Annotated in this window: 52 protein-coding genes (1 of these 52 cut by a window edge); 21 read left to right on the top strand and 31 right to left on the bottom strand. The window is 69.9% G+C overall.

Translation table 11 applies throughout. The features are described from left to right. Positions 1-55: 55 nt before the first annotated feature. The 4 genes from CLV49_RS10970 (at position 56) to purL (ending at position 6580) form a co-directional block, all read left to right on the top strand. On the top strand, positions 56-1843 hold the full coding sequence (locus CLV49_RS10970; RefSeq protein ID WP_127054321.1) for an ABC transporter ATP-binding protein/permease: 1788 nt from the start codon (positions 56-58) through the stop codon (positions 1841-1843). After that, on the top strand, positions 1840-3591 hold the full coding sequence (locus CLV49_RS10965) for an ABC transporter ATP-binding protein (RefSeq protein ID WP_106563577.1): 1752 nt from the start codon (positions 1840-1842) through the stop codon (positions 3589-3591). The genes CLV49_RS10970 and CLV49_RS10965 overlap by 4 nt, the downstream gene beginning before the upstream one ends. A 153-nt stretch (positions 3592-3744) precedes the next feature. Next, the gene (locus tag CLV49_RS10960; RefSeq protein WP_106563576.1) at positions 3745-4026 is read left to right on the top strand and encodes an iron-sulfur cluster assembly accessory protein; all 282 of its coding nucleotides are present in this window, start codon (positions 3745-3747) and stop codon (positions 4024-4026) included. Positions 4027-4273: 247 nt separating this feature from the next. Next, entirely contained in the window at positions 4274-6580 is a 2307-nt protein-coding gene (gene purL / locus CLV49_RS10955) for a phosphoribosylformylglycinamidine synthase subunit PurL (protein ID WP_106563575.1), read from the top strand. A 10-nt stretch (positions 6581-6590) separates the two neighbouring features. On the opposite strand, the gene CLV49_RS10950 is transcribed toward purL, so the two are convergent. Beyond that, positions 6591-7517, bottom strand: coding sequence for a helix-turn-helix transcriptional regulator (locus tag CLV49_RS10950; protein ID WP_106563574.1), 927 nt, complete (start codon positions 7515-7517; stop codon positions 6591-6593). Between the two features lie 132 nt (positions 7518-7649). Between CLV49_RS10950 and CLV49_RS10945 the strand changes: the two genes are divergently transcribed. Next, a complete protein-coding gene (locus CLV49_RS10945; protein ID WP_106563573.1) occupies positions 7650-8504 on the top strand; it encodes an SDR family NAD(P)-dependent oxidoreductase in 855 nt (284 codons plus the stop codon). 34 nt (positions 8505-8538) lie between these two features. On the opposite strand, the gene CLV49_RS10940 is transcribed toward CLV49_RS10945, so the two are convergent. Together CLV49_RS10940 and CLV49_RS10935 are read right to left on the bottom strand one after the other, a co-directional pair. Further along, a complete protein-coding gene (locus CLV49_RS10940; RefSeq protein ID WP_106563572.1) occupies positions 8539-8877 on the bottom strand; it encodes a nuclear transport factor 2 family protein in 339 nt (112 codons plus the stop codon). A 47-nt stretch (positions 8878-8924) separates the two neighbouring features. Beyond that, the gene (locus CLV49_RS10935) at positions 8925-9746 is read right to left on the bottom strand and encodes a MerR family transcriptional regulator (protein WP_127054323.1); all 822 of its coding nucleotides are present in this window, start codon (positions 9744-9746) and stop codon (positions 8925-8927) included. A 113-nt stretch (positions 9747-9859) separates the two neighbouring features. Here CLV49_RS10935 and CLV49_RS10930 point away from each other — a divergent pair, with 113 nt between their 5' ends. Further along, positions 9860-11344 (top strand): sugar porter family MFS transporter, encoded by a 1485-nt coding sequence (locus CLV49_RS10930; RefSeq protein WP_106563570.1) that lies wholly within the window; start codon positions 9860-9862, stop codon positions 11342-11344. Positions 11345-11368: 24 nt separating this feature from the next. On the opposite strand, the gene CLV49_RS10925 is transcribed toward CLV49_RS10930, so the two are convergent. The 3 genes from CLV49_RS10925 to CLV49_RS10915 form a co-directional block, all read right to left on the bottom strand. Continuing rightward, positions 11369-11671 (bottom strand): DUF2510 domain-containing protein, encoded by a 303-nt coding sequence (locus CLV49_RS10925; RefSeq protein ID WP_208019792.1) that lies wholly within the window; start codon positions 11669-11671, stop codon positions 11369-11371. Positions 11672-11750: 79 nt separating this feature from the next. After that, complete coding sequence (locus tag CLV49_RS10920; protein ID WP_106563569.1) at positions 11751-13070, bottom strand: LLM class flavin-dependent oxidoreductase; 1320 nt, start codon at positions 13068-13070, stop codon at positions 11751-11753. After that, a complete protein-coding gene (locus CLV49_RS10915) occupies positions 13067-14431 on the bottom strand; it encodes an O-acetylhomoserine aminocarboxypropyltransferase/cysteine synthase family protein (RefSeq protein ID WP_106563568.1) in 1365 nt (454 codons plus the stop codon). The genes CLV49_RS10920 and CLV49_RS10915 overlap by 4 nt, the downstream gene beginning before the upstream one ends. Before the next feature lie 150 nt (positions 14432-14581). Between CLV49_RS10915 and CLV49_RS10910 the strand changes: the two genes are divergently transcribed. The 7 genes from CLV49_RS10910 to CLV49_RS10880 all read left to right on the top strand — a co-directional run bounded on the left by CLV49_RS10910 (position 14582) and on the right by CLV49_RS10880 (position 20534). Beyond that, positions 14582-15307, top strand: coding sequence for an AAA family ATPase (locus CLV49_RS10910; RefSeq protein WP_106563567.1), 726 nt, complete (start codon positions 14582-14584; stop codon positions 15305-15307). Between the two features lie 36 nt (positions 15308-15343). Next, entirely contained in the window at positions 15344-16222 is an 879-nt protein-coding gene (locus CLV49_RS10905) for a serine hydrolase domain-containing protein (RefSeq protein WP_106563566.1), read from the top strand. Between the two features lie 82 nt (positions 16223-16304). Beyond that, on the top strand, positions 16305-18170 hold the full coding sequence (locus CLV49_RS10900; protein WP_106563565.1) for a glycoside hydrolase family 15 protein: 1866 nt from the start codon (positions 16305-16307) through the stop codon (positions 18168-18170). Between the two features lie 89 nt (positions 18171-18259). Beyond that, positions 18260-18571, top strand: coding sequence for a hypothetical protein (locus CLV49_RS10895; protein WP_106563564.1), 312 nt, complete (start codon positions 18260-18262; stop codon positions 18569-18571). 30 nt (positions 18572-18601) lie between these two features. Beyond that, positions 18602-18952, top strand: a complete 351-nt coding sequence (locus CLV49_RS10890; RefSeq protein WP_106563563.1) for a hypothetical protein — start codon at positions 18602-18604, stop codon at positions 18950-18952. A gap of 55 nt (positions 18953-19007) precedes the next feature. Next, positions 19008-19871, top strand: a complete 864-nt coding sequence (locus CLV49_RS10885) for an aminoglycoside phosphotransferase family protein (protein WP_158261956.1) — start codon at positions 19008-19010, stop codon at positions 19869-19871. 24 nt (positions 19872-19895) lie between these two features. Continuing rightward, the gene (locus tag CLV49_RS10880; protein WP_106563561.1) at positions 19896-20534 is read left to right on the top strand and encodes a Pr6Pr family membrane protein; all 639 of its coding nucleotides are present in this window, start codon (positions 19896-19898) and stop codon (positions 20532-20534) included. Here the strand turns inward: CLV49_RS10880 and CLV49_RS10875 are convergent. Both CLV49_RS10875 and CLV49_RS10870 read right to left on the bottom strand, forming a co-directional pair. Continuing rightward, entirely contained in the window at positions 20515-21045 is a 531-nt protein-coding gene (locus CLV49_RS10875; protein ID WP_106563560.1) for a GNAT family N-acetyltransferase, read from the bottom strand. The two genes, CLV49_RS10880 and CLV49_RS10875, sit on opposite strands and share 20 nt — an antisense overlap. 14 nt (positions 21046-21059) lie before the next feature. Next, a complete protein-coding gene (locus CLV49_RS10870; RefSeq protein ID WP_106563559.1) occupies positions 21060-21683 on the bottom strand; it encodes a DUF1349 domain-containing protein in 624 nt (207 codons plus the stop codon). A gap of 333 nt (positions 21684-22016) precedes the next feature. On the opposite strand from CLV49_RS10870, the gene CLV49_RS10865 reads away from it, so the two are divergent. Both CLV49_RS10865 and CLV49_RS10860 read left to right on the top strand, forming a co-directional pair. Beyond that, positions 22017-22562, top strand: coding sequence for a Dps family protein (locus CLV49_RS10865; protein ID WP_106563558.1), 546 nt, complete (start codon positions 22017-22019; stop codon positions 22560-22562). Positions 22563-22694: 132 nt separating this feature from the next. Beyond that, positions 22695-23888, top strand: a complete 1194-nt coding sequence (locus tag CLV49_RS10860; protein WP_106563557.1) for an NAD(P)/FAD-dependent oxidoreductase — start codon at positions 22695-22697, stop codon at positions 23886-23888. Positions 23889-23895: 7 nt separating this feature from the next. Here CLV49_RS10860 and CLV49_RS10855 read toward each other — a convergent pair whose 3' ends face one another. After that, positions 23896-24099: a hypervirulence associated TUDOR domain-containing protein gene (locus CLV49_RS10855; protein WP_106563556.1), complete on the bottom strand. Its 204-nt coding sequence runs from the start codon at positions 24097-24099 to the stop codon at positions 23896-23898. Positions 24100-24162: 63 nt separating this feature from the next. Here CLV49_RS10855 and CLV49_RS10850 point away from each other — a divergent pair, with 63 nt between their 5' ends. After that, positions 24163-25044 (top strand): SDR family oxidoreductase, encoded by an 882-nt coding sequence (locus CLV49_RS10850; RefSeq protein ID WP_106563555.1) that lies wholly within the window; start codon positions 24163-24165, stop codon positions 25042-25044. A gap of 79 nt (positions 25045-25123) precedes the next feature. Here CLV49_RS10850 and CLV49_RS10845 read toward each other — a convergent pair whose 3' ends face one another. The 6 genes from CLV49_RS10845 to CLV49_RS10820 form a co-directional block, all read right to left on the bottom strand. After that, on the bottom strand, positions 25124-25990 hold the full coding sequence (locus tag CLV49_RS10845; protein ID WP_106565033.1) for an AraC family transcriptional regulator: 867 nt from the start codon (positions 25988-25990) through the stop codon (positions 25124-25126). A gap of 94 nt (positions 25991-26084) precedes the next feature. After that, the gene (locus tag CLV49_RS10840) at positions 26085-26498 is read right to left on the bottom strand and encodes a VOC family protein (protein WP_106563554.1); all 414 of its coding nucleotides are present in this window, start codon (positions 26496-26498) and stop codon (positions 26085-26087) included. Between the two features lie 9 nt (positions 26499-26507). Then, entirely contained in the window at positions 26508-28442 is a 1935-nt protein-coding gene (locus CLV49_RS10835) for a glycogen debranching N-terminal domain-containing protein (RefSeq protein WP_106563553.1), read from the bottom strand. Continuing rightward, on the bottom strand, positions 28439-29347 hold the full coding sequence (locus CLV49_RS10830; protein ID WP_106563552.1) for a carbohydrate ABC transporter permease: 909 nt from the start codon (positions 29345-29347) through the stop codon (positions 28439-28441). Before CLV49_RS10830 ends, CLV49_RS10835 begins: the two co-directional genes overlap by 4 nt. Then, a complete protein-coding gene (locus CLV49_RS10825; RefSeq protein ID WP_106563551.1) occupies positions 29344-30444 on the bottom strand; it encodes a carbohydrate ABC transporter permease in 1101 nt (366 codons plus the stop codon). The genes CLV49_RS10830 and CLV49_RS10825 overlap by 4 nt, the downstream gene beginning before the upstream one ends. Positions 30445-30446: 2 nt before the next feature. Beyond that, positions 30447-31697, bottom strand: coding sequence for a sugar ABC transporter substrate-binding protein (locus CLV49_RS10820; protein WP_106563550.1), 1251 nt, complete (start codon positions 31695-31697; stop codon positions 30447-30449). A gap of 175 nt (positions 31698-31872) precedes the next feature. On the opposite strand from CLV49_RS10820, the gene CLV49_RS10815 reads away from it, so the two are divergent. After that, a complete protein-coding gene (locus CLV49_RS10815; RefSeq protein ID WP_106563549.1) occupies positions 31873-32910 on the top strand; it encodes a LacI family DNA-binding transcriptional regulator in 1038 nt (345 codons plus the stop codon). 121 nt (positions 32911-33031) lie between these two features. Here the strand turns inward: CLV49_RS10815 and CLV49_RS10810 are convergent, their stop codons facing one another. The 5 genes from CLV49_RS10810 to aztB form a co-directional block, all read right to left on the bottom strand. Continuing rightward, entirely contained in the window at positions 33032-34252 is a 1221-nt protein-coding gene (locus CLV49_RS10810; protein ID WP_106563548.1) for an MFS transporter, read from the bottom strand. Between the two features lie 83 nt (positions 34253-34335). Beyond that, the gene (aztD, locus tag CLV49_RS10805; RefSeq protein WP_208019793.1) at positions 34336-35535 is read right to left on the bottom strand and encodes a zinc metallochaperone AztD; all 1200 of its coding nucleotides are present in this window, start codon (positions 35533-35535) and stop codon (positions 34336-34338) included. Between the two features lie 34 nt (positions 35536-35569). Then, on the bottom strand, positions 35570-36496 hold the full coding sequence (gene aztC / locus CLV49_RS10800) for a zinc ABC transporter substrate-binding protein AztC (protein ID WP_243696608.1): 927 nt from the start codon (positions 36494-36496) through the stop codon (positions 35570-35572). A gap of 2 nt (positions 36497-36498) precedes the next feature. Then, the gene (locus CLV49_RS10795; RefSeq protein ID WP_106563547.1) at positions 36499-37734 is read right to left on the bottom strand and encodes an ABC transporter; all 1236 of its coding nucleotides are present in this window, start codon (positions 37732-37734) and stop codon (positions 36499-36501) included. A 50-nt stretch (positions 37735-37784) separates the two neighbouring features. Next, a complete protein-coding gene (aztB, locus tag CLV49_RS10790; protein WP_208019794.1) occupies positions 37785-38648 on the bottom strand; it encodes a zinc ABC transporter permease AztB in 864 nt (287 codons plus the stop codon). Positions 38649-38704: 56 nt separating this feature from the next. Between aztB and aztA the strand changes: the two genes are divergently transcribed. Then, positions 38705-39355 (top strand): zinc ABC transporter ATP-binding protein AztA, encoded by a 651-nt coding sequence (gene aztA / locus CLV49_RS10785; protein ID WP_106565029.1) that lies wholly within the window; start codon positions 38705-38707, stop codon positions 39353-39355. A 15-nt stretch (positions 39356-39370) separates the two neighbouring features. Here aztA and CLV49_RS10780 read toward each other — a convergent pair whose 3' ends face one another. After that, on the bottom strand, positions 39371-40030 hold the full coding sequence (locus CLV49_RS10780; RefSeq protein WP_158261955.1) for a TetR/AcrR family transcriptional regulator: 660 nt from the start codon (positions 40028-40030) through the stop codon (positions 39371-39373). 107 nt (positions 40031-40137) lie between these two features. On the opposite strand from CLV49_RS10780, the gene CLV49_RS10775 reads away from it, so the two are divergent. After that, the gene (locus CLV49_RS10775; protein WP_106563545.1) at positions 40138-42933 is read left to right on the top strand and encodes an MMPL family transporter; all 2796 of its coding nucleotides are present in this window, start codon (positions 40138-40140) and stop codon (positions 42931-42933) included. Next, the gene (locus CLV49_RS10770) at positions 42930-44933 is read left to right on the top strand and encodes a YhgE/Pip family protein (protein WP_106563544.1); all 2004 of its coding nucleotides are present in this window, start codon (positions 42930-42932) and stop codon (positions 44931-44933) included. Before CLV49_RS10775 ends, CLV49_RS10770 begins: the two co-directional genes overlap by 4 nt. Before the next feature lie 91 nt (positions 44934-45024). Here the strand turns inward: CLV49_RS10770 and CLV49_RS10765 are convergent, their stop codons facing one another. The 9 genes from CLV49_RS10765 to CLV49_RS10725 all read right to left on the bottom strand — a co-directional run bounded on the left by CLV49_RS10765 (position 45025) and on the right by CLV49_RS10725 (position 54626). Then, complete coding sequence (locus tag CLV49_RS10765) at positions 45025-45957, bottom strand: oxidoreductase (protein ID WP_106563543.1); 933 nt, start codon at positions 45955-45957, stop codon at positions 45025-45027. Continuing rightward, a complete protein-coding gene (locus CLV49_RS10760) occupies positions 45954-46253 on the bottom strand; it encodes a chorismate mutase (protein WP_106563542.1) in 300 nt (99 codons plus the stop codon). The genes CLV49_RS10765 and CLV49_RS10760 overlap by 4 nt, the downstream gene beginning before the upstream one ends. A gap of 29 nt (positions 46254-46282) precedes the next feature. Beyond that, entirely contained in the window at positions 46283-47689 is a 1407-nt protein-coding gene (locus CLV49_RS10755) for an FtsX-like permease family protein (RefSeq protein WP_243696609.1), read from the bottom strand. Continuing rightward, positions 47686-48519 carry an ABC transporter ATP-binding protein gene (locus CLV49_RS10750; RefSeq protein ID WP_106563541.1) on the bottom strand — a complete coding sequence of 278 codons (834 nt, stop codon included), beginning with the start codon at positions 48517-48519 and terminating at the stop codon, positions 47686-47688. Before CLV49_RS10750 ends, CLV49_RS10755 begins: the two co-directional genes overlap by 4 nt. A 100-nt stretch (positions 48520-48619) precedes the next feature. Beyond that, positions 48620-49579: a DMT family transporter gene (locus CLV49_RS10745; RefSeq protein WP_106563540.1), complete on the bottom strand. Its 960-nt coding sequence runs from the start codon at positions 49577-49579 to the stop codon at positions 48620-48622. A 205-nt stretch (positions 49580-49784) separates the two neighbouring features. Next, positions 49785-50417 carry a GNAT family N-acetyltransferase gene (locus CLV49_RS10740; protein ID WP_106563539.1) on the bottom strand — a complete coding sequence of 211 codons (633 nt, stop codon included), beginning with the start codon at positions 50415-50417 and terminating at the stop codon, positions 49785-49787. Between the two features lie 81 nt (positions 50418-50498). Continuing rightward, the gene (locus CLV49_RS10735; RefSeq protein ID WP_106563538.1) at positions 50499-51533 is read right to left on the bottom strand and encodes an agmatine deiminase family protein; all 1035 of its coding nucleotides are present in this window, start codon (positions 51531-51533) and stop codon (positions 50499-50501) included. Next, complete coding sequence (locus tag CLV49_RS10730; protein ID WP_341810586.1) at positions 51530-53221, bottom strand: amidohydrolase; 1692 nt, start codon at positions 53219-53221, stop codon at positions 51530-51532. Before CLV49_RS10730 ends, CLV49_RS10735 begins: the two co-directional genes overlap by 4 nt. A gap of 241 nt (positions 53222-53462) precedes the next feature. After that, positions 53463-54626, bottom strand: coding sequence for a lactonase family protein (locus tag CLV49_RS10725; protein ID WP_158261954.1), 1164 nt, complete (start codon positions 54624-54626; stop codon positions 53463-53465). 38 nt (positions 54627-54664) lie between these two features. Here CLV49_RS10725 and CLV49_RS10720 point away from each other — a divergent pair, with 38 nt between their 5' ends. Then, entirely contained in the window at positions 54665-55273 is a 609-nt protein-coding gene (locus tag CLV49_RS10720; protein ID WP_106563537.1) for a maleylpyruvate isomerase family mycothiol-dependent enzyme, read from the top strand. Positions 55274-55372: 99 nt separating this feature from the next. Here the strand turns inward: CLV49_RS10720 and CLV49_RS10715 are convergent, their stop codons facing one another. Next, a protein-coding gene (locus CLV49_RS10715) for an adenylosuccinate synthase (protein ID WP_106563536.1) crosses the window boundary here: on the bottom strand, positions 55373-56621 show its 3' portion. The gene runs 38 nt beyond the window's last position; 1249 of the gene's 1287 nt are visible here — the last part of the coding sequence; its start codon lies beyond the right edge, outside the window; the stop codon is at positions 55373-55375.

Below are 56621 nucleotides of genomic sequence, written 5' to 3'. Positions count from 1 at the left end.
GGACGGCCGTCCGCAACCGGACGGGACGGATCCTCTTCCGGGAGATGATGGAGACATGAGCCAAGCGTCGACCGGTCGTCCAGCGCGCCCGGCGACCCCAGGCGGTCGCCCGGGCGGACCTCCCAACGGCGGGCACGCGGGCGGGCATCCCGGCGGACGTCCCGGCGGTGGCCGGCCCGGCCACCCCGCGCCGGACACCCCCCTCGATCCCCGTGTCGTGCGGGCGACGCCGCGGAGCGCGATCGTCGTTCCCCTCGTCCTCGGTCTCGTCTCGGCCGCGTCACTCTCCGTGTTCTTCGTGCTCGTCGGCCGGTTCCTCGACCTCATCGCGGACGGCGAGACGGCGGGCAGCACCGACCTCCTCCTGCTCTGCGCCCTGCCCGTGGTCGCGGTGGTGTGCGGGATCATCTCCTCGCAGGTCACGGCCCGGAGCGTCGGTGTGACCGAGCGCCGCCTTCGCGGAATGGTCCTCGGACACGTCATCGACCTCGGCGTCGCCCGACGCTCCGACGCGGCCGCCGGTCGCCTCGTGTCCGCGGCGACGACAGACGTGGAGAAAGCAGCCGGGTACCGCGCCGGATTCGTCGGCCCCATCGCAGCGACGATGGCCGGACCCGTGCTCGTCATCCTCGTGATCGGCATCGCGATCGACCCCGTGTCCGCGCTCTGGCTCGCCATCGCGATCCCCGTCATCCCCCTCGTCGTCGGAGGATTCCAGCGCGCATTCCGGAAGGTGAGCGGGTCGTACCGACGCAGCGCCGGAATGCTGTCCGCCGCTTTCCTGGAGGCTGTCCAGGGGCTCTCGACCCTGGTCCTGCACCGGGCAGAGAATCGTACGGCGCAGGATCTGGCCGCGCGCGGCGAGGACAACCGGCGCCAGGTGATGCGGCTGCTCGCCGCCAACCAGCTCCTCATCCTCGTCGTGGACGCCGCGTTCTCCCTCGGTACTCTCGCCCTCGCGGCGACCCTCGCGATCGTGCGCTCGCTCGACGGAACGCTGACGTTCGGCCAGGCCGTGTCGGTCGTTCTCCTCTCCACCCTCCTCACCGGCCCGGCGGACGTCGTGGGGCAGTTCTTCTACATCGGCGCCACCGGTCGGGCGGCGGAACGCGGACTGTCCGCGGTGCTCGCCGAGAAGCCCACGGTGCCGGCGGGTCGCGGGGTTGCCGCTCGTCCCGGCCGCGGTGGCCACGGCGCCCTCGCGATCGAGCTCCACAGCGTGACGGCCGGATACGAGCCGGGTCGCCCGGTGCTGCGCGGACTGTCCGCCCGCATCGAGCCGGGCGAGCACGTGGCACTCGTGGGTCCGAGCGGCGTGGGCAAGTCGACGATCGTCGCGCTCCTCGGTCGGCACCTGCTTCCCGAGTCCGGCGCCGTGTTCGTGGGCAATCTGGACACGCGGGAGGCGTCGGGCGAGGCCGTCCGCTCGCTCGTGACCGTCGTTGACCAGCAGACGGTCCTCTTCTCCGGGACGATCGCCCAGAACCTCCGGGTCGCCCGCGCCGACGCGAGCGACGCCGAGTTGCGCGACGCGATCGACGCCGCGGGACTCTCCGCCGACGTCGCCCGGATGCCCGCCGGACTCGACACCCCTGTCGGTGAGCGTGGGCTGTCCCTCTCGGGCGGTCAGGTGCAGCGGATCGCGATCGCGCGCGCGCTGCTCCGGGATGCGCCGATCCTCGTGCTCGACGAACCGACCTCACAGGTCGACCTGGAATCGGAGGCCCTTATCGTCGACGCACTCCGGACGTTGTCCCGCGATCGCACCGTGCTGACGATCGCCCACCGCTCGAGCGCCATCCGCGACGTCGACCGCGTGATCGAGTTGGGAGGAGCATCATGACCGCGACCCCCGGCCGCCTCGGGCTCTCCCGCTGGCTCCTGACCCACACGCGTGAACTGCTGCGGCCCCTCGGTCTCGCGATCGTGCTCCGCGTGATCGGTCAGCTCGTGGGGGTGGCCCTTCTCGTCGTCGCCGTCGACGGCGTCGTGCGGGCCCTGTCGACGGGGAACGGAGACGTCCTCGGCCCGACGGTCGTCTGGCTCGTCGTGCTCGCCCTCGTGAAAGCGGTGCTGCGGTATCTCGAGCAGTACTCGGGGCACTACGTCGCATTCGCTGCGCTCGCCTCCCTGCGTCGGCTGTTCTTCGCGCGGCTGGCGCCGCAGGCGCCGGCGGCGACCGATGGAGCTTCGAGCGGTGACCTGAGCGCTCGGGCTACGCGCGACATCGACCGCGTCGAGGTGTTCTTCGCCCACACGGTGCCCCCGGCGGTCTCGGCGGTGGTCGTGCCCGTCGTCGCGCTGCTCTGGACCGCGATCGCGGTGGACCCGATGCTCGCCCTCGTGATGCTGCCCGTTCCTGTGCTCGTCGTGGCCGTCGTCCCGTTCCTCTCCGGCGGGCTCACGTGGCGCGCCACCCGCCGACGCGGGGAGGTCTCCGGACGGATCGCCGGTCACGTCTCCGACTCCGTCGCCGGCGTGCGGGAGATCCTCGGCTTCGACCACCGGGGCGCTCGGCTCGCGGAGCTCGACCAGCTCGGGCGAGCGTCCGGACGTGCCGCCGCCCGTGTGAGCGGCGTGGCCGGCGTGCGCGCTGCCCTCGTACAGGCCGTGCAGTTCGGCGGCATCGTCGCAGTGCTCGTCGTGGGCGCCTCGCGCGCGGCCGAGGGGTCGTCCGACGCCGTCGACGTCGCTCTCGCGATCGCCGTGCTCATCGGGATCGCCGGCCCCACGCGTGCCGTCGACGGTTTCGTCGCCGACCTCGACGCCTCGTTCGCGAGCGCCGCGCGACTCTTCGAGGTGCTCGAACGCGAGCCCGTCGTGACGGACGTCGCCACGGCGACACCCCGCACGACCGTCGGCAGCGCGGATGCGGTGCGGTTCGACGCGGTCTCCTTCTCCTACCCCGGTGCGCCTCGCCCGGCTGTGACCGACGTGACCTGGTCCGTCGCACCCGGATCGCACGTCGCCGTCGTGGGTGTGTCGGGAAGCGGCAAGTCCACCCTCACCGCGCTCCTCGCCCGCACGTGGGACTCGGCGTCCGGCACCGTCCTCCTCCACGGGGAGAACGTGCGCGAGATCCCCCTCTCGGACCTCCGCGGTCGCGTGGCGATCGTGAACCAGCGCCCCTTCGTCTTCGGTCGCTCCCTGCGCGACAACGTGCTACTCGGTGCGCCCGACGCGAGCGACGAGGACATCGCCTCAGCGCTCCGAACGGCCGCACTCGACGAATTCGTCGCGAGCCTTCCCGAGGGGCTCGACACGCCCGTGCGCGAGCGCGGCGCGCGCCTCTCCGGTGGTCAGCTGCAGCGGCTCGCCCTCGCTCGCGCCCTCGTGACGGATCCCGACGTCCTCGTGCTCGACGAGTCGACGGGAGCCCTCGACCCCGCGACCGAGGCGACCGTCCGTGAACGGCTCGCAGAATGGGCGGGCGGGCGACGCACGATCATCGAGGTCACGCACCGGGTCGACCAGGTGCTCGGCACCGACGAGGTGCTCGTGCTCGACCGCGGTCGTGTCGTGGAACGCGGAGCACCCCGCGACCTCGCCGAGGCTGACGGCCCATTCGCGTCCCTCCTCGCCCGCGTCTGAGTCCTCTCCCTGGCTGGAATCGCGTTCCTCCGTGCCCCGTGTGCGCCCCCTGGACGTTCCCGCAGAGACCCTGCTCTCAGGTTGACGGACCCCCCGACCGGGGGGAATCGTAGAAGACGAACGAGATCGCACAACGACACGTCAGGAGACGACATGCTCACCATGACCGAGACCGCCAGCACCCTCGTCCGCACCATCACCAACCAGTCCGTCGGCACGACGGAAGGTGGCCTGCGTATCAGCCAGGCAGACAGCACCACCGACTTCGCGGTCGATGTGGTCCCCGCTCCGGAGGCCGCCGACCAGATCATCGAACGAGAGGGAGCACGTGTCTTCCTCGAAGAGCAGGCCGCGACGGCACTCTCCGACCGCATCCTCGATGCGCAGCTCGACGAGAACAACGCCGTGCGCTTCTCCCTCGGACTCCCGGCCTGACGTCACACCTCAGTCGGAGAGACGAAGCCCCTGCTACTGGTAACCCCGGCAGCAGGGGCTTCGTCCGTTAACGACGAGCACCGGCAAGACACCGAAGCCACACACATGGTCGCCTGGTAACCCCGGCAGCAGGGGCTTCGTCCGTTAACGAGCGCTCCGGCGCGGGTAGGATCGAGTCGACACGTCGTCACCGCACCGCCATCCCCTTCCACGCGATGTCCGCCCGTATCGAGGAGCCCCAAGCGCCGTGAGCACCCCCGCGTCCCCCACCGCCGTCGCCGACACCGTCGAGAACGCGAAAGCCACGCCGGAGAAGGAGCAGCCCTACGCGGCCCTCGGCCTCAAGCCCGACGAGTACGCCCGCATCGGTGAGATCCTCGGACGTCGCCCCACCTCGGGCGAGCTCGCCATGTACTCGGTCATGTGGAGTGAGCACTGCTCCTACAAGTCCAGCAAGATCTACCTCCGCCAGTTCGGCCAGAAGGTCACGCCGGAGATGACGAAGAACCTCATGGTGGGCATGGGCGAGAACGCCGGCGTCGTCGACATCGGCGAGGGCTGGGCCGTCACCTTCAAGGTGGAGAGCCACAACCACCCCTCCTACATCGAGCCGTTCCAGGGAGCCGCGACCGGCGTAGGCGGCATCGTTCGCGACATCATCTCGATGGGCGCCCGCCCCGTGGCCGTCATGGACCAGCTGCGCTTCGGCAAGATCGACGACCCCGACACAGCGCGCGTCGTGCACGGAGTGACGTCGGGCATCTCCTTCTACGGGAACTGCCTGGGGCTCCCGAACATCGGCGGCGAGACCTACTTCGACCCGGTGTACCAGGGCAACCCGCTCGTCAACGCGCTCTCCGTCGGCGTTCTCCGCCACGAGGACCTGCACCTCGCGAACGCCACCGGTGCCGGCAACAAGGTCGTGCTCTTCGGCGCACGCACCGGCGCTGATGGCATCGGCGGTGCGTCGATCCTCGCCTCCGACTCGTTCGACAGCACGGGGCCGACGAAGCGTCCGGCCGTGCAGGTCGGCGACCCCTTCGCCGAGAAGGTGCTCATCGAGTGCTGCCTCGAGCTGTACCGCGACGACCTCGTGCAGGGCATCCAGGACCTCGGCGCAGCCGGGATTTCGTGCGCCACGAGCGAGCTCGCCTCGAACGGCGACGGCGGCATGCACGTGGAGCTCTCGCACGTGCTGCTGCGCGACCCCTCGCTCACGCCGGAGGAGATCCTCATGTCGGAGTCGCAGGAGCGCATGATGGCGGTCGTCGAGCCCGACAAGCTCGACGCGTTCCTCGCCGTCACTGCGAAGTGGGACGTGGAGACGAGCGTGCTCGGCGAGGTCACCGACACCGGCCGCCTCGTGATCGACTGGCACGGCGAGGAGATCGTGAACGTCGACCCGCGCACGGTCGCCGTCGACGGCCCCGTCTACGAGCGCCCCGTCGCGTACCCCACGTGGATCGACGCGCTCAACGCCGACACGACCGCAGGTCTCGCCCGCCCGGACGGCACCGACGAGGTCCTGTCGCAGTTCCTCGCTCTCGTCGCGTCGCCGAACCTCGCGTCGAAGAACTGGATCACCGACCAGTACGACTACTACGTGCTCGGCAACACGGCGCTCAGCTTCCCCGACGACGGCGGCATGATCCGCGTCGACGAGGAGTCCGGTCTCGGCTTCGCGATCGCCACCGACGCGAACGGCCGCTACTGCCAGCTCGACCCGAGCCAGGGCGCGAAGCTCGCCCTGGCCGAGGCGTACCGCAACGTGGCCGTCTCTGGCGCGGTTCCCGCCGCCGTCACCGACTGCCTCAACTTCGGAAGCCCGGAGAACCCCGAGGTGATGTGGCAGTTCTCGCAGGCCGTCGAGGGACTCTCGGACGCCTGTCTCGAGCTCGGCATCCCCGTGACGGGCGGCAACGTGTCGTTCTACAACCAGACGGGTGACACCCCCATCTTCCCGACCCCCGTCGTCGGCGTGCTCGGCGTGATCGACGACGTCGCACGCCGCGTCCCGTCCGGATGGCAGGACGAGGGCCACAACATCTACCTCCTCGGCACCACGGCGGAGGAGCTCGACGGATCCGCGTGGGCCGCCACGGTGCACGGCCACCTCGGCGGTCGCCCGCCGGCCGTCGACCTCGCGGCGGAGAAGCAGCTCGCCGGCCTCCTGCACGCCGCCTCGCAGCAGTCGCTCCTCGCCTCAGCCCACGACCTCTCGGACGGCGGGCTCGCGCAGGCCGTGGCCGAGAGCGTCATGCGCTTCGGCGTGGGTGCCCGCGTGTGGCTCGGCGAGATCATGCAGCGCGACGGCGTGGACCTCACGACCGCGCTGTTCTCGGAGTCCACGGGTCGCGTCATCGTCTCCGTCCCGCGTGAGGACGACGTGCGCTTCCAGGCGCTGTGCGACGTGCGTGGCTACCCGGTGCTCCGCATCGGCGTGACCGACGGGACGGCGCTCGAGGTCCAGGACGTCTTCACGATCGAGGCGAGTGACCTGCGCGCCCGCTCCGAGGCGACGCTCCCCGCTCATTTCGGCGGCGCCGCGGTCTGAGCGCTCCGCGCTAGCGGTCCCGCGTCGCCGGGCCGAGCGGAATGGACGCCGTCCCCTCCTGGGCAGACGGCGTCCGACGCGCGCGGCCCGACGCGGAGAGCGCCCAGCTCGCCAGCAGGTCGAGGGCGTCGCGGTGCGCCGTTCCCACCTCCGCCGTGTAGAGGAAGAGCGTCTGCTCCGCGTCGCCCGGCAGCGTGAGCGATTCGTAGTGCAGGGTGAGCTCCCCCACCACCGGATGGCGGAAGCGCTTGTCGCCGTAGGTCCGCTCGAAAACCCGGTGCTCGCGCCACCAGGCGGCGAACTCCGGACTCGCGATGGTGAGCTGGCCGATCAGGGCCTCCGTGGCCGGGTCGTGCGGATCGCGTCCGACGTCGAGGCGCAGGTTCTCGACAACGGCCCGCGCCTGCAGGTCCCAGTCGACCAGGAGTTCCCTGGCGTCGTCGGCGAGGAACATCCATCGGGCGTAGTTGCGGTCCTTCGCGGGCATCGCGTCGAAGTCGGCGAGGAGGGCGCGGCCGAGGGCGTTCGTTGCGAGCACGTCGGTGCGACGTCCGAGGAGGAGCGCGGGCACGCCGTCGAGGGAGTCGAGCAGCTGCAGGAGGCCGTGGCGCGGACGTTGCACGGACGTCGGACGTCGTGAGCGTCGGACGCTCCGTTCCGCGCCGATGAGGTCCCGGAGGTGCTTCCGCCCGGCCTCGTCGAGATCGAGCGCGCGAGCGATCGCGTCGACGATCGACGGCGACGGGCTGATCGGACGACCCTGCTCCAGGCGCGTGTAGTAGTCGGCAGATACCTGGGCGAGCATCGCCACCTCCTCCCGCCGCAGCCCGGGTACACGGCGCACGCGGCCGTCGGCCGGCAGGCCGGTGCGACCCGGGTCGACCTGACTGCGAGCCCGACGGAGGAAGTCGGCGAGTTCCTGATTCCGCTCGATCATCCCGCCATTCTCGCGCGGCGGCGCCCCCTGCCGCCTGGGTCTCTCCGTCCTAGGCGGACGAGGGCTGGATATGACCCTGACCGGCTGGCCGCTCGGCCGCAGGCTGGATTCACCGACGAAAGGATCCAGACCATGACATACCCCACCGACCGTCCAGCCACCTGGTTCGTCACGGGCACCTCCCGTGGACTCGGGCGCAGTCTCGTGATCGAGCTCCTCACCCGTGGACACCGTGTCGCCGCGACGACCCGGTCTACCGACCGGCTGCTCCGGGCACTCGACGGTGTCGACACCACCAACCTGCTCCCGCTCGAGGTGCAGCTCACCGACGAGGCGGCGGTCTCGCGTGCCATCGATGACACCGTCGAGCGCTTTGGCGGCATCGATGTCGTCGTCAACAACGCGGGGTACGGCTACCTCGCGGCGGTCGAGGAGACGACCGACGCCGACGTGCGCGCGATGTTCGATGTGCAGGTGAACGGGACGTGGAACGTGCTCCGAGCCGTTCTCCCCACGATGCGTGCCGCACGTTCCGGCCACGTGATCAACGTCTCGTCCATCCTCGGACTGCTCTCCTTCCCCGGGTGGGGGCTCTATTGCGCAGCCAAGTACGCCGTCGAGGGACTCACGGAGTCTCTCGCGGCCGAGGTCGCCGACCACGGCATCGCCGCCACCATCGTGGAGCCCGGCTACTTCGACACCGACTTCCTCACGAGCGAGTCGCTCGCCCTCCCGTCCACCACGACGGATGCGTACCCGGGTATCCGGGACATGGTCGAGGCGCACCTCGCGATGCCCGGCACCCAGCCCGGCGACCCGCGCAGGGCTGCGGCGGCGATCATCGCCATCGCCGAGAAGGGCGACGGTCCGCTTCGCCAGCAGCTCGGTTCCGACTCGTCGCAGCTCGCGTCGTCGAAGGTCGAGGCACTCGCGGCCGACATCGAGGCGGGGCATGAGCTGGCCGTGTCCACCGACTACAGCAGCTAGGCGAGCCGGGCCGGCGCTCTGCAGCCGCTGAGGATCAGACGCTGATGGTGAGCGCCCCGATGAGTCCGTCGGCGTCGAGCTCGAACCGGTAGTTCAGGGTCACGCGACCGCCGGGGAAGTCGCCCTCGAGGAGCATCGAGAGGCGCGCGACGCCGTCGGACTCCTCGGCCGTCAGCAACGTGGACGTGTAGGTGTACTCGCTCGCAGATCCGGCGAGCCACGCGCGGATCGCATCGCGACCGGTACGGACATCGTCGTTGTCACGCACGACGGCGTCGACGGTGAAGAGCTCGGCCGCCGGGGTCTTGTCGTCGGCCGAGGCGAGGTGGAGGTAGGAGGAGACGGACGGGGACAGGTGTGTTGTGGTTGTCATGACCCCACGCTCCCCCTTCCCCTTGGGGCAAGGTCAAGCGGAGCGGCTCAGCGGGCGACGCGGAAGATCGGCCACCCGATCTCGGTGACGAGCTCCGGTGATTCGCCGGTCGACTCCTCTACGTACGACTCCCTGATCGGGCCATCCACCCCGAGTTCGTGCTCGGCGACATAGGCACCGAGCGCCCCGTACGTCCCGTCGATGCCGTCATCCGTGCCGCGGTGCACGGCGACCGCGAGGTCGACGGCCGGAAGCACCTCTGCCGTGGCCCGACCGGGGAGCGCGCCGAACCCCTCGATCGAGGTCACGGGGAGGAACAGAGCGGCCTTCCCCCGTTCATCGAGGAACAGCGCGGTCGACCACAGCCCGCCGAGCGGACCGGACGGGCGCACGCCCCGCTTGGAGAGAAGCCCACGCAGCTCCGCCCGCGCATCGTCGTACCAGGGACCGAGGTCGGCGAGGTCGATGGTCTCGCGGATGACGACGGCCGGTGTCGCCGGCACGCTGCGGTGGAGGATACCCGGCCGGAGCGGCGCCTCGGCGACGAGACCCTTCAGCATGGCGACAGCCGACCGCGTCTTCTCGAGCTGCGACTCGAGCCGCGCCAGGTGCTCGGAGACGCGGTCCGTCCGCGTCGCCAGGTCGGGGGCGTCGAGGACCTCGCGGACGGTGCCGACGGGGATGTCGAGCGAGCGGAGCCGTCGGACCACCTGGGCGTCGGCGATCTGCTCCGGTGCGTACAGACGGTATCCGCTGTCGGGATCGATCGATGCCGGGACGAGGATGCCCTCGCGGTGGTAGAAGCGAAGAGCCTTGGCCGTGAGTCTCGTCGCGCGAGAGAAATCGCCGATCGTCATCCGGGCTGTCACGTGCCCATTCTCGTCGATGGCGCGCTGACCACGACCCAACCGGCGGCGTACTCCTCCGCAACTCGCCTGTCCACCCTCGCGACCTTCGGCGAACGCGGTACTAGCGTGTTCGAGTGACTGAGCAGAGCAAGGCCCCAGACGACACCCGCTACACCGTCAAGACGCCATACGGTCGACGAGCGGTCGCGCTCTCGATCGCCGCTGCGGTAGGTGGATTCCTGTTCGGCTTCGACTCGTCCGTCATCAACGGCGCCGTCGATGCGATCGACGCGAACTTCGAGCTCGGCGCCGCGCTCACCGGCTTCATCGTCGCGGTCGCGCTCCTCGGCTGTGCGCTCGGCGCCGTCGTGGCCGGAAACCTCTCCGACCGCTGGGGTCGCCTGCGGGTCATGATGATCGGTGCCGTGATGTTCTTCGCGAGCTCCGTCGGTTCCGCCCTCACCTTCAGCCCGTGGGACCTCGTGGTCTGGCGCATCATCGGTGGAATCGGCATCGGTATCGCGTCCGTCGTCGCCCCCGCGTACATCGCGGAGATCGCGCCTCGCCAGATCCGCGGAAGCCTCGCCTCGCTCCAGCAGCTCGCGATCACCCTCGGTATCTTCGCGGCCCTGCTCAGCGACGCGGTGCTCGCCAACGTCGCGGGCGGCGCGTCCGCCCAGTTCGCACTCGGCCTCGAGGCGTGGCGCTGGATGTTCCTCGTCGGCGTCGTGCCGGCCGCCGTCTACGGCATCCTCGCGTTCACGATGCCCGAGTCGCCGCGCTATCTGCTCACACGTGGTCGGAAGGAGGAGGCGCAGAAGATCTTCGCCCGACTGGTGCCGAAGGACGACCTCGACCGCGCGGTGCGCGACATCCAGACCGCGATCGACGAGGACAAGAAGAACGCCAACGCCTCGCTGCGCGGCAAGGCGTTCGGCCTCCACCCCATCGTCTGGGTGGGCATCATCCTCTCCGTATTCCAGCAGTTCGTCGGCATCAACGTGATCTTCTACTACTCCACGAGCCTCTGGAAGGCCGTGGGCTTCAGCGAGTCCGACTCGCTGCTCGTGAGCGTGATCACGTCCGTGACGAACGTGCTCGTGACGATCGTCGCGATCGTGCTGGTCGACCGCGTGGGACGGAAGCCGATCCTCCTCAGCGGTTCGCTCCTCATGACGCTGTCGCTCGGGGCCATGGCCCTGTCGTTCTCCTTCGCCCAGGGATCCGGCGACGACGTGTCGCTGCCCGGCGTGTGGGGCCCCGTCGCCCTCGTGGCCGCCAACCTCTTCGTCGTCGGCTTCGGCGCGTCGTGGGGTCCGCTCGTCTGGGTGCTGCTCGGCGAGATCTTCCCGTCGCGCATCCGCGCGAAGGCCCTCGGTGTGGCGGCCGGCGCGCAGTGGATCGCGAACTTCCTCGTGACGGTGACGTTCCCGCCGCTCTCCGAGTTCTCTCTCACGTTCACCTACGGCATGTACGCAGCCCTCGCGCTCCTGTCGTTCCTCTACGTGTGGAAGAAGATCCCGGAGACGAACGGCATGGAGCTCGAGCAGGCGGAGACGCTCTTCGCCGACTCCGACAAGGCGAAAGCCAAGGCGAAGGCGGACAAGGCGCGCGCCTGAGGCGCTCACGCGTTCAGTCGCGATTCACCCGTCGCACTGCTGCGTCTCACCGCAGTAGACACCCTGCCAGGTCTCGAAGAAGTCGCTCCCCAGCGGAACGATGGCAGTGACGATGGTGAAGAGCAGAACGGCGCCGGCGAGCACGAGAAGCGCGAACGCGATGCCGCCGATCCACCACGCCGCAGCGTAGCTGTTCCCGTTGGGCCGCGGGGCAGTGTGCACGACGGGCCGCGCCTGCTGGGTATGCTCCGTCCATCGCCCGCCGTCCCACCATCGGACCAGTCCGTCGGACGACGGGTCGGGATACCAGTTCGGGGGTGCGCTCATGGGGTTCATTATCGCGCCCGTCTTCGCGCGCACCGCGGCACGCATCGACACGTCGACCATCCGCGAGACGGGCGAGGTCCTAGAAGTCGTTGAGGTTGGCGCGGATGCCGCCGTCGCCGAACTCGCGCCGGAGCAGGCCACGTCGGCGCAGGATGGGCGCGAGCTCCCCGAGCATGCGGTGCACCGTCACAGGGTGGAGGTCGCCGGAGAAGATGAAGCCGTCGTTGTCGGCCTCCGCACCGAGCTCCTCGATGAAGTCGGCGATCTCCTCCGCCGTGCCGACGAAGCCCGCGCGGTCGGTGATGCGGCCGAGCCGCGCCTTCCGCTCGAGGAGCTGCCGCAGGGTCACGTCCGCGAAGCTCGTCGCATCCCCGCGGAGCCCCGCGATCGTGCCGCGCGAGACGTGGTCGCCGAAGATCGATTCGTCGATCGGGGCGTCGAGGTCGAGGCCGGTGAGGTCGGTCTCGAGGTCGCTCGACAGCCCCGCAGCGATCACGAGGAGGTCGGCGTCGCTCGGGTGCTGCGAGGCCTCCACGATCCGGTCGGCCTCATCCGGGCTCGCCGCGATGATCGGCTTGAACACGAGCAGGATTTTGATGTCGCTCGGTGCACGACCGGCCGCGATCGTGGCCTCGTGCACACGCGCCCGGTAGTCGCGCACACCCTGCACGGACAGCGGCGCGAGCGCGAGCTGCACGTCGGAGTGGGTGCCGGCGAAGGCGAAGCCGCGCGGTGAACCACCCGGTGACACGATCGCGGGAGCGCCCTCGGTGAACGGCAGCGCGTTGAGCGGCCCGTCGAATGAGAAGTACTCGCCGCGGTGCTGCACGGCCTCGAGCTTCGACGCGTCGGCGTAGTAGCCGGTCGCGCGGTCAGCGACGAGGGCGCCATCGCCCCAGCTGTCCCACAACCGGCGCACGCCCGTGGTCCACTCGTCGGCGCGCGCGTAGGCGGCGTCGTGGCCGAGCGACTCGACGCCGAAGTGCCGTGCGCTGCCCGTGTCGGTCACCACGTTGATGCCCAACCGGTGCCCGCTCAGGTGGTGAAGCGTGGCGAACTGGCGCGCCGCGAGGTAGGGCGGATAGGCGCCGGCGTTCACGGTGGGCGCGATCCCGATGTGCGACGTCGCCGCGAAGAGGAACGGCGCGAGCATGAGGGGATCGTGCTTCGGTCCGCCGTAGGCCCCGCGGATGCGCAGATCGATCGTCTCCGGATTGCCGAGCGAGAGCGCGTCCTCGGCGATCAGCAGATCCAGCCCCGCCTGTTCGAGTGTGCGGATGGACTGCTGGTAGAGGTAGGGCCGCTCCCAGCGGTAATCCCAGTCGAGGTACGGGTGGCCCCAGCCGTGCGGCCCGAAGCCGCGGGAGAGGAACCAGCCGAAGTGCTGCAGCCGGCTCATCCGAGCACCGCCGCCGCGTCCGTGCGCGTGGGGGCGGACAGCGCGCCCTCCGTCTCGGCTCCGGACCGCAGAACGCGGAACGCTCCGTCGAGGTCGTCGATGAGGTCTTCCACGTCCTCGATGCCGACGGAGAGGCGGATGAGTCCCGGCCAGATGCCCGCGTGCCGCTGCTCCTCCTCGGTGCGCTGCACGTGGCTCGTGGAGGCGGGGTGGAGGATGAGCGAGCGCACGTCGCCGAGGTGCGTCATGCGCGTGAACACGTCGACGGAGTCGATGAACGTGCGGGCCACGTCGGCGCCACCCGCGAGCGTGAAGGCGAACACCGAGCCGAAGCCGCGTGGCAGGTAGCGCGCCGCCACCTCGTGGTACGCGTTCGATTCGAGCCCCGCGTAGTCGACGGAGAGCACCTCGGGCTGCTCCTCGAGCCACCGCGCCACGGCGAGCGCGTTGGCCGCGTGCCGTTCCATGCGCAGGGAGAGCGTCTCGATGCCCTGCTGGATGAGGAAGGCGCTGAACGGCGAGGGCGTGGGCCCGAAGCGGAGGGCGACCGAGTCGCGCGCGTAGGCGGCGAGCGCGAGGGTACCGTGGCGGTCGGTGAGGGAGCGGCCGTCGCGACCGGCCGTCGTGAGGTGCGGGAAGAGGTCGGGCCGCACGGTCCAGTCGAAGCGGTCGCCGAACACGATCACGCCGCCGAGGACCGTGCCGTGGCCGGCGAGGAACTTGCTCGCCGAGTGCACGACGATGTCGGCGCCGTGCTCGAGCGGGCGGAGGAGGTAAGGGGTCGCGAGGGTGTTGTCGATCACAAGCGGCACGCCGACCGCGTGCGCGGTGTCCGCGACAGCGGCGATGTCGAGCACGTCGTTCTTCGGGTTGGGGATCGACTCGGCGAAGAACGCGCGCGTCGTCGGACGCACGAGGGCCTGCCACGCGTCAGGGTCGTTCGCGTCGTCGACGAAGTCGGCCTCGATGCCGAGTCGCGACAGGTTGTCGAGGAGCAGCCCGCGCGTTCCCTCGTAGATGCTCGACGCGGCGAGCAAGTGGTCGCCCGCACCGAGGAGCCCGATGAGCGTCGCGGTGACGGCGGCCTGCCCGCTCGCGAGCAGGAGCGCGTCCGCTCCGCCTTCGAGCACGGCCAGCCGGCGCTCGACGGCGGACGCTGTGGGGTTTCCGACGCGCGTGTAGGAGTAGCCGCCCACCTCGCCGAAGCGGTCGGCGGCCTGGTCGAAGTCGTCGAACACGAAGCCGGCGGTCGCGAGGATGGGGAGCGCGCGCGGATTGACGCCGCCGCTCGTCGGCTCGTCCGCGCCCGCGTGCACCTGCTGCGTGGAGAAGCCGCGCGGCCTCGTGTTCTGGTCGGGCATCGTGTGCTCCTCTCGGCAGGGGGTCGACTCGCGTCGGGGTCGAATGTTGACGATCAGGCTCGCACGAGCACCACCGGAACGGCTCGGATGCGACTTTTTGTGACGAGCCGGCTCCAGCGCATGATCTGCAGGCTGAGAGAGACTCGACGCATGGCATGGCGCGAGGCTCCCGTGATCCGTGTGGATCGCCGCGACGACGCAGAGGTCGACGAGCGGCAGTGGCCGGCGACGATCCCGGCCGTCCGGCAGGTGCTCGACGAGGGCTTCGAGCTCTCCCCCGGTGTCACGTTCCTCGTGGGCGAGAACGGCTCGGGCAAGTCGACGATCCTCGAGGGGATCGCGCTCGCGTACGGGATGTCGCCCGAGGGAGGCTCGACGGGCGCACACCACTCCACGCGGACCTCGGAGTCGCCGCTGTCCGACTGGCTCCGGCTGAGACGGGGGCTGGGCGCAAACCGGTGGGGCTTCTTCCTGCGGGCGGAGACGATGCACTCCTTCTACACGTATCTCGAAGAGAATTCGTCGTGGGGTCCCGAGCCGGCGTTCCACGAGATGAGTCACGGCGAATCGTTCCTCGCGATCCTGGAGAGCCGCTTCGACGGGCCGGCCTTCTTCTGCCTCGACGAGCCCGAGGCGGCCCTGTCGTTCTCGTCCGTCCTCACGCTCATCGCGACCCTGCAGCGGGTGGTCGCCGAGGGCGGGCAGGTGCTGTGCGCCACCCACTCCCCCGTGCTCGCGTCGCTTCCCGGCGCCCGCATCCTCGAGACCGGGCCGTGGGGCATCCGCCCGAGCACGTGGGAGGACCTCGACGTGGTGCAGCACTGGCGGCGCTTCCTCGACGAACCCGGGCGGTACCTCCGTCACCTCGCAGACTGAGCATTTGCTCGCCTGAGCACCGGGCAGACTGGACGGGTGACCCGAGCCGAGACCGTCCGTGACCGCATCGTCGAGCAGGTCGCCGAGCAGGGTTTCGGCGCGCACGGCCTGCACGTTCTCACCGGGGACGAGGAGGCCGGCCACCGCTGGACAGAGGACGTGCGCGAGGACATCCATTCCGCTGCGAAGGGGATCTGCGTGCTCGCCGCGGGTCTCGCCGCCGACGAGGGACTGATCACGCTCGATACGACGGTCGGGTCCGTCTTGCCCGACGCGACGTTCGGCGAGGGCACGGCGGAGGTCACCCTGCGGCAGCTCCTCAGCATGTCGAGCGGCGTGGACCTGCCCTGGTCTCCGACCCTACTGACGGACTGGCCCGACCTGGCGCTCGAGTTCCTGAGCCGGCCGTCACGCGGCCGCATCTTCCAGTACTCCAACGCGAGCACGTACACCGCGATGCGCGTGCTCGAGGCGCGGGTCGGCGACGTCGGCGCGTACCTCGAGCGAAAGCTCTTCGCGCCGCTCGGCATCGCCGACACCCGCTGGGACCGCTGCCCCCTGGGTTTCATCGCCGCAGGCGAGGGGCTCGCACTGCGCACGGAGGAGCTGTCACGCATTGGCCGCCTCATCCGCGATCGCGGCCGGTGGAACGGGGTACAGCTCGTGTCACCGGAGTGGATCGACGCGATGCACTCCGATTGGGTGATCTCCGGCGTGAACCCCGGCTATTCGCGTTACGCGCTCGCCGGTTGGGACGGCCCCGGCGCGGCCTGGCGACTCCACGGCGCCTACGGCCAGCTGCTCATCTTTGCGGAAGACGCGGTGGTGACGATCACCGCGAACGACCACGCGGGGGCCGACCGGATCGCGGCGACCGTGGTCGCGACCCTGACCGGCTCCGATCCCGACCGCTGAGGCTCGAGTACGCACCCTGTGGCGCTCGGTCCCGCACCGCAAGGACCCCCTCCGCCCGCGGCGGTCTGCCTAGGGTGAGGACATGAAGGCCGTCCCTCCCGCCCCGTCCGACGACTACGCACCCCTCCGCGACTACGCCGTGATCGGCGACGGCAAGACGGCCGCGCTCATCCGGCCGGACGGTCGCGTGGACTGGCTGGCCGTGCCCGCACTCGACGGCGTCCCCGTGTTCGCCGCGCTCCTCGACGAGGTGGGCGGCGGACGGATCGAGCTGCGGCCGGAGGGCGAGTTCCGGTCGTCGCGTCGCTACGTGAACGGCACGAACGTTCTGCAAACCACATTCACCACGGACACCGGATCGGTGCGCGTCACCGATGCGCTCGTCACGGGCGTCGCCGGACCGCTCCCCTGGACGGAGCTCGCTCGCCGCATCGAAGGCGTCAAGGGGACCGTGGCGATGCGCTGGGTGGTGCGGCCCGGGACGGCCCTCGGCACCGTCTCCCCGTGGGTCGAGTACCTGCCGACGATCGGGGAGGACCCGGAGCGGCCGACCGACCCCGGACCCGACGAGTGCGCGATCCTCCACGTCGACTCGGTCTCCATCGCGGTGACGGGCTGCGACCACGGCCCCGGAGAGACCGAGCGCCCGAGCGACGGTCGCGAGGTGGGCGAGGACGGCGACGGCATGCCGCAGGGCTCCTTCACGACGAGCGAGGGTTCGACCCACGCGCTCGTGATCGCCGCGACGCATGATGAGCCCCTGCACGTGCCCGACCCGAAGGAGGCCGTGCAGCGGGTGCAGCGCACGGTGGACGAGTGGCGCCAGTGGTCGAAGGTGTTCACGTACGACGGGCCGTGGGCGGACGCCGTACAGCGCAGCGCCCTCGCCCTCAAGCTCCTCATCCACAGCCAGACGGGATCGATCGCGGCCGCCGCCACGACGTCGCTGCCCGAGAGCCGCACGGGCGGGAAGAACTGGGACTACCGCTTCGCGTGGATCCGCGACCTGGCGTACACGACCCACGCGCTCGTGCGTTTCGGGCTGCGCGAGGAGACCCACGCGGCGCTCTCGTGGATGCTCCGCACGGTGAAGGCCGACGGGACGCCGCTGCGTGTGTTCTTCGACCTGCACGGCAACCCGCCAGGAGACCCCGTGGAGCACGACGTGCCCGGCTGGGGCGGCATCGGTCCGGTCGTGACGGGCAACCCCGCGGGCGAGCAGCTGCAGCTCGGCGTCTACGGCGACCTCCTCGACATCGCCCGCCTCCACGTGGACGCCGGCAACGTGCTCGACGTGCCGACGCGACGTCTGCTCGCCGCGACGGCCGACACGACGTGCGACCTGTGGCGCCGCCCCGACTCGGGCATGTGGGAGCTCCCCGATCTGCGCCGCCACACGTCGAGCATGATGGGGTGCTGGCAGGCGCTCGACGCCGCCGTGCACCTGGCCGAGGTCGCCGGGCTCACCGGCAGCGTCGACCGCTGGCGCACCGAGCGCGACCGCATCCATACGTGGGTGTGGGAGAACTGCTGGTCGGAGGAGAAGCAGGCGTGGACGATGTTCGCGGGCGGCGACGAGCTCGACACGTCCGTTCTGCTGCACGCACCGAGCGGCTTCGACCGCGGCGAGCGCATGGCGTCCACGATCGACGCGATCATCGCGGAGCTCGGCACCGACGGCCCGCCGTACCGCTACTCGGGCGTGGAGAGCGAGGAGTTCCCCTTCGTGGCGTGCGGCTTCTGGCTCGCGTCCGCTCTCGCCTGCACGGGCCGCACCGACGACGCCCGCGACCTCATGGACCGCATGATCGCCCTGTCCAACGACGTGGGCCTCTACTCCGAGATGCTCGACCCGGTGACGGGCGAGTTCTGGGGCAACCTGCCCCAGGGCCTCAGCCACCTCGCCCTGATCAACGCGGCCATCACGATCGAGGAGCTCACGCGATAGGCGCCGACACTGCGAACGCGCCGCTCGACGCGTTCCGCCGTCGGACGGGCGCCGTTGGTTCCGTCGACGGTCCGACGTAGATTGAACGAATGAGAGCCTCTCGCATCCGGGTCTTCCCCGAGTGGGGCACGTCGTGGCCCCTCTGGTCGGATCAGATCGAGGGCGCCGACCCGTCGGACCTGAACCTCTCTCCCGACTTGGAGGACGATCTCCGCACCTGGGTGAAGGTGTGGGCCGACAACTTCGACATGGACGCATCATCGCCGTCCGACTATTGGCCCTCCGCATCCCTCGGACGCGGGTGGATCGCCGACGGGTCCGGTCTCGTCAGCCGGCTGCGCGCAGAACTCCCGGATGTCGCCTTCGAGGCCGTCTTCTTCGAAAGCGGGCCCGATGCCTAAGCCTCCTCAGCGGACTCCGGAGCGTTGACGGTGCGCACGTTCATCACGATCATCGTCGGCGCGATCGGCGTCGTCCTCGGAGCCCTCGGCGCGGCCTTCCTCAGCCTTGCCGGGCTCGATCTCCAGCGGGCGGGGTTCGAGCGCGGGCTGGCCTGGGAAGCCGGCGAAAGCGAATACGTCGTCGTTATCGGCTGTGTCCTTCTTCTCGCGTGGCTCGTCTCCCTCGTGAGCGTCGTCGTACTGTCACACGTGAAGCCACCACGACGTGGCCTGCGCGTCGTGGGCAGAACGACGGTGTGCCTCAGCATCGTGATCGTGGTGGGACTCACCCTGGTGGCGGTCGCCGTGCTCCCCCGGCAGTACGACTACATGCTCTACTGACTGAGGAGAGGATCCCGTCATCAGTCGCCCCTTCCTTCCCGACGCCTTCGCCGACGTGATCATCGCGCGGGAGGATTCGCGCGGAGCATCGTGGATCGCAGAGCTGCCGACCACCGTCGACGAGCTCGTTCGCCGGTGGGATCTGCGTGTCGACGGCGACGCGCTGAGCGGGCGGGTCGGGCTGATTCTTCCCGTGCGGTACCGCGGCACCCCGGCAGTGCTCAAGGTACCGTTCCCGGAGAATCGAGAACGGTCGGAGGGATGGGCCCTCCGCACCCTGTCCGACCGCGCGTGTGTGCGCCTCTTTGCGGAGGACACTGAGCGACATGCTCTGCTCCTCGAGCGAGCCGGTCCGGCGGGTCCCACCGCCACGTTGACTGCGGACGAGTGGATCGACGTGGCGGCGAGTATTGCGAGCGACCTTGCGATTCCGGCACCCGCCGATGCTCCGTCGCTCGCCGACACCGCAGGCGGTTGGGAACAGCAGCTCGATCAGCAGGTCTCGAACGCTCACGGGCTGCTGAGCGACGGCATCGTCTCGCGGGCACGGGAGACGATCCGGGCGGTCGGACGGGATGACGGGACCACCCTGATCCACGGCGACCTGCACGAAGGGAACGTGCTCGCCGCCAGACGGCGCCCATGGCTCGCGATCGACCCGACGGCCGTGCGGGGACCCGTGGCATGGGACGCGTTCACCGTCTGCCTCACACGCGTCTCCGATCTCTCCGCCGTCCCGGATCCGGGCGAGGTGCTTCGCACCCGGCTGCGGCGGTTCTGTCGGCTCACCGCATCCGATCCCGAGTACGCGATCGAGGTCGCGCACGCTCGAGCCGTGAGCTCACTGCTCCACGAGTCGGCCGGTGGAGGAGCGGTCTTCGGCCGAGCCTTCCTCGAACGTCTCGTACGGACGCTCTGAAATCCGACCGGTACTGTCGCGGGTATGGCTTCCGCGGACGAGACACCGATCGCCGGCCGGCCCGTCGCCGTCGCACGGCTCGTGCTCGGGGTCGTGATCCTCGGTGTTCTGGGGTTCGCGTACGTCGAGGGCGGCGATCGGAACCCGTTCGACTTCTTCGGCTACTTCACGAATCTGACGAGCCTCCTGATCGCTGTCGTCCTCGTTCTCACCGGGATCCTCGGCGTGCGGCGCAGGCCGGCGCCCGCCTTGCTCACCGCATGCCGCGCCGTTGCGACCGCGTGTTTGATCATCGTCGCGGTGGTCTACAACGTGCTCGTCCCCGGCACCGGGTCCGCCCCGCCGTGGGTCAGCGTGACGCTCCACGCCGTCGTCCCCGTTCTGGTGCTGCTCGACTGGGTCCTGATCGGCGACCGGAGGCCGCTCCGGTGGTCGGGCCTCTGGCTGGTCCTCCCCTACCCGGCCGTCTGGATCACGGTCGTCCTCATCCGCGGAGCGACGGACGGATGGGTCCCGTACGGATTCCTCCTCCCGGAGCACGGCGTGCCGTCACTGATTGTGCACGTCGCCGGGCTGCTCGCCGCGCTGACTCTCGCCGGCACGCTCGTCTGGTGGGCGAGCCGCTACCGTGGACGCTTCCTCGTCAGCTCTCGCGAACAGTGACGATCATCCGGCCGTGCTCGACGTCGGTACCCGGACGACCACTGTCGCGGAAGCCGAGCTTCTCGAGAGCACGGAGCGACGCGACGTTCCAGTCCCACACCGTCGCCCACAAGCGACGGTGGCCGGCGTCGGCGGCCCACTCGATCACCGCCCGACCAGCCTCCGTCGCGTAGCCGCGGTTGTGCACGGCCCGGAGCAGCTCGAAGACGAGCTCGGGCTCGTCACCCTCACCCTTCCCCGTGAAGACGAGGCCGCAGTACCCGATGACGTCGCCCTCGTCCTTCCGCTCCACGGTCAGGAGGCCGGGACCGGGCTGGTCTCGGTGGTCGCGGATGGTCGCCGCGATGTCCTCGACGGACGGGCGCCCCTGCGGATCGATCCGGCGGTGCGGCGGCACGCGCGGGTCCCGCTCCGTCCAGAGCCGGCGCCAGACGGCGGCGTCACCCACCTCCTGCCGACGCAGTAGAAGGCGCGGCGTCTCAAGAACCGTCGACTCCGATTCCGGTGACATTCGAGACTCTCCCGTCAGGACCCGTCGCGGAGGTCCGCGAGGGCGACCGAGCGGAAGGTGACATCCGAGAACGTCACATCGCAGCCCTCGCCCGTGGGGCTCTGCACCTCGAGTCCCACGCGCACGTCGCTCGACACCGGGCCGAAGGAGAAGGCGCGGACGAAGTTCCAGCGCTCGCCATCGACCGAGGCGTGGAACGCCCACACCCCGGACTGGCGTGCGACCCGCAGCCACACCTCACGGCCGTCGACGTCGAAGCCGTTCGCGTCGTCCGACAGTCCGCGTGTCACAACGGACACGACCATGGGCGTGCGGTCGGGCGAGAACTCGAAGCACAGCTTCGCCCAGTGCGTCTCGTCGGCCCAGAGGAACAGCGTTCCCGCATCGAACGTGTCTCGGAAGTCCACTCCGACGCGGGCGGAGAACGTGAAATCCCCCGTCGGCGGGTCGCCGAGAACGGCCACCGCGTTCATGAGCGACTCGGCGGCCACGCCACCCTCGCCGCTCGGGTCGATGAAGAAGTCACTGTGCGGTTTCGCGGTCACCGTCACCGAGGCACCGTCGTGCTGCCACGACCAGTCCTCGTTGGGGATGAGCGGAAAGGGGACTTCGACGAGCTGCACGGCGTTGTGGTTCATGACTCCATTATTCAGGAGCCGTGAACCTAGCCGGGGGCGGCGCGATCCGGGTCGGCGCCGCCGTCCGAACCCGCCAGCCTGAGACCTTCCTGAACGTCGAGTCGACGCCGACTCGGACGCCGCCCCGGAATCATACCCTCATCAGGCATTCACCAGATCAGCGTTTATCTCGTCGTCCGCTGGATCACACTGCGCAACCCCGTGCGGTCACTCCTCGACCAGAGAAGACTGATGTCAGACGCCGCGAGAAGACACCGTGAGCGTCACCGGTTTCCAGACCACCATCCATCAACGACGACGCCGCGCAACGAGCGGCAAGAAGGAGAAGAAGAGATGACGGACACTCTCGACCGCACCGCCACCGCCCCGGCCGACTCGGGCGCCAAGAAGACCCGCCGCCAGAACGCCGAGAAGGGCTTCGTCGCGACGAAGGAGCTCACCGACAGCATGCAGGCCGTGCTCGTCGACCTCATCGAGCTGCACCTCCAGGGCAAGCAGGCGCACTGGAACATCGTCGGCAAGAACTTCCGCGACCTGCACCTGCAGCTCGACGAGATCATCGACGCCGCGCGCGAATTCAGCGACGAGGTCGCCGAGCGACTCCGCGCCCTCCACGCGGTGCCGGACGGCCGCAGCGACACGGTCTCGGCCACGACGACTCTCCCCGAGTTCCCGCACGGCGAGATCGACACCACCGAGGCCGTCGACCTCGTGGTGCAGCGGATCGAGGCCACGGTCGGCACGATGCGCGAGGTGCACGACACCGTCGACGAGGCCGACCCGACGAGCGCCGACATCCTGCACGGGATCATCGAGAAGCTCGAGCAGTACGCCTGGATGGTGGGCGCGGAGAACCGCACCGCCAAGCGCTCCAGCTAGGTCCGGACACACGACACCACCGACAGCGGCTCCACGCGCGAACGCGCGCGGGGGGCCGCTGTCGCGTCCGCGGCCACACGCCTCACCCTTTCCCATCCACCCTTCTTTCCACCCACCACGGAGGACCGGAACATGGACACCCCCCAGTACCTGATCATCGGCGGCGGCATGGTCGCCGACTCGGCGGCCCGCGGCATCCGCGAGGTCGACGAAGACGGATCGATCGTCATCCTCAGTGCCGACGTCGACGAGCCGTACACGCGTCCGGCGCTGTCGAAGAAGCTTTGGACCGACGACGAGTTCACCTGGGACAAGGTGCCTCTCGGCACGGCCGAGGCGACGGGCGCCGACATCCGGCTCGAGACCGAGGTCACGGCGATCGACCGCGAGGCCCGCACCGTCACGACGGCGGGCGGCGACACCATCTCGTACGAGAAGCTGCTGCTCGCCACGGGCGGCGCACCCCGCACCCTCGACGGCGAATCGGACGACCGTGTGATCGCGTTCCGCAGCGCAAGCGACTACCACGCGCTGCGGAAGCGCTCCGGCGCAGGTGTTCGCGCCGTCGTGGTGGGCGGCGGCTACATCGGCCAGGAACTCGCGGCGGCGCTCGTGCAGAACGAGACAGAGGTGACTCTCGTCACGCCCGACGAGACGCTCGGCGGCTCGGCGTTCCCCGCGGATCTCGCCCACCGGGTCGAAGACCGCTTCCGGGCCGCGGGCATCACGGTGCGTCCGGGCCGACGCGTGGAGTCCGTCTCGATCGACGACCACGCGGTCACGCTCCGCCTCGACGACGGCACCACTCTCGACGCGAACGTCGTCGTGACCGGACTCGGCGTGACCCCGGTCACGGGGATCGCGGAGGCAGCGGGACTCGCGGTGGACGACGGCATCGTCGTGGACGAGCGGCTCCGCACCGCCGACGAGAACATCTGGGCGGCCGGCGACGTCGCGTCATACCCCGACGCGATCCTCGGCCGGACCCGCGTGGAGCACGTCGACAACGCCGAGCAGATGGGTCGCGCCGCCGGCCGGTCGATCGCCGGTGCCGACGAGGCCTACACGCACACGCCGTCGTTCTACTCCGACGTCTTCGAGTTCTCGTGGGAGGCCGTCGGCACGCTCGACGCCTCGCTCGAGACGATCGAGGACTGGACCGAGGAGCTCGAGTCGGGCGTCGTCTACTACCTGGAGGAGGGACGCCCCGTGGGCGTGCTCCTCTGGCGGACCGACGGCGGGACCGACGAGGCTCGCGAGGTGCTCGCGAACCCGCCGGCCGACGCCGCCGACCTCATCGGACGGATCCGCCCGGGTGCCGCCTGAAGGGACGTCACTCGGCGGTGAGCGAGGACTCCTTGTGAGCCGCCTGCTTCCCGGAGCTCGACGACTCCACGATCCAGTACGGGTCGTCGTCCGTGGGCTTGAACGTCTGCCCGTCGAACTCGAACTCGCTCACGCGCTTGCGCACCGTCTTGCCGTGAGTCTTACCCTGCGATGTCTTCCACGACACCTTGTCACCTTGTGAGATAGCCATCCCCACAACCTATGCAGCAGCCGGAAACCTCCGGCACCCGTTGCACGAACGAAGGAGAACCCCATGTCCCATCTGACCGACCCCACAAAGGCCTTCCCCCAGCCGCCGTTCCCCGAGCAGAAGCAGCCCGTCCCCGGCGACTTCTACAAGATGGACCCGGCTCCCGACCACGGCGAGAAGACCTATGAGGGCCACGGCCGCCTCGCCGGTCGCCGCGCGCTCATCACGGGTGGCGACTCCGGCATCGGCCGCGCCGTGGCGATCGCGTTCGCCCGTGAGGGCGCTGACGTCGCTATCGGCTACCTCCCCGAGGAGCAGGAGAACGCCGAGGACACCGCGAAGCTCGTCGAGGAAGCCGGTCGGACCGTCGCCCTCCTCCCGGGCGACATCGCGAAGGAAGAGGTGTGCCAGCAGCTCGTCGCCGACACGGTCTCGAAGCTCGGCGGCATCGATCTGCTCGTCATGGTCGCGGGCATCATGCCAACGGTCGACAGCATCGACGACCTCGACACGGGTGTACTCGACCACGTCATGAAGACGAACGTCTACTCGCTCTTCTGGCTGACGAAGGCGGCGTCGCCGCACCTCGAGCCCGGCTCGGGCATCATCACGACCGGCTCGATTCAGAGCTTCCAGCCGTCGCCGTCGCTCGCGGAGTACGCCACGAGCAAGGCCGGCATCACCAATTGGACGCGCGCGATGGCCGGCCAGCTGGCCGAGCGCGGCATCCGTGTGAACGGTGTCGCACCGGGCCCGTTCTGGACACCGCTCCAGCCGTCGAGCGTCCCGATGGAGAAGCTCACGTCGTTCGGTGAGGACACGCCCTTCGGCCGTCCCGGCCAGCCGGCCGAGCTCGCCTCGACGTACGTGTACCTCGCGTCGAACGAGTCCAGCTACACGAGCGGCGAGACCATCGTCGTGAACGGCGGCACCACGGGTCACTGACCCGCAGCACCACCGACAGCGTCCCCGCACTCGATCCGTCGAGGGCGGGGACGCTGTCGTTCGGGTCGACCACCTCCGCTCAGGCGCGCTCGACCGGGAGCCACAGCTCACACGTGGCGGTGGTGAAGTCCTCGCTGCGGTCGAGGACCGCGACGATCGATGGACCCGGGCGAAGCCGCCACGGGTTGGACGGGAACCACTCCGTCGCTGTCGCCGCCCAGGCCGCCTGGAGGGTGCTCGGGTACTCGCCCTCGGTGCGGAAGACGGCCCAGGTCCCAGCCGGCACCTCGATCGAATCGAGGTCCTCGGGCGTCGGGGTCCCTGCGCTGATCGCGACGCCGTGCAGGTAGGTCAGCTCGCTCCCCTCCGCATAATCCGCGTCGACCGAGTCGCTGACCTGCAGCAGGCCCGCGGGCTCGATGTTGCTCAGCCCCTTCAGTCGGGCGTGTTCCTCCGGGGGCAGTGAGGCGATGTGCGCCTGGATGTGCGGATTCACGCCGTGATGGATGAGCGGCACGCGGGCCGCGTGCCCGACGAGGCGGAAAGCCGGCCCGTCCGTGATGCGTGTGTCCATGAAAGTGTTCCCTTCTACGGTCAGGCGGAACCTGATCTGCGGTTGTGTGCGAAGGGGCCCGCCATGACGGCGAACGTCGCCGTGACCGACACCGTGGACGGAGCGGAAGGCCCGACCGAAGGCCTCGGTCGATCCATAGCCGTACCGCGTCGCGATCGCCAGCAGACCGTCGTCACCGAGGACGTCCGCGGCGGCGAGCGTCATGCGGCGACGCCGGACGTATTCCGACAACGGCATCCCGGCGAGCGATGAGAACATCCGCCGGAGGTGGTATTCCGTCGTCCCGAGTTCGACCGCCACCCGGGCGATGTCGAGGTCCTCGGTCAGATGCTTCTCGATCCGCTCGATCAGGCTGTTCAGTTCAGCGATCATGATCACCCCTTCGCCGTCAACACTCGCGGAGAGTCGTGATGCGCACCCTACTATCGCGGACCGATCCGGTCGTTCTCCTCAGCGGGAGCCCGCATCACGCCACAAAGATGCAGAACGGGTGGCCCGCTGGGTCCGCATAGACGTAGAGCGGCTCATCGGGGTCGTCGGTGCGATCGAAGAGGAGCTCCGCACCGAGTTCGAGAGCTCTCGCGTGCTGGCGCGCGAGAGCCTCCGAATCGGGCACCGTGAGGTCGAGGTGCATCTGCATCGGGACCTCGGGCGACGGCCACGTCGTCCGCTTCAGCTCCGCCGCCAACTGGAATGCGAGTCTGCGATTGCCGTGCGCATCGGTCAGGACAAGCCAGTCGACATCATCGACGCCGCTCTCCGCCGTCGGTTCGTCCCCCGGTCGATACCGCAACCCGAGCAGCCGACGATAGAACTCCGCGAGGCCTCGCACATCGGGAGTGTCCAGGACGGTGTGGAGCAGGTGAGGAAAATCGCTCATGAACCGAGGCTAGCGATGACGAACGTCGTCCCGACTCGACGCGCGCGTCACGTCCATCGCCGTGATGGCGGCCGCGGCCGACCAGGCCTGCGGGCGGCACGCGGCCGGGTAGGGCGTCGGCACGCTCGTCATCCCCGAGTCGTCGCCCGAGTGCAATTCGGGCATGCGGAAGTCGAATCCCTCCGCGGCGGCGAGGAGTCCGTCGACGACCATCCGGGCTTCCTCATGCCGTCCCGCCAGGGCCATGCCGCGGGCGACGATCGCGGAGTCGTGGGTCCAGACGCTGCCGCCGTGATAGCTCAGCGGCCAGTAGCCGGCCGCCTGCGTGGACATGGTCCGTAGCCCGAATCCGGACAGCATCGTCGGTCCGACGAGGAGGCCGGCGACGTGCGCCTCGTCGTCCGCATCGAGGATGCCGGTGCCCAGGAGGTGACCGATGTTGCTCGTCAGGGTGTCGACCGGCCGCTTGTTCGCGTCGAGCGCGATGCCGGGGTAGCGACCTTCTGGCGTCTGCACCCAGTAAGCATCGGCGAACCTCGACTTCAACGACGCCGCCCAATCACGCAGTTCCTGCCCACCGGTCTCGCCGAGCCTGTCGAGGATCTCGGCGCCGGCGCACGCGGCTTCGTACGCGTACCCCTGCACCTCGCTCAGCGCGATGGGGCCCTCGGCGAGGCTTCCGTCACGCCACTGGATGGAGTCTCCGGAGTCCTTCCACCCCTGATTCGCGAGCCCGTGACCCGTGGTGTCGATGTAGTCGATGAAGCCGTCGCCGTCGCTGTCGCCGTGGTGGAGCAACCAGTCGAGCGCCGCACGGAGCGTCGGCAGCAACGACCGGACCTCGTCATCGGGCATCCCCGCAGCCCACGCCTCGGAGAGGAGGCAGACCCACAACGGGGTCGCGTCGACGGTGCCGTAGTAGACGGGGGGAAGGAGGATGCCCTCCGCAGGCATATCGACGGGCGCCCCCCGCAGCTCGTGCAGGATCTTGCCCGGCTGCTGAGCCGTGCTCGGCTCGTCCTCCGTTCCTTGGAGTCGGGCCAGCACACGCAGCGTCGAGGCCGCGATGCGCCAGTCGACGGGCAGCAGCAGGCGCGCGGCCCACAGTGAGTCCCGCCCGAACAGGGTGAAGAACCAGGGCGCTCCGGCGGCCAGGAACTCGTCGTCGGGGTGGTCCGGGAGGGCGAGTCGGAGCGCGTCGAGGTCGCCGAGCGCTCGCTCCACCCAGCGCGTCAGCCGAGGGTCGTCCCCCTCGGGGCGCGCATCCCAACCGGTCGCACTGGTCACGCCGCGCACCACGAGGCCGGAGTCGTGCAACGACTGCTTCCAGGAGAGATCCACCCGCCCGCGCGCGTCGAGCTCCACCTCCCAGGAGAGCGCGATGTCCTCGCCCGCGACGTCGACGCGCGCACCCGGCGCGGTGATGTCGAGGGTCTTCCCGTTCGACGATGCACAAACGGCATCGGCTGCGGGGTCGACGGTCATCGAGACGGCACCGGCGCGCGGCGCGCCCGCCTTCACATCCGTGAGGGAGGCGAACTCGGGTGTGAGCGTCAGGCGCACGGTCGTGCGCACCGGCGCGGCGAGTGCCGACACGACCGAGATCGTCTCGAGCACGTCGCCGTCGGCGACGATGCGCTCGCGAAGGATCCGCACCTGCGGGTCCGGGAACCGGTCGTCGATCGCGCGGAGCAGCCCACCGAAGACCACCCGAGAGGGGCCGTCGGGCGACACCGAGATCCACTCGGGAACGTGTCCGTCGTAGGTGAGCGCAGCCCGCCGCAGGAACCGTACGTCGCCGTGGTAGACGCCGTCGATCGCGCCGTCGCCCATGTCGCCGCTCCGCGCCGACCACACCTGAGTGGGCGCGCGGAGCGCGATGACGGAGTCGTTCAGCAGGGGCTGGCGGGGGGTCTCGGTGGTGGCGTCCGCCGCGTTCGTCATCCTTTGACAGCTCCTTCGGTGTTGTTCATGATGCGTTTCTGGAAGATGAAGAAGAGCACCGCGACGGGGATCGTCATGATCGCCGCTGCTGCGAGCTTCAGCGGGTACTGCGTGCCCTGACTGAGCTGCCCGGAGGCGAGACTCGCGACGCCCTTCGTCAGCGTCGTCAGCTCGGGCGATTGCGTGGAGACGATGAAGTGGCTCAGCTCGTTCCACGAGCCTTGGAACGACAGGATCACGATCGTGATGAGCGCGGGTCTCGCCATCGGGAGGACGATCGACCAGAACACCCGGAAGGTCCCGGCGCCGTCGATACGGGCCTGTTCCTCGACCGACACGGGGATCGATTCGAAGAAGTTCTTCATGATGAACACCCCCGCGGCGTCGACGAGCAACGGCAGGATCATGCCGGCGTACGAGTCGTACATGCCGATCTGGTTGAGCACGAGGAACTTCGGGATGAGCAGAACGACGGCAGGAACAGCCATGACCCCCACGACGAGCGCGAAGATCACGCCGCGTCCGCGGAAGTCGAGTCGGGCCAGGGCGTATCCGGCGAGCGACGCGAAGAACACGCGGCCGAGCGTCACGCACACCGTCACGATCGCGGAGTTCGCGAACCAGATCGGGTAGTCGCTCCGACCGAACAGGGCCTCGTAGGCCGCGAACGTGAACGTCTGCGGAACGAGTGAGAGCGCGCTGTCGGCCGCCTCGGCGTCCGTCTTCACGGACGTCGCCAGCTGCACGAGGAACGGGAAGATGTAGACGATGGCGAGGGACACCAGCATCGCGTACAGCAGTGGCTGGCCGATGGCGCGGCGGCTGGCCCATGGTCGCCGTCGACGGGCGGGACGGGCGGGGTCCACCTGACGGACCTTCGCCTGCGCGGGGATCACCTCGCTCATCGTGCGGTCTCCCTGATCTCGTACTGGCGGGCGCGACGCTTCGAGACGGGACGTTCGCGGAGCACCCAGCGTTGAAGCACCGTGAAGGCGATGATGATGAGGAACAGGATGAAGGCGATCGCCGAGCCCTCCCCCCACTCCTGGCCGACGAAGGCGGACTGGTACGAGAGGTAGGCGGGGGTCAGCGTCGTCTTGGCCGGCCCGCCCTGCGTTCCGGTGTAGATCTGCTCGAAGACCTGCCAGCAGCCGATCAGTCCGAGCGTGAGGACGGTGAAGAGCGTCGGTCGCAGCTGCGGCAGGGTGATGTGCCAGAAGCGCTGCCACCCGCTCGCGCCGTCCATGACGCCGGCCTCGCCGAGCTCGGCGCCCACGTTCTGAAGCGCGGCGATGAAGAGCAGCATGAACGTGCCACTCGTGGTGAAGATGGCCATGAGCATGAACGCGAACATCGCCACGGAGGGTCCGCCGAGCCACTCGTACCACGACACTCCCAGCGGTCCGCCGCCGGTGAGCGCCTCGGGCGCCCCCGTGATACCGATCGTCGCGAGAGCGTTGTGGAAGATCTGACTGGGATCGTTGAACCAGTTGGGTCCGCTGATGCCGAACCAGCCGAGGAAGGAGTTGACGACACCCGTCGTGGAGAAGAGGAACAGCCACAGGATCGTGATCGCGACCGAGCTCGTCACCGAAGGGAAGTAGAAGGCCGTGCGGAAGAAGCCTCGCCCGCGCAGGATCGCCCGATTGACGAGGACGGCGAGGAACAGCGACAGAGCCGTCTGCAGCGGCACGACGAGCGCGACGTACCAGGCGTTGTTGCGGAGGGAGAGGCCGAAGTTGCGCTCGGCGAGCCCGCCGCCTGAGGTGACCGCCGCGTAGTTGTCGAGGCCGACGAAACCGACCTCGCCCGAAAGGGGGCTCCCCCGACCCTGCCAGTCGGAGACGCTGACCCAGATCGCCATCAATACGGGGACGAAGAGGAACAGTCCCAGGATCAGGATGACCGGGGCGGTGAACAGCCAGCCGGCGGCGGTCTCCCCGCGCCGGATCCCTGAAGACTTACGGGATCCGGCGCGGGGAGTGGTGACCGTGTTCGGCATGGTCAGCCGACCGTGGCCTCGAGGTTCGACTGCACCGACTGGAGGATCGTCTCCGGGTCACCGGTCTTCAGCGCCTCGAGCTGTGCGTTGAAGTCGGCGACCACGTCAGCCGTGCCGGCCTGGGTCGGCAGGAACTGGGCGTAGTCCGCTCCGCTGAGGAACGCGGCGTCCTCCGGGTTGGCCTCGGTCCACGCATCCGCGGCGGACTGCACCGACGGCATGGGTCCGAACGCCTCGGAGAAGGCGAGCTGCTGGTCGGCGGCGGTCAGGTACTCGACGAGATCGAGAGAGGCCTCCTGGTTGGGGCTGTCCGCGGCCATGCCCCAGCAGTTGGTGTACTGCAGCGTGCCCTGCCCGGACGGACCGGCGGGGAGTTCGGCGACCTGGTAGTTCACGTCGGGGAAGTCTGCCGTCATCGCTCCACCGATCCAGTTGCCCTCGATGACCATCGCCGCGAGTCCCTTGCCGAAGGCCTCTCCGCCCCAGCCGGCGCCGATATCGGCGGCGTAGGCGAAGTTGCCGGCGGACAGGTTCTCCTTCACGTACTCGAGGGCTTCGACGTTCTCCGCACTGTCGGCCACCACGGTGTCGCCGTCGACGAGGGCTCCGCCGGCCTGCGCCATGAAGGCGCCGACGCGCTGGTACTCGGCTCCGAATGCCAGACCCACCTGGCCGTCGGTGGTGAGTGTCGTGCTGACGTCTGCGAGCTCGTCCCATGTCGTGGGGATGTCGGCATCGGTGAGGCCGGCGGCCTCCCACAGGTCGGTGTTGATCACGAGGCCGAGCGTGGAGAAGTCCTTCGGCGCACAGTAGAACTCGTCGTCGTAGGTGAAGTTCTCGACGAGCGCCGGGTAGAAGTCGTCCTTGTTGGACAACTCGTCGCCGTAGGCCTTCAGCGATCCGTTGTCGGCGTAGCCGGCGATCGCATCCGAGGACAGGTAGAACAGGTCGGGCGGCGATCCGGCCGCGAATCCCTGCGCGAGCTGCTGGTTGAGGTCACTGGCGACCTCGACGCTGGCTTCGACGCCGGACTCCTCAGACCAGGCGGCGACCGTCTCCTCGACGGCGGTGGCCTCGGCGTCGCCGCTCGCGGCGATGAGGATCGTGAGACTGTCGTCCGAGCTCGTGAGCCCCTCGGTCGCACCACCCTCGGAGTCGTCGAATCCCGAACCACCACATCCGCTCAGAACGAGCGCGCTGGCGACCGCCAGCGCACCGGCGCCGACCATCGCGCGTGATTTGTGCCGTGTCATCTTTCTCTCCTTTGATGAAAGTTGGCAGCCGGTCGTGCCCCTGCGACCAGAACTTGATCGTTCAAATTGCTGCTGCTCGAAAAGCTACAGTTCGGAAATTCCGCTGTCAAGCCGCGGGACGATACGGTGAAGCCACACGATTTGAACGTTCAGGTCGAAGAGGGTGGGGAGAGCCGTGTCGAAGCTGCCGACGGTCGAGGATGTCGCGCGGGCGGCTGGCGTCTCCCGCCAGACCGTCTCGAACGTGCTCAACTCCCCCGGCATCGTGCGGGAGGCCACCCGCAAACGCGTGGAGCAGGCGATCGACGAGCTGAAGTACCGGCCGTCAGCCGCCGCCCGTCAGTTGCGCACGCGCCGCAGTTCCGCCATCGGCGTGCATCTCGACCCCTACAGCGGCGGCATCTCGGGGGTGCTCCTCGATCGTTTCGTCCATGCCCTCACCGAGCGCGCGAGCGAACGGGGCATGCGCGTCTGCGTCTACAGCGCGCGGTCGCCCGAGGAGGAGATGGAGCGGCTCGGGGCGCTCATCGACGGCGGCGAGATCGATGCGGCGGTCGTCACGGGCACCTTCTTCGGCGACCCCCGAACCGGCTGGCTCACCCAGCGCAACCTGCCGTTCGTCTCCTTCGGTCGGCCCTGGGGCGGCGACGACGTCTTCGCGTCCGCGCACAGCTGGGTCGACGTCGACGGCGCCACCGGAACCGCGGCCGCCACCGCCTGGGCGATCGAGAACGCCGGTCCGAGGGTGGGATGGTTCGGCTGGCCGTCCGATCAGGGCACCGGCGATGACCGCCGCCGCGGGTGGCAGCAGGCCATGGCCGCGGCCGGCTCGGTAGGCCCCACCTTCGAGGTCGCTGACGAGGTCGTCGCCGCACGGCAGCTCATGACCGCCGCGTTCGGCCAGGACGGGCTGGGTGAGCAGCTGGACGCCCTCGTGTGCGTCAGCGACTCGCTCGCCGTCGGCGCACACCTGGCCGCCGCCGATGCGGGTCGTCGCGACCTGACCGTCATCGGCTTCGACAACACGCCCGTCGCCGAGGCTCTCGGCCTTCCGAGTGTCGAGCAGTCCCCCGAACTCGTCGCCGCCGGCGCGCTCGACCTCCTCATGGGCGAGACGGGCACGATGGTCGCGCCGCTCGATTCGACGACACCCGCCGAGCACGTGCTCGTGGCCCCTCGGCTCGTCGTCCGCGAACCGGCGCTCCACCGCTGAGGCCGGGCGCGTGTCGGGGCTTCAGCCCCTCGTGTCGACCCGCCCGAGGCCTCATCTCACCCCATGGCTGCTGCCGTTCGGAGAGGGAGGCAGTTCCGTTCGAGCCGGGCCGGGTGGGTAGTCAGCTGGAGGCGCCGCCGTTTCGACAGTCGTGCAGCCCCCCGGGCCGGAAGAGCACGAACGCGATCGCGGCGCAGGCCACGAAGACGATGCCTCCCGCCCGCACGGGGACCGCGATGTCCACCACCGCGAGCAGCCCGCCGAGGAGCGACCCCAGGGCAAGACCGAGCAGCCCGAGCACGCGCGCTGCGGCGTTCACTCGGCCTCGGAACGAGTCGGGAACGAGCCGCTGGCGGAGCGACGTCGAGCAGATCCCCCACACCACCGCGTGGAGGATGTAGACGGCTAGAAGGATGGCAGCGATGATCGCGTCGTCCGTCGCGGCGAGAGCGACGAGCGACGCCGCACCCGTGAGCAGGCTTGCGACGATCGTCCAGCGGTAGCCGATTGCCGAACGGATCAGCGCCGCCGTGAAGGATCCGACGAGGCCCCCGATCGATGAGAGGGCGAGGATCACGCCATAACCCACACCGTCGAGGCCCAGCCGCTCGCCGACGAAGATGACGAAGATCGAGAACGGCAGCATGTAGCCGACGCTCGCGAGGGCCCCGATCAGAGCCAGTCCTCCGACGACCCGATGCCGGGCGAGCCACGCGGCACCCGCCGCGGCCTCGCTCCACATCGACGGCCGAACGGTCGATGCCGGCATGACCGTCGTCGAGCGCACGGGGAGTGCGAGCGCAACGAGGCCGGCGACGGCCCACAGCCCTCCCATGGCGAAGATCGGCGCGGCCGCGGCGAGCGCGAAGAGGAACCCGCCGAGCGGCGGACCCGCGAACTCATCGGCGACGAGCTGCGCCGCCGAGATCCGACCGTTCGCGCTGTCGAGCCGTTCCTTCGGGACGACGCTCGGCACGAGGGACGACGCGGCGTTGTCCGCGGCGCTCTCCAGGGTTCCGACGATCGCGTACGCGACGTAGAGGAGGATCAGCCCGCCGACGCCGGCCTGCACGCAGATCGCCAGGGCGAGGACGGCCACGCCCCGCAGGACGTTCGCGACGACGAGGATGGTCCGACGGTCGACTCGATCGACCCACACCCCGATGGGCAGCGCGACGAGCAGCCGGACGAGCGCGTACAGCGTCGACAGGCCGGCGACCCAACGTGGATCGTCGGTGAGCGAGGTCGCGAGCAGTGGAATCGAGACGAAGGCCAGCCCGTCGGCGAGGTTGGATGCAGCATTCGCACTCCAGAGCACGCTGAAGGAACGGCCGAGGGACATCCATCCAGCCTAGGTCGCCGGTGATCCCGAACACGCGAGGGGCGCGGAGCCGATGGCTCCGCGCCCCTCAGTCATTCGGTGGATCAGCCGGCGGCGACGGCGATCTCGTTCGGTGTGACGTCGAGCTCGCCGGTCGCGACGATCTCGCCGGTGCTCAGGTCGACCGCGTGGATGCTGTCCGCGGCCGGCTCCGTCACGTAGGCGATGCCGTCGGCGACGGTGATGGCGGGGTGCGGGTCCTGCCACTCGACGGGCGACTCCCATGCGTCGATCACAGGGTAGGACTCCGTGAGCTCGCCGGTCTCGGGGTCGAGAACGTGGATCGCCCCATCCGAACCGATGATGTACGCGAGGTCGTCAGGGCCGCGAGCGACTCCGCGGAAGGTGTACTCCACACCCTCGGGAAGGTCGACGACCTCGAGGGTGTCAGCGGTCGTGTCGATGAGCGTGACCGCGCCGAGGAGGTAGCCCTCGGCGTCGGGATCGGTCTTGTAGTCGCCGACCACGATCGGGCTGGACTCGCTGACGTAGGCGTTGCCCATCCGGCCGTAGGGCTGATCGGGGGCGTCGAGCTTCACGATCTCGCCGTCGCGGTAGACGAGCGCGCCGTCCTCGCACCCGAACACCACGGCCTCGTCGGCCGCCGTGCCCTCGCCGTGGACACCGGGGCACTGGTCGTTCGACGCGATCACAGCACCGGAGGCGTCGCGCACCTCGATGCCGTTACGTCCGTCAGCGTTTCCGACGGTCGTGAGGAAGGTGCCGTCCTCGAGCACGACGGACACACCGTGGTGCGCCTCGACGCCCGGGATGGTCTCGACCTCGGGGAGGCCGTCCGACGAGGCGAGCGCGTCGGTGTCGAAGATCGTCGTGTCGCTCGTGCCGTCGGCGTAGAGGATCGTCTTGCCGCCGTGGCGGACGACGTGTCCGGGGGTATCAGCGGCGAAGATCGTGTCCGTGAGCTCGGGTTCGTCGGTCGTACCGGCACCGGTGTCGAGCACCTGGAAGCCATCGCTCATCGTGACCATGACGTGCCGGCCGTCACCGGCCGGGTTGAGGCGCGTGAACTCCTCGCTGCCGAGGTCGGCGACGGTCTCGAGGGTCGTGCCGTCGAGGACGAGGATTCCACCCTCGTAGGCGACGGCGATCCGTCCGTCGGCCGCAGCCGGAGTCGTCGTGGTGTCGGCCGACGGCGCGGTGCTCGTCGAACAGGCCGCGAGGGTGGCGATGGTGCCGACAGCGAGCAGCGTGACGCCGGCTCGTCGGAGGCGCGGGGTATTCATAGGCGTTTCCTTCTTCTTGTGGTGGGTCGAGCGCTCAGCGAGAGAGCCCTGTTGCGATGCGCTCCGTGTTGACGCGCATCATGGTCAGGTAGTCGGGGGCGCCGCCGTCGGGTCCCGTGAGGGACTCCGTGAACAGCTCGACGACGTCGACGCGGATATCGGCCTCGCTCGCGAGCGCCTGGACGAGCCGGTCTGGCGACGAGGACTCCGCGAAGATCGTGGGCACCCCGGTCTCCTCGACGGCCTCGACGAGGTCGGCGAGATCGGAGGCGGACGGGGCCGCGAGGGTCGTACCGCCGGGGATGACGGCCCCGACGACGTCGAAATCGAAGCGGTCGGCGAGGTAACCGAAGACGTGGTGGTTGGTGACGAGCGCCCGGCGCTCCTCGGGGATCGCGGCGAAGGCCGCGACCATCTCCGCGTCGAGGTCCTCGAGCTCCGCACGATAGGCGGCCGTGTGCTCGGAGACGACACCCGGATCCGCACCCTCGAGCTCGGCGAGCACCGGCTCGAGCGCGTCGACCACGTCGATCATGCGCGCGGGATCGGTCCAGAAGTGCGAGTCCGGACTCCCCTCCGCGTCGCCCTCGCTGTAATCGAGGACGTCGATGGCGTCGCCGGCGACGAACGTCTCCACGCCGTCGGCGGCCGCGGCGTCGAGGTGCTGCTGCAGGCCTTCCTCGAGCCCGAGCCCGTTCGAGACGACGAGGTCGGCCGAGCGCACGCGGGCGGCCTCCTGCGCGGAGATCTCGAACGAGTGCGGGTCGGCGTTCGGCTTCATGAGGGTGACGACCTCCGCCTCGCCGCCGACGAGTTCGCCGACGACGTCGCCGAGGATGTTCGTCGAGACGATCACGAGGGGACGGTCGTCTCCGGCTGGCGAACACCCCGCGAAGGAGAGCACCACGGCGATGGCCGTCGCAGTGGTGGCCAGCGTCGCGCGCAGAACGTTCCGGTTCACGCTCACCGTCCCGTCTCGGCCGTGAAGAGCGGCTCGGTGGCGGTCTCGAACGTGCGCGCGATGCGCGCGCCGTCGGCGTAGTCGATCTCGTACAGCTGCCGCTCCGAAGGGGCGCTGAGGTAGGCCCGCTGCTGGTCGGCGACGAGCGCGGGAGTCCAGCCGTCGGCGAGCGACGCATCGACGAGGGGGGCGGTCTCGGCGATGACGGAGCCGACGGCGTCGAGGACGAGCACGCGGCCGTCCTCGGTGAGAGCGAGCACGTTCTCGTCCTCGTCGTCGACGGCCGTCACGTGCACGAGCGGGGCCGGTGCGGGCAGCAGGGTCCACGAGCGCTCACGGGTATCGAGCAGCCAGACGCCCTCGTCCCCGGCGAGGCCCGCGACGGTGGGGCGGCCCTCGCGATTGTCGAACGCCGTCGCGGCCGGGGCGGTCGTATCGGCGGGGTACGGGATCCGCTCCACGACGAGCTCGTCGTCCTCCACCGACGCGAGCAGCGCCCCGTCTCCGCACCCGATGACGGCACCCACGCGGGTGGTGATGGTGCCGGCAGCGTGAGGGCACGCCTCCACGAGACCGGTCTTCCGCCCCTCGGAGGTGTAGCCGACGACGGCCGTCGAGGCACCCGTGCCCTCCGTGACGAGCGCGAACGATCCGACGGGTACGACCATCCCCGCGCCGGGCTCGGCCGTGAGCCGGAACAACTCCGAGATCGCTCCCTTCGAGAGCGCCTCGGTGTCGAGCAGCACGGCCTCGCCGGATTCGGCGAAGAAGACCCCCGTGCCGCCCGTGGTCGACAGGTTCGTGGTGGCGACGGTCGCCTCGCCGCCGCCCTCGACCGTGCCGATCAGCCGCGGGTCGGCCCGGTAGTAGTGGAAGTGGTCCACGTGATCCCACGTCCACACACCGCTGTCGACGATCTCGAGGCCGGCGTCCGTCTGCGCGAACAGGTAGCGACCGTCGGTCGTCATCGCCTCCGGAGCCCCGATACTGCCGATCTCGGTGACGGTCTCGTCCAGGAGATCCAGATGCGAGACCGACCCCATCGGATCGATCGAGGTGAGTCCGAGCCGCGGTTCGGAGAGCTCCGCGGCGTTCGCGACCGCTCCATGCCCGTCACCGGCCGCCCCCTCTGAGCCCGTCTCGTCCGAGGTCGGGGCGGCGGGGCCGGGCGCGCATGCGGAGAGTCCGAACGCGAGCGCGCCGAGGAGGAGAGCGGACGTGGTGTGGCGGAGGTGCACGGAGACCTTTCAGATGGGGCGGAACGAGGAGGGTAGGGCGCGGCCGGGAGTTAAGCCGGCACGGGGATCTGCAGGCGTCGCGGTCGGAACGCCGTGAGCGACGCGCGCGCGGCCCACGACAGACCCGCGACGGCTATGGCGGTCGCCGCCACCGATGCCCCGGCTGCCGTCGCCGCATGCCAGGAGATCAGCAGCCCGACGAACACCGAGACGACACCGAGCACGGCGGCGAGCACCATCCGAGTGGGGATGCGCGTGGTCCACTGCGCGGCGGCGACCGCCGGCGCGAGGAGCAGCCCGACCACGAGGAGCGAGCCGACGGCCTGATAGGACGCGACGACCGCGAGGGTCACGAGGCCGACGAGCACGGCCTGGGCTGAGCGCGGACCGAGACCGAGCACGGCTGCGATCCGGGTGTCGAGCGCGAGCGCCACGAGCGGCCGGTGGAAGGCGGCGGCGAGCGCGATCCCGGCGAGCGCCGCGATCGCGAGAAGCGCGATGTCGAGTGCCGTGATCGCGAGGATGTCGCCGAAGAGGATCGACGTCGCGTCGGTCGCGAAGCTGCCCGAGTGGGAGATGACGATGACGCCGAGCGCCAGCATCGCGACGAAGAGCATGCCGATGCTCGTGTCGTAGGAGAGCCGGGCACGGCGTTGCAGGGCCGCGATCCCGACACTCATCGCGACGGCGCTGACCGCCCCACCGACGAGCACGGGCATTCCGAGAACCGTCGCGAGCGCGACGCCCGGCAGCATGCCGTGCGCCAGGGCCTCGCCGAGGAAGGCCATTCCGCGGATCACGACCCACGTGCCCACGACACCGCAGAGCACGGCGACGAGCGCTCCACCCACGAGGGCGCGCTGGAGGAAGTCGAGCGTGAACGGCTCGAGGATTCCGACGATCGGGAAGGGCATGACACCCGACCGTAGTCGATAATGAGAACAGTTATCAACTGAGTAGGATGGACGGCATGACGTCGATCACCACCCACTCGCGGCAGCGGGCTCACCTGCGCGGCGTGCACGTCGACTTCGACGGCCGCAGCGCACTCGGAGGGGTGGATCTCGACGTTCATGCCGGATCGACGACGGTCATCGCAGGACCGAACGGCGCCGGCAAGTCCACTCTCCTCGAGGTACTCGCCGGCACGCGCGACCCGACATCGGGCACACGCTCCGTCGATGGCGCGATCGCCTTCGTGCCGCAACGCACAGCCATCTCCGACCGGCTGCCCGTCACGGTTCGCGACGTCGTCACGGTGGGAACGTGGGGCCGGACGGGACGATGGCACCCGCTCGGCGCCGACGGCCGGGCCGCGGTCGCCGAGGCGATGGCCCGCCTCGGGATCACCGCGCTCGCGACCCACCCGTTAGCGTCCCTCTCGGGCGGTCAGCGTCAACGCGCGCTGCTCGCCCAGGGGATCGCGCGGGGCGCCGACCTCCTCCTCCTCGACGAACCGACCACGGGACTCGACAGCGACAGCGCCGAACGCATCCGCTCGATCATGCGATCGGAGGCCGAGCGGGGCGTCGCCGTCGTGTGCGTTTCACACGATCCCGTCGTGATCCGCGAGGCCGATCACGTCGTGCGCCTCGCCGACGGGGTGCGGATCGGGGAGTGACATCCGACCCTGGAATCAGTCGTCAGGCTCGGTCACGAGGTGCACGTACGCGACGATCGCGTCGAAGGCGAGCGAGTCCTCGACGGAGACGTCACCGGCCACTCCCACGAGGAGACGGTCCTCCGTGATGGCCCCGAAGAGGGCGAGCAGGGTGCGGGAGATGAGCTGCAGATCGCCGACGAAACGCAGCCCCGCGCCGAGCGTGACGGTCTGCAGGAGCTCGACCACGCGATCGTTGAGTCGCCGGGAGAAGTCCACGTAGCGGGCAGCGACGACGCCGTCGCGCATGGCGAGCAGGCGGTACTCGGCGACGATCCGGTGCCAGTTCGCCTCGCCACCGACGAACGTGATCATGGTGCGGACGACCTCCGCGACCACATCATCGTCGTCGGCGGGTGTCGCCGGCAGTACCTCCCTCGCGAGGTCCGACGCCTTGAGGAGAGTGCTGTCCACCTCGCGATCGGAGAGTGCGAAGAACAGCTCCTCCTTCGATTCGAAATTGGAATAGAAGGCGCCTCGGGAGAAGCCGGCCCGTTCGCAGATGGCCTCGACGGATGCCGCGTGCACTCCGGCCTCTGCGAAGACATCGAAGGCCGCGTCCATCAGACGCTCGCGCGTGCGGCGCCGTCGATCGGAGTCGGCGGCGGGGTGCACGGTCTCGACGTCAGGGGACATTCTGGGCCTTTCCTGGGGAGATTGCGATACACCAGTGTATCGGGATACATTCGTGTATTGGATACGCCGGTGTATCGAAACTTTCCCACCCATCCACAGGAGACCGCGTGTCCTCACTGCTGTATTCGCTCGGCCGCTGGGCGTTCCGCACCCGAAAGACCGTCGTCGCGATCTGGATCATCCTGCTCGCGCTCGTGGGCGGCTCCGCGCTCCTGTTCAACCAGGGCACCGACAACGGGGTCTCGATCCCGGGCACCGAGTCGCAGGAGGCGCTCGATCGCCTCGCGACGACGTTCCCCCAGGTGAGCGGTGCGACGGCTCAGATCGTCGTCGAGGTGCCGTCCGGCTCGAGCGTGCGGGACGACGACGTCGAGGGACCCGTCGAGGACGCCATCGCGAGCCTCGAGGACCTGAAGCAGGTCGACAGCGCCACCTCGCCGTACGACGGCACGGTCGACGACACCATCTCCGACGACTCGCGCGCGGCGATCGTGTCGATCCAGTTCGACGGCCCGTCCGGCGACATCACCGAGACGACGAAGGACGACGTCTCGACGATCGCCGCGACCCTCGCAGACGACCTGCCCGACGGTGTGAAATCCGCCCTCGGCGGCCAGCTCTACAGCACGTCGTTCCCCGCGTTCACGATCACCGAGGTGATCGGCATCCTCGTGGCGCTCGTGGTGCTCATGCTCACGTTCGGCTCGGCGATCGCCGCCGGCATCCCCCTCATGACGGCGCTCCTCGGCGTCGCCATCTCGATCGCCTTCATCTACATCTCCACGGCCTTCGGCACGGTCTCGTCGACGACCCCCATGCTCGCGCTCATGCTCGGACTCGCGGTGGGGATCGACTACGCGCTGTTCATCATCTCGAGGCATCAGGACAACCTGAAACGCGGCATGGATCCGGAGGAGTCGGCCGCCCAGTCGGTGGCCACGGCGGGCTCCGCCGTGATCTTCGCCGGCCTCACCGTGATCATCGCCCTCGTGGGGCTCTCGGTCGCCAACATCCCGTTCCTCACCGTCATGGGCGTCGCCGCGGCGGTCGGTGTGGCTGTCGCCGTGATCATCTCCCTCACGCTCATTCCCGCCATCCTCGGCATCGCCCGCATGCGGATCGTGCCGAAGCGGGTGCGGCGGAAGATCGAGGAACAGGGTGCGCACGACCCGCTCGCGCACGTCTCCTCCGACCACGAGGCCGTGAAGCCGAACCGCTTCTTCCACGGCTGGGTGAAGGCCGCCACGCGGTGGCCGATCGTCACGATCGTCGTCGTCGTGGGTGCTGTCGCTCTTCTCGCCCTGCCCGCCATGGGTCTCCGGCTCGCCCTCCCGGACGCCGGAGCGCTCCCGGAGGACGATCAGGCGCGCATCGCCTACGACATGGTCTCCGACAACTTCGGCGAGGGCTACAACGGTCCGCTCATCGTCACCGGCTCGATCGTCGAGAGCACCGATCCGCTCGGCCTCATGGACGACCTCAAGAGCGAGATCGAAGACCTCGACGGCGTCGCCGCCGTGCCGCTCGCCACCCCGAACGCCACAGCCGACACGGGCATCATCCAGGTGATCCCCGAAGGCTCGCCGGACTCCGAGGAGACGAAGGCGCTCGTCGCCGAGATCCGCGGGCTGCACCAGCACTTCCTCGACGAATACGACGTCGACCTCTCCGTGACCGGGTTCACCGCCGTCGGCATCGACGTCTCCGACCGACTCGGCGGAGCGCTCCTGCCCTTCGGAATCCTCGTCGTCGGACTCTCCCTCATCCTCCTCACGATGGTGTTCCGCTCCATCTGGGTCCCCGTCACGGCGGCCCTCGGCTACCTGCTCTCGGTGCTCGCGTCCTTCGGCGTCGTCGCCCTCGTGTTCGAGGACGGGGTGGGAGCAGACCTCCTCCACGTCGCGAACACCGGGCCGGTGATCAGCTTCATGCCGATCATCCTCATGGGTGTGCTCTTCGGCCTCGCGATGGACTACGAGGTGTTCCTCGTGGCCCGCATGCGGGAGGACTACGTGCACTCCGGCGACGCGAGGCGGTCGATCACGACAGGCTTCCTCGGCTCCGCCAAGGTCGTCACGGCCGCCGCGATCATCATGTTCGCGGTCTTCGCCGCCTTCGTCCCCGAGGGCGACACGAACATCAAGCCCATCGCGCTCGGACTCGCCACGGGCGTGTTCATCGACGCCTTCGTCGTGCGCATGACGTTGATGCCGGCGGTCCTCACGCTGCTCGGCGACCGCGCCTGGTGGATCCCGAAGAAGCTCGACAAGGTCCTCCCCCGCTTCGACGTGGAGGGCGAGGGCATCCACCAGGAGCTCGCCCTGCGCGACTTCCCCGCGCCCGGCGCCGACGTGGCGATCGCCGCGCAGGGCGTGCGTGTGGCGGACGACGACACCACGATCGTCTCCGACCTCTCCCTCGTGGTGCCTGTCGGCGGTTCACTCGTCCTCCAGGGCCCGTCGCCCCTCACCGTCTCGGCGGCCCTCCTGACACTCACGGGCCGGCTCGAGCCCACCGAGGGCAAGCTCAAGGTGGCCGGCCTGCCGTTGCCCGTCCGGGCGAGCGGCGCGCGCTCGCGCACCGGTTACGTCGACCTCGCGCGATCGGAGGACCCGGTCGTCGCCCTGCGACGCGCGGTCGCCGAGCGGCCATCGATCCTGGCCGTCGACGGCATCGACGCGATCTCCGACACGCGCGTGCGCGCCCAGCTCCGCGATCTCCTCGCGAGCACGAGCGGTGCACCGTCGCGACGAGGCGGGCCCACGGCGCTCCTCCTCGGAACCACCGGCGACACCGCCGACGTGCTGTCCGCGCCCGGCGCCACCCACCGACTCGCGGAGCCCGGGGCCGCCCCCGATCCGTCCGCACACTCCCGACACGCAGGAACGCAGGTACGCGCATGAGCACCCCCGTCAGCATCCTCGAACGCGCCGGCAGCCACCGCCGCATCGGCTGGCTCGGCATCCTCGGCATCATCCTCGTACCCCTCGTGGTGGCCGGGATCCTCGTCTGGGCCCTGTGGAACCCCGAGGAGCGCCTGCCGCAGGTCACCGCGGCCATCGTGAACAACGACGAGCCCGTGGAGATCGACGGTCAGCAAGTCCCCCTCGGACGCCAGCTCTCCGCCGGCCTCGTCGGCAACGACGACACCAACTACACCTGGGTCATCACCGACGAGGACGACGCGGAATCGGGTCTCGCCGACGGCAGCTACACGGCCGTCGTCACCATTCCCGAGAACTTCTCCGCCGCGGCGACCTCGGTGGGCGGTGACGCGGCCGACGCGGAGCAGGCCACGATCGACGTCTCCACCTCCGACCGCAGCCGACTCGTCGACGACGCCCTCACGGCGACGATCACCTCCACAGCCGCCTCCCTGACGGGCACGGAACTCACCACGTCCTACCTCGAGAACATCTACGTGGGCTTCAACACCCTCGGCGACCAGCTCGGCGAAGCCGCGGACGGCGCTCAGCAGTCCGCCGACGGAGCCGACCAGCTCGCGAGCGGTGCCGACGACCTCGCGACCGGAGCGGGCGAGCTCGCGACCGGAGCGGACACGCTCGAGACGGGGGCGAAAAGTCTCGCGAGCGGCGCGAGCGACCTCGCCGGCGGTGCGAGCGACCTCGACACAGGCGTGCAGGGGCTGGCTGGTGGTCTGACCGAACTCGACGAGAAGACCGCGGCGTTCCCGACGCAGACGCAAGCCGACCAGTTGGTCGCCGGTGTCGACCAGCTCGCATCCGGCACCTCAGCCGCGGTGACGGCGCTCCAGGGGCAGAACGCCGCCCTCGCCGCGCTCGCGCAGGAGTGCTTCACGAGCGGCGCGTCCGTCGACTACTGCACGCGGCTCGCGACGGCCGCGGGAACGGTCGACGCGATCGTCGAGGGCAACGGCACGGCGGACCTCCCCGGCCTGACACCCCTCGTGACGGGCACGCAGGATCTGGCCGATCAGGTCGGCCCGCTCGCGAGCGGGCTCCCGGCCCTCAAGTCCGGCATCTCCCAGCTCGCGTCCGGCGGCACGCAGCTCGCCTCCGGCTCCAGCCAGCTGTCGGCGGGAGCGAGCCAGCTCTCCTCCGGCGTCGCCCAGTACGCCACCGGCGTCTCGCAGTTCTCGGACGGCGTGACACAGCTGGCCGACGGTACGACGACCCTCGCCGACGGCGCCGGCAGCCTTGCCGACGGCGTCGGCCAGCTCGCCGACGGTCTCGACACGGCGGTCGAATCGATCCCCTCGTACAGCGAGAGCGACCGCGAGAACCTCGCGACCGTCGTCGCCGACCCGGTCGCGTCGGAGGGCGGCGGCATCGACTTCGGCTCGAAGGGAGCCCCCTTCTATGCAGTGCTCGCGCTGTGGATCGGCGCCCTCGGCTCGTTCGTCCTGCTGCGCGCGGTGCCGACGACGCTCGTCGGCTCCACACGGTCGTCGATCGCGCTCGTGCTGCGGTCGTTCGCTCCCGCCGCGATCGTGGGCGCGCTCCAGGGCGTGCTCGTGGCCGGGGTGCTGCAGCTGCAGCTGTCGTTCGGCGTCGCCGAATGGTTCGGGTTCGCAGCACTGCTCGCGCTCACGGGCGTCGCGTTCGCGGCCGTGACCCAGTCGCTCATCGCGGTCTTCGGGGGCACCGGGCGGTTCCTCTCGATGATCATCGCGATCGTGACCCTCGCGACGGGCATCGTCTCGACCGTGCCGGGAGTGCTCGACGCGGTGTTCGGCTTCCTGCCGGTCTCGCCGGCGCAGGAGGCGATCCGCGGACTCGTGGAGGGCACGGGTGGCCTCGCGCCCGCCGTCGTCGCCCTGATCCTCTGGACGCTCGGAGCGCTCGTCGTCTCGACGATCCGCGTGGCCACGGAACGCACGGTCCCGGCCCGCCGCTTCGCGCGCACCCCCACCACCGCCTGACCCACCCCCACACACCAAAAAGATCGCGATACACCCTCAAATCGAAGGGTGTATCGCGATCTTTTTGGTGTGTGAGCCGGTGCGGGCGGGGTCAGGGGTGGAGGAGGGAGAGGCCCGTCGCGCGCTCGGATTCGGCCCAGATCGCCGCGGCGACGTCCGGGTCGCGCACGACGGCCGCGGGAGTCTCCAGGACGGGCGCACCCTTCACCCGGTAGCGCGGGCCGAACGAGTCGCCGCCCTGCGCGAGCGGATCGACCGCCGCGCGCACCGTGGGCCACGCGCCCCGATCCTTCCCCTGCGTGAAGACCGCCTGAAGGTTGTCGACGAACCGCTCGACCGTACTCGGCTCGTTCACGCCGCGCACGAGAGGCGTCCGCCCGGTGATCGAATACCCGGGGTGCGCCACCAGGGCGCGCGTCTCGGCACCCGCCGCGCGCAGTCGCCGGTCGAGCTCGAGTCCGAACGACCACGACATGATCTTCGACTGCGCGTACGCCTGCCAGCCGGTGTACCGCCTCTCGAGCTGCAGGTCGTCGGCGTCGAGGCGGACGAGCCGCGTCGCGAGGCTGCCGAGTGTCACCACCCGCGCACCGGGCGTGCGCTCGAGCACGTCGATCAGCCGGGCGACGAGGGCGAAGTGCCCGAAGTGATTCGTGGCGCCGACGAGTTCGAGGCCGTCGGCCGTGACGGTCCGGTGACGCGGCGGATGCACGATTCCGGCGTTCGTGACGAGGACGTCGAGCCGGTCGAGCGCGGAGAGTTCCTTCGCCGCGCTGCGGACGGATCCGAGATCGGCGGTGTCGAGACGGACCACGGACACGTCGGCCCCGCGCACCAGACGCTGGATGGCGGCGCGGGCCCGAGCAGCCTTCATCTCGTCGCGACACACGAGCACGACGCGCGCGCCGGCGCGGGCGAGCTGCAGCGACGTGAAGAAACCGAGCCCCGCATTCGCCCCCGTCACGGCGATGACCCGACCGGACTGCTCTGGCAGTCGGGCCGGGTCCCATCCGTCGATCGTCATGCCCGCTCCGATGCGATCCGCTCGTGGTGGTGGATGACCTCCGCCACGACGAAGGAGAACCACTTCTCGGCGAAGGCCGGGTCGAGCTCGCTCTCCTCCGCGAGCGTCCGCAGCCGTTCCACCTGCTGCGCCTCGCGCGACGGGTCCGCGGCCGGGAGACCGTGGGTCGCCTTCAGGTGCCCCACCTCCTGTGTGCACTTGAACCGCTCCGCGAGGAGGTGCACGAGGGCCGCGTCGATGTTGTCGATGCTCTTGCGCAGACGGGTGAGGCGTTCGGTGACGTCGCTATCGGGCATACCGAAACCCTAGCCGCCCACCCGCCGTCTCAGCCGAGCGAACGCTCCGGATGCGCGAGCACATTGGTGAGGATCGGACGCGTCGCGAGCAGCGAGAGCCGCACGAGGACGAACCCCAGCACGAAGCAGATCCCGATCACGGCGAGCGACAACGGGGCGACGATGAGCGTCCACCCGACGAGCGGGAAGACGAGGATCGCGCCGAGCACGGCCGACGTGATCGCCACGAATCCGAGCGGCAGCATCACGGAGCGGACGCGCGCGGCGTCCATTGTGGCGAGCGGCATTCCCACGCGGTCGAGGCTCACATAGAGATCACGTCGGTCGAGCACGGCCGCAGCCTGGCCGACGCCCACGGAACACGCCACCATGACGAACGACGCCACGAGTGTGATGAGGATCCCTGTCCGGACGTCGGTGACCATGAGGTCTTCCGCCTCCGTTCCACCGCCGCCCATCGATTCGAGGAAGGCGGTGCCGGAGCCCGCCACGACGGCGACGAAACTCGTCATCGCGACGCCGCCGACGAGACGCCAGGCGACCTTCGGCGATTCCAGGATGCCGCGAGCGGAGATGAGCTGGTCGGCCGTGCGTGCCGACCGGAGCCGGACGCGTCCGAAGACGGACATCGCGAACGGGCCGACGAGACCGAGCACCGCGACGACGACGCCGAACGCTCCGACGAGCGCCCCCACCACGAGAGCGAGGTCCATCATGACGCCGAGGTTGTTCAGCACGACGAACGCGACGATGACGACGACGACGCCGACGAGGAGGCGCACCCAGGAGGTGTGAGGGGGTCGCTGCTTCAGGCGAACGCCGAGCGGCGAGACGACGACGGCGCGCAGGCCGACGACCGAACTGATCGCGGCGAGCAGCGCGACTCCGACGACCACGCCGAGGACCACGAGTGGCCCTGCCCAGATCGCGGTCGGCCCGATCGGTTCGCCGCCGAAGGGGATGAGCCCCACGAGCGGCATGCTGAGCGCGTACAGCGCGACACCTCCCACGGCTCCGACGATCGCGAGGGCCGTGGACTCGACCACCGTCACGAGCGTGACCGTCGACGTCGTCGCGCCCAGAAGACGGAGAGTCGCGAGGCGGTCGTCCCTCCGCCGGGCGGAGAGGCGGGCTGCAGCCCCACCGAGGGTCGCGAGCGGCACCACGAGGAGAGCGAGGGCGAGCAGGCTCAGCGTCTGGAAGAGGAAGGCCGTCTCATTCGTCCAGCGCCAGAACATGAGCACGCCGCCTGCGACGATGAGGAGGAGCGCGGTCGTCACGCCGAAGGCGACGATCGGCAGCACGACGGTCGCGGGGCTCGCGGCGCCGGGGCGGGCGAGCATCCAGGCGAGGCGGAGGACCGGGGCACGACCGGTGGGACGCACCGACGGGTCGGCGACCGGCGCGGCGGCCGGCGGCGGAGCGAGCGCGGTCATCGTCCCGACTCCCATCCGGAGCCGCCGAACGCGGGACCGTCGGTCGTGGGAACGTGGGCGACGGATGTGGTGGGCGGGCCCGCCGGCCCGGCACCCTGACCGGCCGGCGCGTAGCCGGGCATCGCGGCCGAGGCGGGGACGGGGCCGGCGGAGTCGCTCACGATGCGTCCGTCGGAGAGCCGAACGGTGCGGGAGCAGCGGGCCGCGACGGTCTCGTCGTGCGTGACGACGACGAGCGTGTGCCCCTGGCCGACCGTCGAGCGCAACAGCGCATCCATCACATCGACGCTCGTCGACGAATCGAGTGCTCCGGTCGGCTCGTCCGCGAAGATGAGCGTCGCGCCGCCGACCTGGGCGCGAGCGATCGCGACGCGCTGGGCTTGACCACCGGAGAGCTCACCGATGCGGCGCTGCTCCATCCCGCCGAGCCCGAGGGCGGCGAGCCACGAGGCGGCGCGCGCCTCGGCCTCCCGACGCGGGTACCCCGAGAGGAGCAGCGGGAGGGCTGCATTCTCGACGGCGGTCAGTTCGGGCACGAGGAGGCCCTGCTGGAACACGAAGCCGAAGGCCTCGCGACGGAGACGGGAACGTTCGCCGTCGGAGAGGGCCGAGAGATCGACAGCGCCGAGCGGACCGTCGAAGCGGACGGCCCCGGCGTCGGGACGGAGGATGCCGGACAGGCAGTGCAGCAGGCTCGTCTTGCCGGAGCCGGAGGCGCCCATGATGGCGACCGATTCCCCCTCGTGGATCACGAGGTCGACGCCCGCGAGCGCCGTGGTCGTGCCGTACCGCAGCACGAGGGACGAGGCGTGGAGGAGTGGAGTGTTCATGTCCTCCAGCCTCGTCGGGACGCGAGCGGATGGCGTCGGCCGCCCGGATCATCCCTCGTCATCCCCTGGGAGGATTCCGTCGAGACGCCGCGAGGAGTGGTCAGGCCGCGGGAAGCCTGCGATGCGGCAGCCGGATGCGCTGCTGAGCGAGCAGGATGCCGACGAAGATGATCGCGCCTCCCACCGGCTGGTTCCAGGCCACGTGCTCGCCGAGCAGCACGATCCCGAGAATCACACCGACGACGGGCGTGATGTAGGTGACGCTCGACGCCGGCGTGGGTCCCCACGCGTCGAACACGTTCATGTTCCACAAGTAGGCGACACCCGTTCCGAGCACCCCGAGGGCGAGCAGGCTGAGCACGACCCACACGTCGAGCTGGACCGGCGACCACGCCACGATCGGCGTGAGGAGCACCATGATCACGGCGGCGATCGAGATGTAGAGGAAGGCGGCCGTGATGGGCTGCAGCGCGTACGGCGAGAGAAAGCGGCGCATGTAACCGAAGGTGAAGCCGTAGCAGGCCACGGCGCCGAGGCAGGCGAGCTGCCCACGGACGTCCCCCGTGAGCGCGCCCACTTGCCACGGCGCGACGATGACGATCACGCCCACGAAGCCGAGGACCACGCCGGCGACGCGACCCGTGTCGAACTTCTCGACGCGGAACAGGAGGGCGGCGAACAGGGCCGTCATGAGCGGTGTGACCGCGTTGTAGATCGACGCGAGGCTCGACGAGACGTACTGCTCTGCCCACGCGAACAGCTGGTGCGGGATGACGGCGTAGAAGATCGCGATGACCGTGAGGTGTCCGTAGACGCGCGGCGAGCGCGGCAGCTGCACGCGCATGACGATCGCGATCACGCCGAGGGTGAGGGCGCCGAGGACGAGTCGGGCCCACGCGACCTGTCCGAAGGAGACGCCGCCGAGCGCGACCTTCATGAAGAGGAAGCTCGACCCCCAGATGAGACCGAGGGCGAGGAACTGGGCCGTGACGATCGCGCCGGCTCGCGGGGACCGGACGGAGGGGATGGAAGCGGTCTCGGGGGTACTGGTCGAACTCACGGATCGACGCTATCGGTTGCGCACCCGGCCCACCGGCGCTTTCCGGTCACCGTTGTCCGAGATCCCGCCGTCCTGTTCCTCCCCGCCTCTCCCCCGCCCATCCCCACCCCAAAAAGATGGCGATACGGCACGAAACCACGTGGTGTATCGCCATCTTTTTGGGGTGTGGGTGTGTGTGTGTGTGTGTGGCGAGCGGCTGGAGGGGTCAGGACGGGATCGGGAGCGGGCGGGTGTCTGCGGCGAGGCGGGACTCGAGTCCGGACCGGACGGCTGGCCACTCCTCCGAGAGGATCGAGTAGACCGCGGTGTCGCGCCACGAACCGTCGGCCCGCACGCGGTCGTGTCGCAGGACACCCTCGAAGACGGCGCCGAGCTTCGTGATCGCGGCGCGCGACCGTCCGTTCATCGCGTCGGCCTGCAGCTTGACCCGGTCGAAGCCGTGATCGAACGCGAGACCGAGGAGCAGGAGCTTGCACTCGACGTTCACGGACGTCGCCCACACGCGCGGGTCGTACGCGGTCCACCCGATGTGCGCTCCGCGGTTGACGACGTCGAGGTCGCCGAGCGAGGTCGTCCCGAGAACGACGCGGCTGCCGTCCTCCCGTTCCGTGGAGACGAGGAACGGGATGCCCGTCGACCACGGGTAGTAGCTCTCGACGAAGGCCGCGAACGCGTCGGCATCGGCCGGGAGGCCCGCAGGACCCCCGCCGTATCCGCCGGCGAACACCTCGGGGCGACCGATCGCCGCGAACAGCTCGGGGACATCCTCCGGGGCGAGCGGCGAGAGCACAACGGATCTACCTCGGAGGGACTGCGGCTCGGGGCGTCGTGCGTTCACGGTGTCAGTCTCCCACGCAGATTGAGCGCGTCCCGTATCGGTCGCGGGCGTGTGCGCGGCGATCCGGAGGCCGGTGCGGAGTCAGGGCGAGACGAGCGGCGCCGGCTGGTTCTGCGTGATGCAGTGGATGCCGCCGCCGCGAGCGAAGATCGGACGGGCGTCGACCGCCACGACCTCGCGGCCCGGGTACGCCTCCGCGAGGATCTCCACGGCGAGCGCGTCGTTCGGGTCGCCGAAGGAGCACGCGATCACGCCGCCGTTCACGGGCGTGTGGTTGATGTAGCTGTAGTCGACGAACCCCTCGCCGTCGCGCAGCACGCGCGGGGCCGGCACGCGCACGATCCGGTAGGCCGTGCCGTCGACGGCGACCGCCTCGCCGAGCACGGCCATGACGCCGCGCATGATCTCCGCGTCCGGGTGCTCCTCGTCGCGCTGGTCGTGGACGAGGAGCGTCGTCGGGTCGGAGAAGGCTGCCACGATGTCGACGTGACCGCGCGTTCCGTAGGTCATGGCGTCGCGGTAGAGCCCGCGGTCGAGCCAGATGACGCGCTCCACGCCGAGCGTGCGCGCGAACTCCCGCTCGATGTCCTCTTCCGCGGCGTCGGGGTTGCGGAACGGGTCGAGCTGCACGGACCGGGTCGCGAGCACGGTGCCGCGGCCGTCGACGTGGATGCCGCCGCCCTCGTTGACGATCGGCGACGAGACGACCGGGACACCCGCGAGCTCCGCGATGCGCCGGGCGGTGTGCTGATCCTGTTGCCACGAGATTCCGGGCTGCTGTCCCCAGCCGTTGAAGCGCCAGTCCACGGCCGCGACGGCACCGGTGGCGTCGTGGACGAATGTCGGGCCGCTGTCGCGCAGCCATCCATCGTCGAGCGGCGCCTCCGCGATCTCGACGGCGGCGGAGAGATGCCGCCGCGCCTCCGCGATGTGCGCGGACGGGACGAGCATCGTCACCGGCTGGAAGTCGACGACGGCGTTCGCCACACCGGTCCAGGCGGCGACGGCGGCCGCGGCCTCCTCCTCGCCCTCCCCGAAGGTATCGGCCGGCGCGGGCCAGCCCATCCATGTGCGCACCTGATCGCCGGCCTCATGGGGCATCGTCCATCCGGTCATGCCGACACCTCCTCCCCGTTCTCGACGACGGCCGGCCCGAAGCGTTCGCGACCGATCACCGGGACGCCGTCGATGAGCGTCATGAGCACCTCGGCGCCGGCGAAGTCGTCCGGGTCCGCCGTGAGCGGATCGAGCGCGAACGCGGCGAGATCGGCGGGACTCCCGACGGCCAGCGTCCCGCCCTCCTCGCCGATGGACGCGAACACGTGCGACGTGTAGCCCTCCAGCGCCTGGCGCGCCGAGAGCGCTTGAGCGGGGAGCACAGGATCGACGTCGGGCTTGAGCGCCGGCCGTCGCAGAACGGCGTCAGCGAGGGAGGCTCGCGCGTCGTACGGCGCGACGGGCCAGTCGCTCCCGAGGGCGACGGTGACGCCCGCCGCGCGCAGGTCCCCGATCCGCCAGGCCCGGTCGGCACGCTCCCGGCCGAGTCGCACCGACCAGTTGTCGGTCTGGTCGGCGCGTGTGTAGTGCGTGCAGTGCGTCGGCTGCATGCTCGCGGCGATCCCCGCCTCGACGAAGACGGCGAGCACGTCGTCCGGCAGCGTCTCGATGTGCTCGACGCGATGCTGGACACCCGTCCGCGGCAGACCGGCGAGAGTCCGCACGACGAACTCGATCGCTCGGTCGCCGATCGCATGAGTGGCCGTAGGCACGCCGGCGGCGTGGAGGAACGCAACCCGCTCGGCGTACTCGGCGGGGTCGAGCCACAGCGGATCCGTCGACTCGCCACGCGTGTCGGGCTCGCGGAGCCAGGCGGTGCCGTTATCGATCGTGCCGTCGATCATGAGCTTCACGCCCTCGACCACCCACCGACGGCCACTCCGCCCCTGCAGGGCGATGAGGTCGGCCATCTCCGCGTCCGTCATGCCGGGGAGGCACATCGGCGAGATCCGGAGCCGGATGCCCAGGTCGCCCGCGAGCTCGGCCGCTTCGAGGAGATCGAGGGCGTCCGCGTCGTGCATGTCCATCACGTGAGCACCGGTGATGCCCGTGGTCGCCATCCCGCGGAGCAGGCCATGGAGCTGGTCCACCCGCTCGTCGAACGTCGCCCGCGGCATGATCGACTCGACGAGCCGCATCGCCTGGTTCTCGAGGAGGAGCCCCGTCGGTGCTCCCTCTCCGTCGACGGCGATGCGCGACGCGTCGCCGAACTCCTGCTCACCGGCGATCTCCGCGAGGGAGAGCGCACGCTGCGACACGATCGCGGAGTGCGCGTCGAAGAGCATCACGAAGACGGGACGGCCGGGGCAGGCCTCGTCGAGCACCCCGCCGTGCGGCTCCACGTCGCCGAAGAGATTGGGATCGAGTGCCCAGCCGGACACCCATCCCTCCTCACCCGTCGGTGCGGCCGCTGCGAGGGCCGCGCGCACGTCGTCGAGGTCGACGCACGCGCTGAGGTTCACGCCGGAAGCGAGCTCGAGTCCGGAGATGGGGTGGAGGTGCCCGTCTACGAGTCCGGGCGTCACCGCCGCGGCGCCGAGATCGACGACCCGCGTGGCCTCGGTCGACCAGGCGCGAGCGTCCGCGCGCGAGCCGAGCGCGACGACCACTCCGTCGCGCACCGCGACGGCCTCCACGTCGCCGAGACCGGGGGCGAGCGTGTGCACGGCGTCCGCCATGACGATGACGTCGGGGGCGATCGGGGCGAGGGCATCCGGCGCCGTGGGCGGCTGGGGCTGGGCGGTCACGGCTGTCTCCGTCGAATCGCGAGGCGGGAGCCGCGCCGGACGACCGGTCGCGACGCGGGGCGGGCCGGAGCGGCGTCGAGCAGGTCGCACCGTCGGGTCGGTGAGGTTCCGCTATTCCCGCCGCTCCGTGCCCCGGGTGACGATCACGATACCGCGACGGGCTTCGGAGCGCCATACTCAGCCGTGGATTGCCTCGGTCACGACGGAATCCGTCGTCGGCTTGTCGGCTCCCTGCCCGTTGTCACAGCCGGGCCGGCGCGAGACACGTGGGTGTGCCGACCTCGACGCTTCCGATCCGGCGCCCCGGCGCCCCGGTCCGCTCGTCGATCGCGAACGAGTCGACGGCGCCGGACCGTTGATTCGCGACGTGCAGCACGACCCCGTCCTCGACGTGGTGTCGCGGGTGGTCCCCGCCGCTCTCCACGTCGGACACGGCCCGCAGCTCGCTGCCGTCGCCGCGGATCTGAAGAGTCGAGATGCGGTTGCTTCCCCGAACGCTCGTGTGGAGGTGCTCTCGCGAGCCGACGACGCTGATCTCGGCGGCCGCGTCGCCGTCCTCAGCTCCGTCGGCCGTCGCCTGTGCGCCGGCCACCACTCCGAAACGCCCGTCGAGGCCGGCCCGCAGCGTGAAGACCTCGATCGAGTACTCGGTCAGCACGTGCAAGTGGCCGCTCTCGTGCCATGCGAGGTGGCGGGGGCCGACACCGCGGGGCAGCGTCACCTCGTGGTCGAGGACGAGGGGGGCGGCCGACGACGAGCCGCGACGCCAGAAGCGAACGAGGTCGAAGCCGAGGTCCGTCGTGGCGACGCGACCGTCAGGCAGCCAGCGGGAGGTGTGCGCGCGAGACGGTCGCGCCTCCGCCGTCTCCTCCCCCTCGAACACCGGCGGCTCCGTCTCCGTCTTCCGCCCGAGCAGCACCGCGACACCGTTCGACACGAAGCCGTCGGACGCGGAACCGGGCGCCCCGGGCACGCCCCACGGGTCGCGAGCGTCTTCGAGGTCGGTCGCTCGTCCCGAGAGGCGGCCGTCGGACTCGAGTGGGAGCACGACGACGCGGCCGTCGCCGTAGCACGCCGCCACGAGCGAGGCCCCGTCAGGGGAGACGGAGAGGTGACACACGATGCCACCCACCTCGACGGGGGCGCCGTGGCGCGTGAGGGTTCCGTCGTGGGACGCCCCGAACGCCTTGATCAGACCCGAGAACTCCTCGGCGGCGAAGACGACGGGGAGGGACGGGTGCTGCACGACCCACGAGGGCGAATCTGCGTCGTGGTGGGACACGGGGACGAGGCCACCCGTCGCCTCCCGGCCGAGGGCGCGGACGCCGACTCCGCTCCCCTCCCCGGTGCCGCCGGTTCCCGGGGTGTAGCTGCCGAGCCAGAACGCCGCCGCCGTCTCATCCATTGCTTCAGTCTGGCAGCCGGTCGTGCCAGGGTGGACCCATGGTGAGCATCGATCGCTTCCGGGCAGCATCCGACCTCTTCGTCGACGCGGTCGAGGGGGTGCCGGACGATGCGTGGGAACGGCCGGGTCTCGGGACCTGGGATGTCCGGGGGCTCGTCGGACACACCGCCAGGGCTCTCATCACGGTGATCGACTACCTCGACCTCGATGCGCCGTCGTCCGTGTCGATCGAGACGGCCGGCGACTACTACGGATCGCTCTACCTCGTCTACACGAACCCGGAGGCGATCCATCGTCGCGGCGTGGACGTGGGTCGCTCCCTCGGCGACGATCCCGCCGCGGCGATCCGGGCGCTGCGGGACCGGGCGATCGCCGTCGTCGAGGCGCAGCCGGAGGGACGGATCGTGTCGATCGGCGGGATGGGCATCCTGCTCGAGGAGTACCTTCAGACGCGTGTCTTCGAGCTGGTCGTGCACACGATGGACCTGCGTCGCGCGATTGGCGAGCCCGTCGACATCCCGTCGGGGCTCGTCGAGACGACGGCGACCCTCGCTGCGGCGATCGCCGCCCGCACGGGCAAGGGCGAGCAGCTCCTCCTCGCCCTCACCGGCCGGGCCCCGCTCCCGCCCGACTTCTCCGTCGTCTGACCGACCTCACCCCCCTACCCCAAAAAGATCGCGATACAGCACGGAACCACATGCTGTATCGCGATCTTTTTGGGGTGAGACGGGGTGTGATGGGCGTGGTCAGGAGAGGAGGTCGTGGCGGACGACGACCTCGTCGCGGCCCGGACCCACGCCGATCACCGAGATGCGCGAGCCGCTCATCGCCTCGAGCGCGAGGACGTAGTCCTGCGCGTTCTTCGGGAGCGACTCGAACGTGCGGCAGCCGGTGATGTCCTGCTTCCAGCCGGGGAAGTCCTCGTAGATCGGCTTCGCGTGGTGGAAGTCCGACTGCGAGACCGGGATCTCCTCGACGCGCTCGCCGTCCACCTCGTACGCGACGCACACGGGGATCGTGTCGAGGTCGTCGAGCACGTCGAGCTTCGTGAGCACGAAGTCCGTGACGCCGTTGATGCGGGCAGCGTAACGCGCGATCGGGGCGTCGTACCAGCCGACGCGACGCGGACGCCCCGTGGTGGTGCCGAACTCGAAGCCGGTCGCTCGCAGGTAGTCCCCCGACTCGTCGAAGAGCTCCGTCGGGAACGGACCCGCGCCGACGCGCGTCGTGTATGCCTTGACGATACCGATGACCCGATCGATCCGATTCGGGGCGATGCCCGATCCCGTGGCGGCACCGCCCGATGTGGCGTTCGACGACGTCACGAACGGATAGGTCCCGTGATCGACGTCGAGCATCGTGGCCTGACCGCCCTCGAACAGCACGATGTCCTCGCGCTCGAGGGCCTCATGGAGTTCGAGCGCCGTGTCGGTGACCATGGGACGCACGCGGTCGACGTACGACAGCAGGTCGTCCACGATCTCGTCGACGGCGATCGCGCGACGGTTGTAGATCTTCACGAGCATGTGGTTCTTCACGTCGAGGGCGCCCTCGACCTTCTGCCGCAGGATGTTCTCATCGAAGAGGTCCTGCACGCGGATGCCCACGCGGTTGATCTTGTCGGCGTAGGCGGGCCCGATACCGCGACCGGTCGTGCCGATCTGGCGCTTTCCGAGGAAGCGCTCCGTGACCTTGTCGATGGTGCGGTGGTAGTGCGTGATGAGGTGCGCGTTCGCGCTGACGCGCAGCTTCGATACGTCGACGCCGCGTGCCGTGAGGGCCTCGAGCTCGTGGAAGAGCACCTCGAGGTCGACGACGACGCCGTTCGCGATCACCGGAGTGACGCCCGGGGTCAGAATGCCGGACGGCAGCAGGTGGAGCGCGTACTTCTCGTTGCCGACCACGACCGTGTGGCCCGCGTTGTTGCCGCCGTTAAACTTCACGACGTAGTCGATGCGGCTGCCGAGGAGGTCGGTCGCCTTCCCCTTGCCCTCG

Origin of the sequence: Labedella gwakjiensis (assembly GCF_003014675.1) — a bacterium.
In the GTDB taxonomy this organism is placed as follows: domain Bacteria; phylum Actinomycetota; class Actinomycetes; order Actinomycetales; family Microbacteriaceae; genus Labedella; species Labedella gwakjiensis.
This window is presented reverse-complemented; position numbering and strand designations above follow the sequence as displayed.

Bases quoted from the DNA above. Each gene is read 5' to 3' on its own strand.
- CLV49_RS10970 (WP_127054321.1), top strand. From the start codon at position 56: ATGAGCCAAGCGTCGACCGGTCGTCCAGCGCGCCCGGCGACCCCAGGC.
- CLV49_RS10965 (WP_106563577.1), top strand. From the start codon at position 1,840: ATGACCGCGACCCCCGGCCGCCTCGGGCTCTCCCGCTGGCTCCTGACC.
- CLV49_RS10960 (WP_106563576.1), top strand. From the start codon at position 3,745: ATGCTCACCATGACCGAGACCGCCAGCACCCTCGTCCGCACCATCACC.
- CLV49_RS10950 (WP_106563574.1), bottom strand. From the start codon at position 7,517: ATGATCGAGCGGAATCAGGAACTCGCCGACTTCCTCCGTCGGGCTCGC.
- CLV49_RS10945 (WP_106563573.1), top strand. From the start codon at position 7,650: ATGACATACCCCACCGACCGTCCAGCCACCTGGTTCGTCACGGGCACC.
- CLV49_RS10940 (WP_106563572.1), bottom strand. From the start codon at position 8,877: ATGACAACCACAACACACCTGTCCCCGTCCGTCTCCTCCTACCTCCAC.
- CLV49_RS10925 (WP_208019792.1), bottom strand. From the start codon at position 11,671: ATGAGCGCACCCCCGAACTGGTATCCCGACCCGTCGTCCGACGGACTG.
- CLV49_RS10920 (WP_106563569.1), bottom strand. From the start codon at position 13,070: ATGAGCCGGCTGCAGCACTTCGGCTGGTTCCTCTCCCGCGGCTTCGGG.
- CLV49_RS10915 (WP_106563568.1), bottom strand. From the start codon at position 14,431: ATGCCCGACCAGAACACGAGGCCGCGCGGCTTCTCCACGCAGCAGGTG.
- CLV49_RS10910 (WP_106563567.1), top strand. From the start codon at position 14,582: ATGGCATGGCGCGAGGCTCCCGTGATCCGTGTGGATCGCCGCGACGAC.
- CLV49_RS10900 (WP_106563565.1), top strand. From the start codon at position 16,305: ATGAAGGCCGTCCCTCCCGCCCCGTCCGACGACTACGCACCCCTCCGC.
- CLV49_RS10895 (WP_106563564.1), top strand. From the start codon at position 18,260: ATGAGAGCCTCTCGCATCCGGGTCTTCCCCGAGTGGGGCACGTCGTGG.
- CLV49_RS10880 (WP_106563561.1), top strand. From the start codon at position 19,896: ATGGCTTCCGCGGACGAGACACCGATCGCCGGCCGGCCCGTCGCCGTC.
- CLV49_RS10875 (WP_106563560.1), bottom strand. From the start codon at position 21,045: ATGTCACCGGAATCGGAGTCGACGGTTCTTGAGACGCCGCGCCTTCTA.
- CLV49_RS10870 (WP_106563559.1), bottom strand. From the start codon at position 21,683: ATGAACCACAACGCCGTGCAGCTCGTCGAAGTCCCCTTTCCGCTCATC.
- CLV49_RS10865 (WP_106563558.1), top strand. From the start codon at position 22,017: ATGACGGACACTCTCGACCGCACCGCCACCGCCCCGGCCGACTCGGGC.
- CLV49_RS10860 (WP_106563557.1), top strand. From the start codon at position 22,695: ATGGACACCCCCCAGTACCTGATCATCGGCGGCGGCATGGTCGCCGAC.
- CLV49_RS10855 (WP_106563556.1), bottom strand. From the start codon at position 24,099: ATGGCTATCTCACAAGGTGACAAGGTGTCGTGGAAGACATCGCAGGGT.
- CLV49_RS10850 (WP_106563555.1), top strand. From the start codon at position 24,163: ATGTCCCATCTGACCGACCCCACAAAGGCCTTCCCCCAGCCGCCGTTC.
- CLV49_RS10845 (WP_106565033.1), bottom strand. From the start codon at position 25,990: ATGATCGCTGAACTGAACAGCCTGATCGAGCGGATCGAGAAGCATCTG.
- CLV49_RS10840 (WP_106563554.1), bottom strand. From the start codon at position 26,498: ATGAGCGATTTTCCTCACCTGCTCCACACCGTCCTGGACACTCCCGAT.
- CLV49_RS10835 (WP_106563553.1), bottom strand. From the start codon at position 28,442: ATGACGAACGCGGCGGACGCCACCACCGAGACCCCCCGCCAGCCCCTG.
- CLV49_RS10830 (WP_106563552.1), bottom strand. From the start codon at position 29,347: ATGAGCGAGGTGATCCCCGCGCAGGCGAAGGTCCGTCAGGTGGACCCC.
- CLV49_RS10825 (WP_106563551.1), bottom strand. From the start codon at position 30,444: ATGCCGAACACGGTCACCACTCCCCGCGCCGGATCCCGTAAGTCTTCA.
- CLV49_RS10820 (WP_106563550.1), bottom strand. From the start codon at position 31,697: ATGACACGGCACAAATCACGCGCGATGGTCGGCGCCGGTGCGCTGGCG.
- CLV49_RS10810 (WP_106563548.1), bottom strand. From the start codon at position 34,252: ATGTCCCTCGGCCGTTCCTTCAGCGTGCTCTGGAGTGCGAATGCTGCA.
- aztD (WP_208019793.1), bottom strand. From the start codon at position 35,535: ATGAATACCCCGCGCCTCCGACGAGCCGGCGTCACGCTGCTCGCTGTC.
- aztB (WP_208019794.1), bottom strand. From the start codon at position 38,648: ATGCCCTTCCCGATCGTCGGAATCCTCGAGCCGTTCACGCTCGACTTC.
- aztA (WP_106565029.1), top strand. From the start codon at position 38,705: ATGACGTCGATCACCACCCACTCGCGGCAGCGGGCTCACCTGCGCGGC.
- CLV49_RS10780 (WP_158261955.1), bottom strand. From the start codon at position 40,030: ATGTCCCCTGACGTCGAGACCGTGCACCCCGCCGCCGACTCCGATCGA.
- CLV49_RS10770 (WP_106563544.1), top strand. From the start codon at position 42,930: ATGAGCACCCCCGTCAGCATCCTCGAACGCGCCGGCAGCCACCGCCGC.
- CLV49_RS10765 (WP_106563543.1), bottom strand. From the start codon at position 45,957: ATGACGATCGACGGATGGGACCCGGCCCGACTGCCAGAGCAGTCCGGT.
- CLV49_RS10760 (WP_106563542.1), bottom strand. From the start codon at position 46,253: ATGCCCGATAGCGACGTCACCGAACGCCTCACCCGTCTGCGCAAGAGC.
- CLV49_RS10755 (WP_243696609.1), bottom strand. From the start codon at position 47,689: ATGACCGCGCTCGCTCCGCCGCCGGCCGCCGCGCCGGTCGCCGACCCG.
- CLV49_RS10750 (WP_106563541.1), bottom strand. From the start codon at position 48,519: ATGAACACTCCACTCCTCCACGCCTCGTCCCTCGTGCTGCGGTACGGC.
- CLV49_RS10735 (WP_106563538.1), bottom strand. From the start codon at position 51,533: ATGACCGGATGGACGATGCCCCATGAGGCCGGCGATCAGGTGCGCACA.
- CLV49_RS10725 (WP_158261954.1), bottom strand. From the start codon at position 54,626: ATGGATGAGACGGCGGCGGCGTTCTGGCTCGGCAGCTACACCCCGGGA.
- CLV49_RS10720 (WP_106563537.1), top strand. From the start codon at position 54,665: ATGGTGAGCATCGATCGCTTCCGGGCAGCATCCGACCTCTTCGTCGAC.